We start from the raw sequence: 57,671 nt of genomic DNA, 5'->3' as shown, positions 1-57,671 counted from the left end.
CATTTTTCATAGCGGGGCAGTTCCATCCAGAGTTTAAAAGTAGACCAGGGAAACCACACCCACTATTTTTAGGGTTTGTAGAAGCTATCTATAAGTTAGAGAAATCTTTTAAAAATTAATCTAAAATTAATTTTCTAGAGTTTCCTCTTATATCAACTTCGATTAGTTTTTCAACAGAGCCATTTCTATGACCGATTAAATAGTTTGTCATATTAGCAGCAGAACAAGAGTGATTAGGGATAATCTCAATTTTATCACCAATTTTTAGGGCCGAAGGGCCCTCTTTTTTTACTTTTGCAACCTCTTCAGATAAACCAATAACAGTTAGTTCAGGGTGATTTTTAACAATTCCGAAACCTTTTGTAAGAGAGTTTCCATGCGCACCTTGATCAAGACCTAAACACTTACTACCACAGTCTAAAATAAATAAATCTTCAGATGGGTTAGATATAACTGTTGCAAGAACAGTTAAAGAACACTCCTCCTCTTTAGCAGCTCCTAATGCAACTTGAATGGCATCAAAGAAAACGTAATTTCCAGGTCTAGAAACAGTTATCTCATCAGATTCGATAGCTTTTTCAAAAGTTGGAGTAGTTCCAGTAGCAACAAATTGAACCTCAGCCCCAGCTTCGCTTAAAAGATTTTTAGCTAGAGCCATAGTTTCAATCTCTTTTTTAGTGATCTCTTCAACATGATCTTTCGAAAAACCATAAACTTGTCCAGTGTGAGTTGAAATTCCTTTGAAAACAAGATTTGGATACTTTTTTAGTGAGTTAAAAAGTTTAACAGAATCTTCAGGAGTCACACCGAATCTATTTAGACCACTATTTATTATAATTTGATAGTTAACTTTAGTATTATTTAATTTTTTAGCCAATTCAGCTGCAGGAATCTCATTGTCAAAAGCAACAAAGAGTTCACAAGAGTTATTTAACTCTAAAACTCGTTCTAGGTTACTATCTCCAATTACAGGATAAGCTAACATAACTTTTTTTACACCACTTTTTTGTACAACTGCTTCAGCCTCATCTAAAGTTCCAACAAGAACTCCTTTAGCACCAGCTTCAATCTGCATCTTAGTGATTTCACTACTCTTATGAGTTTTTAACATAGGGAATAGTTCCACAGAGTTTTGATCTGCTAAAGTTTGATATTTTGCTATATTTTTTTCCAAAGCATCTAGATCAACTAGAAAGCTAGGTGTAGTTAAAGATGATATTTTTTTCATTTTGAACCTCCAATTGAATTTCTAATAGAAATATACAACAAAATTTTAATAAAGTCAAACTTTATTTTTTTTGATAAATAAAATAAAAGTTTATAAAATGTGAAAAAAAAGAAGATCATATAAGATCTTCACTTTGAATTATATAAGCTCCTTTTTGTTTCATCTCGTTGAGTGCAAGAGTTGAATCATCAGGAGATAAATTAACCGCCTTACAAGCGTCTGAAATAACATTCACTTTAAATTTTAAATCCAGAGCATCTAAAACAGTATGTTTAACACAGTAATCTGTAGCTAATCCCAAAATAAAGAGCTCAGTGATATTATGTTTTGTTAAAATATCAAATAGTTCGGTCTTTTTTAACTTTCCATTATCAAAAAATCCACTGTAAGAATCAATTTCGGGATCAGTTCCTTTATAAATAATATTCTTAATCTCTAAAAGTTCAGGATGAAATTCAGCACCAAAACTATTTTGAACACAGTGCTTAGGCCACCAAACTTGTGGAAGATGATTTAAAAGTCCAACTTCACCAATTTCACCACCAGAATTAATAGCAAAACTTTTATGGTTGTCAGGATGCCAATCTTTTGTTCCAACAATTAAAAGATTATTTTTATTAAAAAACTGTATAATTTTATTTGTTATAGGGATGATTTCATTAGCGTTTTTCACAGCTAAACTTCCACCGTCACAGAAATCATTTTGAATATCAACTACAATAAGTGCTTTCATAATTTCCTCCAGCATAAATTTATTTTGAATAGTATAACAGCTAAAAAATAAAATGTAAATTAAAAACAGCTTGGAAAAAGGAATTGTATTTGATATTATTGTATATATAGATATGAAAAAAGATGTGAGGAGGGGGAAAATGAACGCAATATTAGGAGTATCATTTTTTATACTAGGAAGTTTAGCTGTTTATATATTCCAAAAAAAGAGATTCAAAAAAATGACTGAGGAAGATTTTGTTTGTGAAGTTGTTCAAAAAGCTTTTTTAAAAGAGACACAATCAGACCATAATGAGCATAACTTAGTTAGAGCACTATTAAAAAGTGATGATTTTATAAAAGATTTGTCACTAACTGCAAAGTTTAAAGGGATGATAGTTGGATATATTCTATTTACTAAAGTAAGAGTGGGAGAGGAAACTCTTTTAACGCTTGCACCATTAGCAGTATTACCAAGATTTCAGAAAAAAGGAATTGGAAAGAGTTTAATAGAAAAAGGACATAAAGTTGCAAAAGATTTAGGTTATAAAGGTATAGTTGTATTGGGTCACGCTGAATATTATAAAAAGTTTGGTTATGTACCTGCATCTAAGTGGAATATAAAGTGCCCAATAGAGGTACCAGATGAAAACTTTATGGCGATTGAGCTTTATCCAGGAGCTTTAGAAAATATAAGTGGAACAGTTCAATATGCACCAGAGTTTGGAATAAACTAAATAAAAAAACGCAAGTTATCTTGCGTTTTTTTATTTAAACTATATTACAGATTTCATCAAATTTAAGTCTTTTTTCTCTTGGATTAAGAGTTTTACTTTCATCAAAATATCCTATAGAAAGTAACATTACAACAGTTTTATCTTCATCAATTTCAAAGAGTTCTTTAACTTTATCCTCATTAAAACCAATCATTGGATGAGTATCAACTCCAACATTCTTAGCACAAAGCATTATATTCATAGCTAAAAGAGAGACATCTCTAACAGCCATAGCATTTCTTTTAACCTCCGTTGGATATAAAACAGTTTCACACATATTAATAAGTTGGTTAACTTTTTCTTCGCTCATTCCCAACTCAATTTTTGCATTCCACATAGGATTGTCACGACCATATCCAAAAGTGTCTCCGACCATGATAAGAGTCATAGCGGCTTCTTTTATCTTAGGCTGAGTACAAGCAGTGAAAAGTTTTTCTTTTGCTTCAGAAGAATGAACAGCAATAATTTGCCAAGGTTGTAAATTAAAAGCAGACGGAGCTAGGATAGCTTCATTGATAATCTCTTTAAAAAGTTTTAAATCTAAATCTTTATTCTGGTCAAAAAAATTCACACTTCGTCTATTAGATACAACATCTTTAAAATTCATATAAACACCTCCAAAATATACTACAAGTATTATACTTAAAAGATGTAAAAAACCTTTTATTCTTCATTAATAATTCTAGGAATTCTTGAATTTAATAAAGTTGTGTATTCGTAGTGGTCCATATTAAGAAATGAGTTACACTTCTCAAAATCACGGTAAATCTCAACAGAATCTCCAAGTTCTATAGAGTCGTCAATAAGCACAAAAGATGTATCCATACTGATATGAACTATTGGAAACTCTTTATCATTTATATGGCAAAGAAGATTGGTATTATTTTTAGCGAATCCATCCCCATAACCGATTTTAATTTTTCCAACTCTGTTATAACTTTTTGTATCAAGATCATTTTTTCTAGTATACCCAATAAAATCTAAATCAGAAAAATCTTTGATGTTATAAATAGGTCCTGATAGAGTCCAAGAACGTTTAATGTTTTCATTTTCAATTCCAGGATCAAGCATGCCGAGAAGACTTATACCACATCTTACGTGAGTTGAGCCCTCCCCTAATCCAAGAATTGTAGCAGCACTGTTTTGTGAATGAATAATTTCAAAACGCTCCTTTCCTAAGAAATTAATCCAAGAAATAAAATCCTTTTGAATCGAAATAACCTCTTCTGGATTTGAACTAAAAAAATGTGTCATAGCACCTTTAAAATAAATATTATTTGTTACAATAATATTTTTAATTTCGTTTAACTCATCTTTTGTAAATCCATTTCTAGCAAAACCAAAATCAAATTTTAGATGAAGTTGAGAAAAGTTTATATCTTTTTGAATTAACTCTTTAAATTCAGAAAGACTGTTTATACACATCTCTAAATTATTATGAGTTTTTAAAAGAGAGAAATCCTCAATCGTCTCAAAAATAAGTATTTTTATATCGGGCAGATTTAAAGATAAAAGTTCAAGAGCTTCAGATTTCCTAGCGACAGCGAAGTATTTGCACCCACCCTCAACGAGAATAGGAACGACCTCTTTTAAACCGTGTCCATAAGCGTTAGCTTTTACAACTGAGATAATCTCTTTTTTTGTAGAATCTTTAATATAATTAAAGTTATGTATAATGTTATTTTTATCAATCTTTACCTTGAAACCGTCTCGACTCATTTTAAAACACCCCTTTTTTCTAAATAGTATTGTTATTATTATTACCATATAATGTAGTAAATTACAAAATAAATATTTTGTTTAAATAAAAAAACTTCCCTTAAATATTAAGAGGAAGTTTTTTTAAAGATTTTCTCATAAGTGGAATACTTACTGAAAGACAGATAAGTTCTGCTAACGGAATAGCTAACCAAATTCCAGTTTCTCCAATTATCATTGGCAATGTAAATAGTGGAATCAATACAAATATTATAGCTCTTCCACAAGATATAAAAGCAGACTCAAAAGGTTTTTCAATAGATGTATGGAAACTACTTGATATAATATTGATAAACGACAATAAGTAAGCAAAAGTAAAGAAGAATATTGCTCTATTTGTTAAATCTTGAAGTTCCTTATTTCCATTTGAGAAAAGAGCAATAATTTTATCTCCGAAAAGATGCATAGATATAAAAGTAATTATTCCAATCGCAGCTCCAGATTTTAAAGCAACTTTTAAAACATCTTTGATTTTGTCTCCTCTTTTAGCTCCTAAGTTGTAAGAAATAATAGGTTGTAATGCTTGAGATAAACCATATAGAGAGATATTAACAATAGAGTTAATATAGAATACGATTGTTAATGCTGAAACTCCTAAAACACCAATGTTTTTCATAATGATGATATTGAAAATATAAGTTGTAACAGCACTAGAAATAACAGTTAGCATCTCTGAACTACCATTGTAGAAAATATCTTTAATATCTTTTAATGTTCCAGATATTTTGCCAAATTGTACGTGATAAAATAAGCTAAGAGCACCAAACATATTAGCAAAACACGATGCAACAGCAGCTCCTTCCATTCCCATACCAAGTTTAATAACAAAGATATAATCTAAAAATACATTTGTTAAAAAGCAGATTGCTCCACTCACGAAAACCTGATTAGGTTTACCAATAATTCTAACGAATGTTTCAGTAAAAATAGGCATACTGAAGAATATAGAACCTGGAATTAGAATAGCTAAATATTTCTTAACAAGATCATATGTTTCTAAGTTTGTACCTAAAAGTTTCATCACAGCATCAAAATTAAGAAGTAAAAATATTGATATAAAAAGAAGAACTCCTAGAAGTAGGATTAAAGTTAAACTTGTAAGACTTTTTGCTCTTTCTTTCTCTCCATTTCCAGAAGCAATTCCTACTAAGACTCCTCCTCCAATACAAATCATCAAAGCTATACTCAGTAAAAGATTGATAAGAGGCATAGATAGATTAACAGCAGCTAGTCCCAATGGTCCAACGCCCTTACTCAAGAATAATCCATCGACCATAATTTGTAGTGATACAATAAGCATTCCTAAGATACTAGGTATTGCAAATTTAAAAAATAGTTTTTTTACGCACCCATTTTCAAGGGTAATATTTTGTGACATTTTCCTCTCCTCTATTAAATTAAAATTTTATTAAATTAGTCATATGTGGTATTATAAACTATATACTTAACTATAATGTCAAGGAGAAATTATGAAAAATAGATATAAAATTTCAGAATTAGCAAAAATAGGGGATATTTCGAAACAGACATTGATTTTTTACCATAAAAAAGGGATTTTAGTTCCAGAATATATTGATGAGAGCAATGGATATAGATTTTATTCTAATTCTCAAATATGGGATTTGTTTTTTATTATAACTTTAAAAGAAGCTGGATTTTCATTAGAAGAAATAAAAGAATACAGTAAAGTAAAAACTCCTTCAAAAAGTTTAGAATTTTTAGAGGAAAAAGTAGCTGATATCAATAAAAAAATAGAGGAGTTAAGAAAAAGTCGAGACACTATTCAAGAGAAAATTTTGTGTTTTAAAGAGATGTCTTCAAATTTAGAGGAAAAAGTTCAAGTGATAGAGTTAAAAAGTATGAAGGTTTACTTTATAAAAATAAAAAATCCTTTAGATGAAAAAGAGATAGCTGAAACATATGATAAGCTTCAACGATTAGGAAATAAAAATAAAATAAAAGATATTTTATATATTACCAAAGTAAAGCAAAAGGATATATATGAAAATTCAGAGATTCCTATAAGTGAAATAGGATTGTTAGTTCCAGAAGAGCATAGTATTTTAGGAGAAGAGCTTATCGAAAGTAAGCATTGTATTATGTTAAGACATAAAGCGACTTTTGATATGATAAAATTAACCTATGAAAATTTACATAGATTTATTAAAGAGAACAATTTTGAGATTATTGGAGATTCGATAGAGATTGGAAACGAAGTGGTTGTTCCTCTTGAAAATGGATTTGGAGGAATCGTTGATATATATATTCCTGTAAAAAAAATTGAAAAATTTTAAAAATTAGGATACTCTATAGTGTAGTATTATAGAAAAAGGAGAAATAGAAAATATGAATACGAATCATTCAAGAAGAAAAAAAGCTATGGGACTAGAAGGAATAGTTTGCATAGCGATATTATCAACATTAATCTATCTTTTATCTAGTAAAATGGGTGGAATAAATATGATAAATACAATTATAAAAACTGCACATGATTTACTATTAAATACGGTATTTTTTATAATGGGAGTTTCAGTTATAGCGGGAGCATTTGCAGGAATTTTATCTGAGTTTGGAGTGATAGCAATTTTAAATAAGTTATTATCGCCACTTATGAAGCCGTTATACAGACTACCTGGAGCAGCAGCACTAGGAGTTTTAACAACGTATATATCTGATAATCCAGCAATACTTAGCTTATCTGCAGATAAAGGGTTTACAAAATATTTTAAAAAGTATCAATTACCAGCATTAACAAATTTAGGGACATCATTTGGAATGGGATTTATAGTATCGACATTTATGATTGCTCAGAGTGGAAGTATGAATGAAAATCTTGTATTTCCAGTTGTTTTAGGAAATTTAGGGGCGTTTATAGGAAGTATTGTCAGTGTTAATCTGATGATTAATTTTACTAAAAAGATTTTCCATGAAAAGGGTGATTTAGTAGAGAAGGATGACTCAACAGTAAGTTTTTTTGAGTATAGAGATATAAGAGATGGAAATGTTTTAGAGAGATTGTTAGAAGCTCTTTTAGAAGGTGGGAAAAATGGAGTTCAGATGGGAATGGAGATTATTCCTGGAGTTCTTATAATATGTACGACAGTTTTACTATTAACAAATGGAGCTGGAGAAAATGGATATACAGGAGCAGCTTATGAAGGAATTGCTCTTTTACCATATGTAGGTGAAAAATTACAATTTATTTTAAAACCACTATTTGGATTTACAAGTGCAAAAGCATTGGCGTTTCCAATAACATCTTTAGGAGCAGTAGGAGCAGCATTAGGTCTTGTACCACAATTTATAGCAGATAAAGCAATTACCTCAAGAGAGATTGCTGTATTCACAGCTATGGGAATGACTTGGAGTGGATATTTAAGTACACACGTTGCGATGATGGATAGTCTAGGTTATAGAAAGCTGACAGGAAAAGCTATATTTAGCCATACAATTGGTGGGATTGTAGCAGGAGTAGTAACAAATATTTTATATACACTTTTCATGTAATTAAATAAAATTATATAAATTTATGGGGGTAAAAATGAAAGAGTATAAAATTGATTTACATATTCATACAAATGTAAATCCACACGCTTTTAGTACATTAGAGGAAAATATATCTGCAGCGGCAAAAAAAGGAATGGAAGTGATAGCGATTACAAATCACGGTCCTGCTTTACAAGATACTCCTCATTGGTGGCATTTAGTAAATATAGCAATTTTACCAGAAATTATTGATGGAGTTAGAGTTGTTAAAGGTGTAGAAGCTAATATACTTGATACAAATGGAAAGTTAGATATTAACCAAAGAGTATATGATCATATAGAATTAGTTTTAGCTGGATTTCATGTAGTTGATGAGTATGGAGCAATAGATGATATTGAGAAAAATACGACAGCTATATTGAGTTTGATAAAAAAGCAAAAAGCTGATATAATAGTTCATCTGGGAAATCCAATCTTTCCAGTAGATTATAAAAGAATAGTAAAAATCGCAAAAGAAAATAAAGTGGCTTTAGAGGTGAATAATACATCTCTAGGAACAATCACAAGAGTTGGTTCTAGAAAAAATTGTAAAACAATGTTAGAATTAGCCAAAGAAGAGAGATGTTTTATAGCTTTAGGGACAGATGCACACTATTCTGGTCATATAGGAGAGTTTCAAAGGGCAATTGAGCTTTTAAATGAAGTTGATTATCCAGAAGAGCTAATTATAAATAGTTCAAAAGAAGCTTTTGAAGAATTTTTAAAACTGAGACAAGAGTTGAGAAGTAAAAAAGTAGACTCTTAATTTTGGGAGGAAAAGAAAAATGCAAAAAAATAGAATTTGTGAATTATTAGGAGTTAAATATCCAATTATCCAAGGTGCGATGGCATGGATATCAAATGGAAACTTAGCAGGACATGTATCTAAAGCTGGTGGATTAGGAATAATCGCTGGTGGAGGAATGCCACCTGAAATTTTAAGAGCAGAGATTAAAAAGGCAAAGTCAATCACGGAAAATCCATTTGGAGTTAACTTAATGTTAATGATGGAAAGTGTTGCCGAGCAAATAGATGTATGTATAGAAGAGGGAGTAAAAGTTGTTACAACTGGAGCAGGAAATCCAGGAATATACATGGAAAAATTAAAAGCTGCAGGAATAAAAGTTATACCTGTAGTTGCATCAGTTGCATTAGCAAAGAGAATGGAAAAAATAGGAGCAGATGCAATTATAGCTGAAGGATTAGAAGCTGGAGGGCATATCGGAGAAATCACAACAATGGCACTTGCTACTCAAGTTGCAAGAGAGGTTTCAGTTCCTGTTATCGTTGCTGGAGGAATAGCTTCAGGAGAGCAATTCTTAGCAGCGTTAGCACTAGGTGGAGAAGCTATTCAAGTAGGAACTATATTCATAGTTGCTCACGAGTGTGATGTACATGAGAATTATAAAAACTTAGTGTTAAAAGCAAAGGATAGATCAACAGTTACTACTGGAAACTATACAGGGCATCCAGTTAGAGTTTTAAATAACAAGTTCTCTAAGACTATCTTAGAATTAGAGGAAAAAGGAGCTCCAAAAGAGGAGATCGAAGAGTTAGGAAAAGGAAAATTAAGACTAGCAGTTGTAGATGGAGACGTTCAAAATGGAAGTGTAATGTCAGGACAAGTTGCAGGATTAGTTAAAGAAGCTTTAAGCTGCCAAGAGATTGTAGATAAGTTAATGAACGAGTTAAAAGAGGAAAAAGTAAAACTAGATCAAAGATTTTCAACAATAACTTTTTAACAATGGAAGGGTAGAGTAATCTACCCTTTTTATCTAAAAAAATAAGGGAGAAGTGTTATGTACAATAAAGTGATGGAAACTGTAGAGTTTTTAAATTTAAAAGTGACTAATAGGCCGAAGATAGCTATAATATTAGGTTCTGGTCTTGGTGGGTTAGTTGATTATGTAGAGAATAAAATAGTTATACCATATGAGGAGATACCAAACTTTCCAGTTTCAACAGTAGCTGGTCATGCTGGTGAACTTGTATTTGGAACAATAAATGGTGTTGAAGTTTTAGTTATGAAGGGAAGATTCCACTATTACGAAGGGTATAATATGAAAGAGGTAACTTACCCTCAATATGTATTTAAGAAATTTGGAATAGAAACTATGATTGTAAGTAATGCTGCTGGTGGAGCTAATAGAAGTTTTAAGCCAGGGACACTTATGATTATAAATGATCATATCAACTTCTTTGGAACAAATCCTTTAATTGGAAAAAATGATGAGAGATTTGGACCAAGATTCCCAGATATGTCAGAAACTTATAGTAAGGCTTTAATAGAAAAAGCTAAGTCTGTTGCAAATAGATTAAATATAGAGTTTGAAGAGGGAATTTACTTAGGGTCATCTGGTCCAACTTATGAAACAGCAGCAGAAGTAAGTATGATGATGGGAATGGGAGCATCAGCAGTTGGTATGTCAACAGTTCCAGAGTCAATCGTGGCAAACTATCTTGGAATGAAAATATTAGGAATATCTTGTATAACTAATATGGCTACAGGAATTGCAACAAAGCCACATTCACATGAAGAGGTTGTAGAGATAGCAAACGCAACAGGAGAGAGATTCTGTAAGTGGATTGCTGAAACAGTAAAAGAGTTATAATAACTCACAGGAGGTAGTGATTTATGAAGGCAGCATTTTTTGATATTGATGGAACAATTTATAGAAATTCATTATTGACAGAGCATTTTAAAAAGCTTATAAAATACGAACTTTTAGATATTAGAGAGTATGAGCTAAAAGTAAAGGATGCTTTTAAAGAGTGGGATGAAAGAGTAGGAGATTATGATAAATACCTAGAAGATATAACAACAACATATGTTGAAGCTATAAAAGGGTTATCGCTGCAATATAATGATTTTATTTCAGATCAAGTTTTAGAGCTTAAAGGAAACAGAGTTTATAAATTTACAAGAGATATGATCAAATGGCATAAAGAGCAAGGGCATAAAGTTATATTTATTTCTGGAAGTCCAGATTTTTTAGTTTCTAGAATGGCTAAAAAATGGGGTGCTGATGATTATTGTGGTTCTATATATCACTATGAAGATGGAAAGTTATCTGGAGATATTTCGCCAATGTGGGATTCAAAAAATAAAATGAAAGCAATAAATAATTTCTGTGAAAAATATGATATAGATTTAAATGAAAGCTATGCATATGGAGATACAAATGGAGATTACAGCATGCTAACTTTAGTTGGAAACCCTAGAGCTATCAATCCTTCAAGAGAGTTACTGCTAAAAATAAAAACAGAGGAACATCTGAGAGATAAGACAGAAATTTTTGTTGAAAGAAAGGATGTAATTTATAAAATTTCATCTGATGTAGAGATTTTATAAAAAAAATCTTGACTTTTATATAAAAAAGTTTTATTATTACCCCATAGTAAAAATAAATTTTTAAAAAGGAGGAAGTTATGTTTATAAATTTCAATAATAATAATTATAATTGTGTTAATAATATGAATAATAATAATAATAACAACAATAATAATAATCTATTGAAATTTGTATTGTGTAATTTCCATTATCCTGAAAATAAGAAAGAATTTAAATTTAACTGAAAATAAATTAGTATAAGTATATCTAAAAATAGGTATATTATATTTTGTTAGATTAAAGCTCTTAACTATTTCCGTTTATGGAAGTGTTAAGAGCTTTTTTATTTTATAAAAAATATGGAGGTAGAGTATATGTATAAAGCAAAATTAGATATTATAGAAACAGAGGTAGCAATTAAAAAAGTAAAGGATTTCTTCGAAAGAGATTTAGCTAAAAAATTGGATTTAACAAGAGTTTCAGCACCACTATTTGTGACACCAGAAAGTGGGTTAAATGATGATCTAAATGGAGTTGAAAGAGCTGTATCTTTTGATACCAAATGTAAACAGGATGCTGTGATTGTTCATTCGTTAGCAAAGTGGAAAAGAATGGCACTTCATAAATATGGATTTAACTCTGGAAAAGGTCTTTATACAGATATGAACGCTATAAGAAGAGATGAAGACTTGAGTCCAATACACTCATACTATGTTGATCAATGGGATTGGGAAAAAGTTTTGGATAAATCAGATAGAACAACAGATAAATTACATGAAACTGTAAAAAAAATATATACATCTTTAAAGGATACAGAGAATCATATAAGAGAGGCTTATCCTCAATTATCAAAAAAATTACCTGATGAGATTTCATTTGTAACTTCTCAAGAGTTAGAAACTCTTTACCCAGAACTGTCTTCAAAGGAGAGAGAACACAAACATGCAGAGAAGCATGGAGCTATATTTATAAGTCAAATAGGAAAAGTTTTAGCTTCAGGAGAAAAGCATGATGGAAGAGCACCTGATTATGATGATTGGGATTTAAACGGAGATATAATCGTTTACTACGAACCTTTAAAAATAGGATTAGAACTGTCTTCGATGGGGATTCGTGTATCTGAGGAATCTTTAGCTAAGCAGTTAGAGATTGCAGGAGCAGAGGATAGAAAAACTTTAGATTTCCATAAAAAATTGCTAGCAGGAGAGTTACCTTATACAATAGGTGGAGGAATAGGGCAATCGAGACTTTGCTTATTCTTCTTAGACAAACTTCATATAGGAGAGGTTCAAGCATCTTTATGGCCAGAGCAAGTTTTAGAAGAGTGTAGAGCAAAAGATATTCCATTGCTATAGAAATAGAGAGTATAAAAACCTAAAATATAACTTCATTTCTGGAGCAAAAAGGTATATAATTAAATTTGTTATATACTTTTGGAGGTGGGAGATGAGGTATTTAATAGATAAATTGTATAAGAATAATGACTTAACTCAATTTGAGTTAGAGGAGTTACTTTGCAATTTGAATGAGGAGAATAGAGACTATCTAATAGATAAAGCTTACGAAGTTAGACAGAAAAATTATGGTAAGACAGTTTTTTTTAGAGGATTGATAGAGATATCTAATATTTGTAAATGTGATTGTTTTTACTGTGGGATTAGGGCATCTAACTGCAAAGCTAGTAGATATAGATTATCTAAAGATGAGATATTAGACTCTTGTCACAGAGGATATTTGTTAGGATATAGAACTTTTGTTTTTCAAGGAGGAGAGGATAGTTACTTTACCGATGAACTTTTAGAAGAGATAATAAAAACTCTAAAAAAAGAATATTCTGATATAGCTATTACTCTTTCTTTAGGAGAGAGAGGCGAAAAATCTTTTAGAAGACTTTATGAAGCTGGAGCTGATAGATATCTTTTAAGACATGAAACTGTGAATGAAAAACTTTACGAGAGCTTACATCCAAAGATGTCTTTAGAGAATAGAAAAAAATGCTTGAGAACTCTTAAAGAGATTGGCTATCAAGTAGGAAGTGGATTTTTAATAGGATTACCTGGTTTGAAAATGAAAGATTATGCAAAGGATTTAGTTTTCCTAAAAGAGCTAAAACCTCACATGGTAGGGATTGGACCTTTTATACCACATGAAGACACGCCTTTAAAGGGTGAAAAGGGTGGAACTGCATATGATACAATTACACTTTTAGCAATAATAAGATTACTGCTACCAGATGTATTATTACCAGCAACAACAGCTTTAGGAACAATTGATCCTAAAGGACGAGAAAAGGGATTTAAAGCTGGAGCAAATGTTATTATGCCAAATTTATCTCCGATGGAATACAGAAAAAAATACGCTCTTTATAATGGAAAAGTTTTTTCTGGAAAGGAATCAGCAGAGGAGAAGCTAAAAATAGAAAATGGAGTTATAGAAGCAGGATTTGAACCAATACTAACAAGAGGAGATAATATCAGATGGAAAAGGAAATAAATTTTATAAATCAGGAGTATATTGAAAATCTATTAAAAAAATCTAAAAATAGTAGTTATGAAGAGATAGAAAGAGTTTTAAATAAAGCAAAAAATAAAGAGGGATTAACTCATGATGAGGTGGCTTCACTTTTAGAGATAAAAGATGAGAAGCAAAAAAGAGAACTCTATGAAATTGCAGGAGAGTTAAAAAAATCTATCTATGGAAATAGAATTGTTGTTTTTGCACCGCTTTATGTGAGTGATTACTGCGTAAATAACTGTACTTATTGTGGGTATAAAAGAGACAATAAATTTGAAAGAAAAAAACTTTCAAGAGAACAGATTCAAAATGAAGTTAGACTTTTAGAAAAGATGGGTCATAAAAGACTCGCTTTAGAGCTAGGAGAGGACCCTGTAAACGTTCCAATCGAATATACATTAGATGCAATAGATGCTGTTTACAGTACAAAGTTTGAGAATGGGTCAATTAGAAGAATAAATGTCAATATAGCTGCAACAACAGTAGAAAATTACAAAAAACTAAAAGATGCAGAGATTGGAACGTATATTCTTTTCCAAGAGACTTATCACAAACCAACATACGAAAGAGTTCATCCTAAAAGTTTAAAAGGAAATTATGAATACCATTTGACTGCTTTTAATAGAGCTATGGAAGCAGGAATAGATGACGTAGGAGCTGGAGTTTTATTTGGACTAGCAGATTATAAGTATGAGATAATAGCACTTATGTTACATAATGAGTATTTAGAAAAAGAGTATGGAGTTGGGTTCCATACAATCTCTGTTCCAAGAATCAAAAAAGCCGAGGGAATGAGTTTAGAAGAGTATCCTCATCAAATAGATGATGATACTTTTAGAAATATAGTTGCCATTATAAGATTGGCTGTACCTTTTACAGGAATGATTTTATCAACTAGAGAAACAGCTGAACTTAGAAGAGAGCTTATAAAATATGGTATCTCACAAATAAGTGCAGGATCATCAGCTGATGTTGGAGGGTATACAGATAGAGAAGAGGGAAAAACTAGAACTCAATTTGAATTAGCAGACCACAGAACACCTTTAGAGGTTTTAAAAGAGCTTTTAGAGCAGGATTGTATACCAAGTTACTGTACAGCTTGTTATAGAATGGGGAGAACTGGTGATAGGTTCATGCAGCTAGCTAAAAGTGGAAATATTCAAAATGTCTGCTCACCAAATGCACTTCTAACTTTAATGGAGTATGCTATGGATTATGGTGATGATGAGTTAACAGAAAAGGTTGAAGAGGTTATAGAGAGAGAGCTTCAAAATATTGTTAGAGATGATATAAAAAAGCTGACAATAGAAAAATTAGAAAAAATAAAAAATGGAGAGAGAGATTTATATCTTTAAGAAGGAGTTTACTATGAAAAATACACCCAACTCAAATAGGTTACATATAGGAATTTTTGGTAAAACAAACTCTGGAAAGTCTTCATTATTAAATGCTATAACAGAGCAGAATATATCTATAGTTTCAGATATAGAGGGAACAACCACAGATTCTGTAACAAAAGCTATGGAGTTTTTACCATTTGGTCCAGTTTTATTTATTGATACAGCTGGATTAGAGGATAATACTCCATTAGGTAGATTGAGAGTAAAAAAAAGTTTAGAAGAGTTGAAAAGAACAGATTTTGCTTTATTAGTTATGGATGCTACAAAAATTGATATGGCATTTTATAAAGACCAAGAGATTCAATTTAGAAAATATAATATTCCATTTCAATTGATATTAAATAAATCAGATCTATTAACAGATGAAACAAGAAGCACAATAAAAAAGATTTTTCCTAAATCTATTTTTGTTTCGACAAAAGATAGAAGTAGTATTTTGAATTTAAAAAATGAAATTTTGAAAGAGATTCAAAAGGAAACAGAGGAACCAAAACTTTTAGGAGATTTAGTTTCATATAATGGAAAAGTTTTAATGGTAGTTCCAGTGGATTCTGAAGCACCAAAAGGTAGATTGATTTTACCACAAGTTCAAGTGATAAGAGAGTGTCTTGATCATGGAATAAAAAGTTATGTAGTTAGAGACACAGAGCTTGAAAGTGCATTAGAAGATATAAAAAATATAGATTTGGTTGTAACTGATTCTCAAGCTTTTAAAAATGTAGATAAAATTTTAAATAATCGAGCTAAGTTGACAAGTTTCTCAATACTTTTTGCAAGACAGAAGGGAGACTTAGAAGATTTGGTTAGAGGAGTTAAAAAGTTAAAAAGTTTAAACCATGGAGATAGAATACTGATAGCAGAAACTTGTACACACAATACATCTCATGAGGACATTGGAAGAGTAAAGATTCCAAAGTTAGTAAGAAACTATTGTGGCAAAGAGATTGAGTTCGATTTTATGGGTGGAAAAGATTTCCCAGAGGATTTATCAAAATACTCTTTAGTTATTCACTGTGGTGCTTGCATGATAAATAAAAAACTTATGCAAAGTAGAATAGATGAATCTATGAGTTTAAATGTGCCAATTACAAATTATGGTTTAGTTATAGCAGAAGTTACAGGGATTTTAGATAAATCTCTAGAGATATTTAAATAATTTTATATTCCCTTACTAATATTTTACATATTGGTGAGGGATTTTTTTTATATTGCTATTGACTTCATTATATCTGTGAGGTAATATTAGTACCACTTAGAATATTAAAATTGAAGTTAAAAAATTAAATGGGAGGGCAATTATGATTTTTAATCCAGTAATACTTTCAGTTACTACGATGATCCTACTTAGTTTATTAAAGTTAAATGTAATTCTAGCAATATTAGTCGCAGCTTTGGTGGCAGGTGTAAGTTCGGGAATAGGTATCAATGAGACAATGAAAACATTGATAGGTGGAATGGGAGGCAACTCAGAGACAGCTTTGAGCTACATTCTTTTAGGAACTTTGGCTGTTGCTATAAATAGTACTGGGGTAGCAGCTCTACTTTCAAAAAAAATATCAAAAATAGTTAGTGGGAAAAAGTGGATTTTAGCACTTATTGTAGCGGTAATTGCATCGTTTTCTCAAAATTTAATTCCAGTTCATATAGCATTTATTCCAATTTTGATTCCTCCACTATTAAAGTTAATGGATGAGTTAAAAATGGATAGAAGAGCGATGGCGTGCTCCCTGACGTTTGGATTAAAAATGCCCTATATTGTTCTTCCTGTTGGATTTGGATTGATTTTCCATGGGATAATAAGAGACCAGATTGTAAGTAATGGATTAAATGTTGAGTTAAGTCAAGTTTGGCAATCGACTTGGATTTTAGGAATAGCAATGTTTATTGGACTTCTAATTGCAGTATTCTTTACATACAACAAGCCAAGAGAGTATAAGAATTTGACCGTTGGAGGAATGGTAGAGGATATCCCTGAGAAAATGGAGTTAAAACATTGGTACACTTTGGTTTCGGCAATTATAGCCTTTGGAATTCAACTTTATACAGGTTCTTTGCCACTTGGAGCAATTGTGGCAATAGCTTTTATGGTTGCAACAAAAGTTATCAAATGGAATGATATAGATGGACTAGTAAGTGGTGGCATAGGAATAATGGGGCTTATAGCTTTTATTATGCTTGTGGCAGCAGGATATGGAAGTGTAATTAGACAAACTGGGGCAATTGCTCCACTAGTTCAAGGAGTTGTAGGAGTTGTAGGTGGAAGTAAACTATTGGGGTCGTTTATGATGCTTTTAGTTGGACTTTTTGTAACGATGGGAATAGGAACATCATTTGGAACAGTGCCTATATTAGCGGCAATATACGTACCACTATGTATAGAACTTGGTATTTCACCTTTAGGTACAATAGCTTTAATAGCTTGTGCAGGAGCTCTAGGAGATGCAGGGTCACCAGCATCAGACTCAACTTTAGGACCAACAGCTGGATTAAATGCTGACGGACAGCATGATCATATAAGGGATACATGTATTCCAACATTCATACACTATAATATACCTCTGATAATAGCAGGTGTTATTGGGGGAGTACTATTCTAAAAGGAGGCAGGATTAATTTGGAACTACTAATGGGGAACAGAAAACTAACTTTAGAGGATTTAATCAATGTAACAAGAAATGGTTGTGAGGTAAAAATTTCAGAAGAGGCTAAAGAGAAAATAGCTATAGCTAGAAAGTTGGTAGATGATTATGTTGAAGAGGGAAGAGTATCTTACGGAATAACAACGGGATTTGGAAAATTTTCAGATCAAGTTATTTCTAAAGAGGAAACAGCAACTTTACAAAGAAATTTAATAATTAGTCACGCTTGTGGAGTTGGAAATCCATTACCAATTGATGCAGCTAGAGGAATTATGTTATTGAGAGTAAATAACTTGATTCAAGGTCATTCGGGAATACGTCAAGAGGTTATTGATTTATTGGTGAATATGATAAATAAGGGTGTAACTCCATATATACCTGAAAAAGGTTCTTTAGGAGCATCTGGAGATTTAGCTCCACTATCTCATATGGTTTTAGTTATGTTAGGGCTTGGAAAAGCATACTATAAAGATGTTCTTTACGATGGGGAGATGGCTTTGAAAAAAGCTAAATTAAAACCAATAAAAGAGTTGTCATCAAAAGAGGGACTAGCTTTAATAAATGGAACTCAAGTGATGACATCTGTAGGAGCACATGCGACATATGACGCAATAAATTTAATGAAACATTTAGATGTAGCAGCAAGTTTATCAATGGAAGCTTTAAGAGGAATAATCTGTGCTTTTGATCCAAAAATTCAAGAGGTAAGAGGGCACCTAGGTCAAATTAGTACTGCTAAAAATATAAATAAAATTTTGAAAAATAGTTCATCAATAACTAAGCAAGGAGAGTTAAGAGTTCAAGATCCTTATGCTCTTAGATGTACTCCACAGGTTCATGGTGCAAGTAAAGATGCTTTAAACTATATAAGAGAAAAAGTTGAGATAGAGATGAATGCAGTAACAGATAATCCAATTATTTTCCCAATGGAAAATGAAGTTTTATCAGGAGGAAATTTCCATGGTCAACCGATGGCTTTACCATTTGATTTTTTAGGAATAGCTCTTGCAGAGATGGCAAATATATCTGAAAGAAGATTAGAAAGATTAGTTAACCCATCGTTAAATAATGGATTACCTGCATTTTTAGTAGAGAATGGAGGTGTTAATTCTGGATTTATGATAGTTCAATACAGCGCGGCGTCTTTAGTTTCAGAAAATAAAGTTTTAGCTCATCCAGCATCTGTAGATTCAATCCCATCCTCTGCAAACCAAGAGGATCATGTATCAATGGGAACAATAGCTGCAAGAAAAGCTGCGGAGATATTGGGAAATGTTAGAAAAGTTGTGGCTATGGAGATTCTAGCAGCATGTCAAGGAATAGATTTAAGAGATGTTCAGAAATTAGGAAAAGGAACAAACGAAGCTCATACATTAGTCCGTGAAGTTGTAGAGTTTTATGATAAAGATAGAGTGATGTATATAGATATTGAAAAAGTAGAGGAGTTAATTAAAACTAATAAAATTATTGAAAAAGTAGAGGAAAATGTTGGTAAATTAAAAATGTAATTGGGGGAATAAAGATGAAAAAGTTAGTTCAGTGTGTTCCAAATTATAGTGAAGGAAAAGATTTAGAAAAAATAGAAAAAATAGCAGCACCATTTAAAAAAAATAAAAATATAAAATTTATGGGATGTGAGCCAGATGCTGATTATAATAGAACGGTTATAACAGTTATAGGAGAGCCAGAGGATATTATAGAAGCTGTAGTAGAATCAGTTGGAATAGCTGCAGAATTAATTGATATGAATGTTCAAAGAGGAGAGCATTTGAGAATGGGAGCTACTGATGTAGTTCCGTTTATTCCAATAAAAGGGATTACAATGGCAGAGTGTGTTGAGATTTCAAAAGTTGTAGCAGAAAAAATATCTTCAAAATTTAATATCCCTATTTTCTTATATGAAGAGTCAGCAACAGCTGCAAATAGATTGTCGTTGCCGAGTATAAGAAAAGGTGAGTTTGAAGGGATGATAGAAAAGTTGAAATTAGAGGAGTGGGCACCAGACTTTGGAGAGAGAGTACCACATCCCACAGCAGGTGTTACAGCAGTAGGAGGAAGAATGCCACTTATTGCGTATAATATTAATCTAGACACAACTAATATTAATATAGCTAAAGAGATTTCAAAAGCTATTAGATTTTCAAGTGGTGGATTCAAGTTTATTCAAGCTGGACCAGCTGAGATAAAAGAAAAAGGCTTTGTTCAAGTTACTATGAATATAAAAGATTTTAAAAAGAATCCCATCTATAGAGTTTTTGAAACAGTAAAAATGGAAGCTAAAAGGTATGGTGTCAATGTTATAGGAAGTGAGATTATAGGAGCAGTACCTATGGAAGCACTTTCGGATTCAATAGAGTACTATTTAGGTTTAGAAGGGTTTAGTGTAGAAAAAATAATTGAAAATGAGTTACTAAAGTAGATTTTTATGAGGTGAGAGTATGAATGCAGATTTAATAATTTACAACATTGGGCAATTAGTTACAGGAAAAGAGTTACCAGTGAAAGATGGAGAAACTAGGATGGAGAATATAGAGGTTTTAAATAACGGATATATTGCAGTCTCGGGAAGTGAAATAATGGCAGTGGGATCTGGAGAAGTTCCATCAAAGTTGATAAAATTTACAACAAAATTGATAGATGCAGAGGGGTGTGTGGTGACTCCTGGAATGATTGACTCTCATACTCATCTTGTTCATGGTGGTTCTAGAGAGAATGAGTTTTTAGATAAAATCGCAGGTGTTCCATATATAGAGATTTTAAAAAGAGGTGGCGGTATTTTGAGTAGTGTAAAAGCTACTGTAGAAGCTACAGAAGATGAATTAGTAAATGCAGCAAAAAAAAGTTTGAGAAGAATGCTATCTTATGGAGTTACAACAGTTGAATCGAAGAGTGGATATGGCTTAGACAGTGAAACTGAATTAAAACAGCTTAGAGTAAATGAAAGATTGAAATTAGAGCAAGAGGTTGATATAGTTTCAACTTTTATGGGAGCTCATGCACTGCCTGAGGAGTATAAAGATAATCGAGAGGGATTTATTCAAAAAGTTATAGAGTTATTGCCAGTAATAAAAGAGAGAGAGCTCGCAGAATTCTTTGATGTATTTTGTGAAGAGGGAGTCTTTTCAAATGAAGAGAGCAGAAAAATGTATATTGAAGCACAAAAATATGGTTTTAAGTTGAGAATTCATGCAGATGAGATTGAAAATACTAAAGGAGCAGAGCTAGCAAAAGAGTTGCAAATGTATTCGGCGGATCATTTGATGGCTATAAGTGAAGATGGAATTAAAGCGTTGAAGAATAGTGATGTTATTGCAAATCTTTTACCTGGAACATCGTTTAGTTTAGGAAAAGATTATGCTCCAGCTCGAAAGATGATTGATGAGGGAGTGCAAGTGGCTCTTTCAACAGATTACAATCCAGGGTCTTGTCCAACTGAAAATTTACAACTTATAATGCAGATAGCAGCTTTAAAGTTAAAAATGAAACCAAAGGAGATATTTAAAGCAGTTACAATTAATGCTGCAAAATCTTTAGGAAGAGACAAAAGAGTGGGATCTATAGAAGAGGGGAAAAAAGCAGACTTTGTATTTTTTGACTCTAAAAATATAGAGTATATTTTATATCATTTTGGAATAAATCATACAAGCAAAGTTTTTAAAAATGGATGTTTGGTTTATAAAAAATAGGAGGTATAATGAAATTAGTCGATTTATCAGTCAAAGATTTTTTAAATATAGTTGATTCTAAAAGTCCAGCACCTGGAGGAGGATCAGTTTCAGCATTAGTTTCATCTTTGGGGTGTACTTTAGGAAGAATGGTAGCCCATTTAACTTTTGATAAGAAAAAATATAAAGAGTTACCATTAGAGGATCAGGAAAAATTTAAAAATAGTTTTGAAGAAATCGAAAAGTATAGATATCTTTTAGAAGAGTTAGTGGATAAAGATACAGAGGCTTATAATCTAGTTATGGCTGCATATAAGCTTCCAAAAGAAACAGAAGAGGAAAAGCTAGTAAGAAAAGAAAATATTGAAAAAAATTTAAAGTTAGCAATAGAAACACCGATGGGGATTTGTAACATTTCAGCAAAAGTGTTGATGTTATTAAAAGAGATTTTAAAGCATGGGAATAAAAATGCTATTACCGATTTAGGAGTAGCTGCAATTTTATTATACTCTGGAATTGAAGGTGGAGTTTTAAATGTTAAAGTAAATTTAGGTGGTTTAAGTGACGATAAATTTAAAAATGAAACTTTAGAGACTTTAGATGAAATTTTAAAAAAATCAAAACTTGAAAGAGATGAAATCCTAGAAAGTGTAAATAGTTATTTATAAGTTTGAGGGCCTATTTGGCCCTCATTTTTATTCTGTTATTTGAATTGTAGATTTTCCAGTTGTATTTACAGTTAAAGAGATGACGTTAGTATCTACCTTTAAATCTACCAATTTGAAAGTATTGATTTCAGATTGAAGATGTATATTTTTATCCAATTCGATATCATTAACTTTAGACTGAATAAAAACTTTTACTAAATCAATCTCTTTATTTGGATCAAAAGAGAGGTAGTTTTTAATAATACTATTTTTTATACTGCTTTTAAAGATTTTATTTATAACATTTAAAATAATACTGTTACTTTCTAAAGAGTAGTCAAAGTTTTCACCAACGAATACACCGTTTTCTTTATTGAGATTTGGTTTTAAACTACCTTTGATAACTCCAGTAGGATTTAAGAAACCAAATACAGAGAGTTTAAAATTAGTTTCGAAGTTTAAGTTTGAGTTATCAGAACTTAAAGCTACATTTTGAGCACTGTATTTTATACTAGAGTATAGATTGAACTCTTTATCAGATATATTTTTATTAATCAGTTCATTTAAGTTATTATAAGTTGTAGAAATCGGTAGGTTTATATTGAAAGAGTCATCAACAAAACCAAAATTCATTTCGGGTAGAGAGTTTAAATTTTGGTTAGCAGGTTTTTCTCCAATATATAGATGAAGATTTGCATCTGCTCCAACCTTAATTCCTAAATCCTCATTAAAGCTTATCAAATCAGAATAACGAGCTGATTTAGGATTTATCGTTAACCATAAATTGTAATCTTTATTAACTAATATAGGTTCTTTTAAATTACTCCAATATTTTTCAATAATCTCTCTCAGATTGAAGGACTCTATTTTAGAATCAATCTCTTTTGTCGCCTTTTGAAGTTTAGAAGAGATACTTTTCTCTAAGCTACTTCCAATGTTTATATCCGTTTTGAATTTTAAACCATAAAGATTTAAATCAAGAGGAATATTGTCATTTGAAATATTTAAAAAAGGAGAGCTATTTGCAACTAATTTCCAATCTGGAGAAACACTTACAATACTTTTTATTCCCGCAGTTCCATTTAATTTCATTTCAGTTCCTTGTTTGTCTCTATTCCAACTAGCTTTGAACTGACCATCAATATTTGTTGTGGCTCCAACTTCTTGACCATTGGCATTAAAGACAATTGGAGAACGATTTATTTTATATGCCCATATAAATGATTCTGATGATTGAGCAAATTTTTTATCAATAGCTCCTAAAAGATTTAATCCTGTTCCAAGAATATTATTTTTGTTGCTATTAAAAATTTCAGTACCAGAGCCAGTATCTTCAATAGTGTAAGGAAGCTGAGAATTGATAATGTTTTCTACTATTGATTTTTTTAAAGATATATTGATATCTAACTTTGATAAACTCTCTTCTGAATATGTTGAATTACTACTGATAATATTTAAGGCAATAACAGATATTATAATTTTATTAAGTTTCATAAAAACCTCCATAATACAGGGTGTAATAGAATAAAAAATATAGAAGCCATTAAAGGCTTCTACATTGAGTAAAATTATCTGTGTGTTTTAATTTTTGGGAAATACTTAGTATGTAAAAGCTCATGGGCTTTTCTACTTAGAGGGTAATCTAAATATTTATCATAGATAGCTTGAACTTGAGGATTCTCATGTGATCTTCTAATTTCAGATATCTTATCAATATTATTTAGTCCTTCTGCTCTTTTTTCAAGAGTTTCCTGTTTTTTGATGGCTTTTGGCTGACCACCACCACCGATACATCCACCTTTACAAGCCATGATTTCGATAGCATGATAGAACTCTTCGCCACTTCTTATTTTATCTAGCATTTTCTTTGCTTCTTCAAGACCGTGAGCAATTCCGATTCTAAGTTCGATATGTCCGATAGTTAGGTCACAACTTCTAAATCCATCCCATCCTCTTAAAGCTTCAAATTCGATATTTTCTATTCTTTCACCAGTTATCATTTCAACAGTAGATCTAGTTGCAGCTTCAATAACTCCTCCAGTTCTACCAAATATAATACCAGCTCCAGAGTATTCTCCTAAAGGATTGTCAAATTCTTCCTCTTCTACATTATTTAAATCAATCTCTGTTTCTTTTAGAATTTTTATAAGTTCTCTAGTAGTTATAACGTAATCTGTATCATAGTTATCTCCTCTTGAAAACTCCTCTCTTGCAGCTTCATATTTTTTAGCTAAACAAGGCATGATAGCAACAGCAGTAACTTGGTCTCTTTTATAACCTTTTTCTTTAGCCCAGATATCTTTAGCTATAGTAGAGAAGATTTGCATAGGAGATTTAACTGTCGATGGAACATCTAACATATCAGGGTAGCTTTGCTCAATAAATTTAACCCAAGCAGGACAACATGAAGTTAGAATAGGTAATCTAACATTGTCATCACCTTTAAAGAAAGCTTCTAGTCTATGTTGGAACTCAGTAGCTTCTTCCATGATTGTTAAATCAGCAGCCCAAGCTGTATCGAAAACATAATCTACACCAAGCATTCTAAGAGCTCCATTAATTTTCTTTTCTATATTAGTTCCAGCTTCAAATCCAAAAGCTTCTCCAAGAGCAACTCTAACAGCAGGAGCCATTTGAGTGATAACAATTTTACCAGGCGTTCCTAGGTCTCTTAGGAATTTAAAACTATTATCTCCTTCGTTGATTGCGTTGACAGGGCAGGCAGCAACACATTGACCACAGTGAGTACATCTTTCAATGTCGATATGATGTCTCTCTTTAATTTTTCCTTCGATACAGTGAACAGGGCAAACTCTAGCACAAGCAGTACATCCAATACATTTGCTTGTTATTCTAAATTTAACAAGTTGAGGACACTCTCCAGTATAACATCTGTGCTCTTCAATATGCTCTTCAAACTCGTGATAGAAAGCTTCGATAGCTTCATCAATAAGATTGTGCTTTTGTCCAGTACTTTCTTTTACGTTTTGAGAAAGTTGTCTTAAAAGATAAAGGTCTCTCATATTACCTTTTCCTTTTGAGATTCTATCTAAAACTCTCCAAGATCTTTCAATTTCAAACTTTGCTATTAGATACTCTCTGTACTCTCCTTTAGAAAGTTTTCCAAGAATAAATTCTATATAATATTTAGCAAACTGTACAATACAGCTTTCACCAGATAAAATAATTAAAGCTTTTGGATGGTTTGAATCAAAGAAGTGATTGAAATCAACGATTTCATTCAGAGATTCTTTTGTAGCAAATCCACCAAATGGAAGTCCAAATTGTGCAGCCTTAAAATCTTTTCCACCTTTCATTCCACCAGCGATATCTAGGATATCTTTAAGAGTTGCATTTTCAGGAATTTCATATATTCCAGGTTTATTGATTTTTCCTGAAATAGTGATAAGTCTGTTTTCTCCAATAAGTCCTCCCATAAGGTCACTTTCACTAAAGACTGAACCTAAAGATGTTCTAAGTAAATTTTGTTTCTTGTTCATAAACTCTCCTTTTTCTTCTTATAGTTTTTAATTATATTCTTACACAAAGTTAATTTTCTTTTTTCTATTTCACTTTCAGACACAAACGATACAACTTTAAAGAATTTGTCTAGAGTTTTATCTGCGAATTCATAAGTTAAAGCATCTTTGTTTACAAGATGCTTAAAATATTTTATTTTATCTAGGTATAAATCGAAGTTTTCTTCAACATTAAAGTCAAAATTATGTTTGATACAAACATCGAGGAATTTTTTTATTAAATCATCAGATTCGTTCATGAAAGAAAGTATGTAAAATGGAACGAACTCTTTTCCTTTGACATAGGTGTTTAGATTTCCACCAAGATATAGAATCATTTCAAAAAGAACAGGGTCTTTTTTGATTAGAAGTGCTCTATGCAGTGGTGTAAGCTTATCTTTTTTATCAAAGGTATTTATATTTTTATTTTTTATTATATCGTCAAGTTCTGCTACTTTTTCTTTGAAGTTAGATATATTTTTAAAGTTATGTTCTAAGATACCAGAACGAGCTAATCTAACACCGATAGCATCATTTAAATTTTGATAAAATACTAAAGCTTCATTGAAACGTTTCATTTTTAAAAGAAGATCTCCTACAAACTTTGAATCCTTTTTTTCTTTATAGAACTGAATAATTTTTTGTAGTTCTTTTTGAGTGAAGATATTTTCAGATATTCCCTCTTTAATTCCTTCTTTGATCTCTTTATCTTTGTACGCTATTCCGAAAATATGATTGCACTCAGTGGCTATAAAATATAGCTTGTGCTCAATAGCGGTATCAATTATTAATTTTCTATAGTAGACCTCTTTACTTTTCAATACTTTTAAAGAGACTTTAGAAATAGCACTTTTAAAATCAAGAGCTGTTATGTCTTGTTGTAATTCTTTTTCTAAAATCCAAGTTGGCTCACCAGCTTTTTCAAAGGCATATTGAGCTTCTTCAAGTTGCTCTAATTTGTAAAGCTTGATCCCTTCTTTTAGCCAATCCTCTTTTTCTAGTTCTAAATTTTCACTTTTTTTATTTATAGTGATATTATCATTTGGTATTAAGAAGTTTTCGAGCTCTTTTAAAACTTTGTTATTATCTATATTACTTTCCATGATTATAAGATTTTCTTGAGCTCGTGTTATACCAACATAAAATATGTTGAAGTATTTTCTATAACGTTGGTCATGTTTTGTTTCTTTTTTAAAAATTTTATTCCATTGTTCCTCATAATTAGAGGAAAGATTATAACAAATTATGTTGCTATATTCTAGACCTTTAATCTCACTGATAGTAAAAACTCTATGTTTATTTTGCAGTTTATCAAGAAGTTCTGATTTTACAAAATCGTTAGGAACAACAATGGCTGAATTAGCACTCTCTTGAGCTTTTTCCAAAAGAGAAAGGTTTATAGATGTTAAATTTACTTCACCTTCTTTTTGAATAGCAACCTCTTTATAATCATCACTTCCTAGGTTTCCAATATATGAGCTTCTAAGCTCTGCAAAATAGTTGGCTAAATCGACAATTTTTTTACAACTTCGGTAATTTTTTGATAAAATTTTAAGATTTACTCTTTGATTATATTTTGTGTAAAAAAGATTTTTCATCCTTTCAAAATTGAAGTAGGTTGCATTGATCATTTGATGAATATCTCCAGCTAAAAATAGGTTTTCTTTATTTTTAACAAGTGATGTCAATACGAATATCTGTACTTCAGTTAAGTCTTGAACTTCATCTATAATTATATAATCAAAAGGTAGATTTTTTTCAATAAGAGCTATAGAAAGATCATTTAAATCATATAGACTATTATTTTTAAGCCAAGAGTTATAGTTTTCAGTAACTTCGTAGATTGATTTACGTGTAACACTATCAAGAGTTGAATATTTGGTACTTAAGTTTAAGTAATCTGATAAAGGAATTATATTCCTAGAAAGATTTCTGTTCCAATTATCTGCATTTTCTTTTATCATTAAACCTTTAATAAGTCCATTTATTTCAGAATAAATCTCTTCGATAGAAAGATTGAATTTTTTTCTATTTGGATAAGAAAATCTAAAAAACTCTTTAAAACGATTAAAATCAACAATATCTTTAGGAGAAATAGCTAAGTATTTACATAAGAACTCTTTTAAAGTAAAAAAGTTTGCTATTTTTTCAGAGCTTTTTCGAAACTCGTTATATTGTTGGAATGAGTTATCTTTTAAATATCTATTTGAAGTAAGATATAAAATATTTGAAAAACCGTAAAAATCAGAGTTCTCCTCTAAATTTAAAAGTTTTCTAAGAGTTATTGTACTTTTTCCACTTCCTGCACTTCCTGCAATAAAATGTGGAGGAATATCAATTAAGCATGAGTATTGTTCATCATTTAAATAGTAATATTTATATTTTTTATTATGAAAGTTACTGATAAAATCAGAATCACTTAGAATCTCATATGTAATTAAATTATTATAATTAAAGAAGTTTTCATCAATATTTTCAATATTATCCTCTTGGTCAAATACGATAAAATCTTTTAAATTGCTTTCGAAAACCTCTTTTCGTTTAGCTTTTTTTATAGCCATATCATGAGAAGAATAGATTAAAAATACAATGACACCCTCTGAGCTTTCTCTAGAAATAGTGTTGAATAAGAAAAAAATCCGATCGCCATTGTCAACTCTAAATTCATAAAGAGAGTTAGCACCATTTATCTTTTTTATCCAAAATCCACTAGGAAGCTTTCCAGATAAACTATTATTGCTTTTTATTAAGCTATAAAAAAAATATAATTTATTAAGAATTTTTTCACTTTTCTCTAAAGGAATACTTTTGAAAAAGTAATCTGTAATTAAAAATTTCATAGATATGCTCCTAAAATTAGACTTAATTAGATATTATATTATTTTAGTTAAATTTTCAAGTTATTTAGCTATAATTGACAAAAAAGAACCTGGATTTAACCAGGTTCTAATTATTTTATAATATTTTTTTTACTTAATAAATTACATCCACCTTTGTATTCAGGGAAATAGTATCTAACTAAAGATGCAATAAAGTATTTATTTATTTCATTTCTTTTAATAAAAGTTTTAAATCCTTTATTTAAGTTAATTCTACTGATAAGTTCTGGAATAGATATGTTTCCATCATCATCATTTGAAATTACCATAGATTTAAATAACTCAATTTCAGTTTTAGTCATATTGACAAAGTTGATAAGACCGATGAAAGATCTATCAAAACTGATGATTTTGTTTGAGTTATCAATAGCATTATTTAAAGAAACATTTGAATAGTTAAGTTTCTCTTGTATATAACTCTTTTCAAGGATTTTAGATTCACCTTCGATAAATTTCTCAAGTTCTTCAACTCTATTAAATCCTTGCTCTCCAATTGTTAATACTCTACTGTTACCATTAGTACTTAGATTTAGCTCTGCAGCAAAATGGTGTTTGAAAAGAGAGTAAAATACATGGTCAGAGTATATTCCGATACTATTTAACTCTTTTTCTAAGTTTTTATAAACGGCAATACTATCAATATAATTTTCATTAAATGATAATATGGTATCTTTTAAACTTAAAAACTCTTCAATATTATATTTTATTTTATTTATATGAATATAAGTTCTAGAATCTGTCATAATAATCCCATCAATTCTAGAAAGTAAACCCTCTAATCTACGAGCTAAGTATACAGTTGTATTATCAGTTATATTTTTGATCTCCTCAGCATAAAGGTTATAGTCTAGTTTAGAGTTAATATCTTCAATAATTAACTTAATTGTATTCTCATCAACTCTTAAAGGATGAGAAACTAATTTAACAAAGTAAAGTTCTAGAATATCTTTATATCCACTATTTTGGACGTAGTACTTGCCATGCTTTTCATATCCTAATTTAGTTATAATTTTTTCGATTTCATCTTGTGTAATCCATTTGAAGCTTTTGAAACTACTTCTAATAGTTTTAACGTTTTCAGTAGTCAAAATATTTGTAAACTCTAACGAGTAAAATATTTTAAAGAATCTTTCTCTTCTATCAAAAAGGAAAAGATCTAGGAAGTCGATATAAAAAGGTCTTGAGAAAATCTCATTTCTTTTTAAAAAACTAACTAAAAAACGATAGTCATCACCAAAAAGTTCAAACATCTCATCTAAAGATATCTCATCTTTAAAATCAGCTTCTATTTTTAATGCAATATTTAAATTTGTATTTTTGAATATATTTGCAATAATTTGTTTTAATTTAATTTCAATCTGCCTAGTTCTTTCACGACTAATATTTCTTAGGCTACCAATCTCTTCTAATGTTTTGTTATTTTCAAGTCTGTCGATTAAAAGCTGAATATCATCAATAGACAGAGTATCTTTAATTTTCTTTAAAGTTTCTTTTAAAGGAAGGGTTGTAGTACAAATTTCGTAAATTCTTTCGAGCTCATTATTTGAAAGAGTTAGAGAATCAATCTCATCTTGAGTATAACTTAAAAACTCTCCAATACTTATCCCTTCGATATGTTTTATATTAAATATAATTTTATCTAAATGACAATCAACAATCTTTTTGTAGGTTTTTTGTTTTGAAAATCTCTCAATAATTTCAGACAGATCATTTTTGATGTCTGCAATTCTTCCAGGACCAACACCAGGTACTTTAGAGTATTTGGATAATAACTCCTCATCTATTTCAGAAAGATAGGTTACATTATTTTCCTCACAAAAATTTAAAAATTTTAATTTTTTTTCATCAGGATATATAAATCTATCAATTCTAAGGTAGTTGCACCATAATTTGTATGTACTCATCAAAATTCCCTCCCCAAAACTCTAGCCTAATATGTAACTAGGTAAAAGCTATTATATTTTTCTTTCGGTATTGTACGATTCGTATTTTTCTTTAAAGTTACTTATATCTTCATCAGAGAATCCATACTCTTTTAGAGAGCTAAAGTTGAATGCTTCTAAGTCGATCATGAATTCGATATTTTTTTCAGCTAATATATTTAAAAACTTTCTAGACTTTTGATATATTTTTGTTACTTTATCACCTTTTAATAAGAAAGTTTTCACATCCCAATCAATAGTTCCATTTTTATAATCTAAAAATTTTTGAAGTCCCTCTTGAACATAGCGATCCTCTTTTAAAACTGTAGAAAAAAGCTCCTCTGTGATCTCTTGAATATACTTAATACCACATTCATTTAATTTCTCTCTTATACCAATGAACTTATTAGTAGAGTAGAAGTGGTGTAAATCAACTAAAAAGGAGTATTGCCACTGCTGCGTAGGAATAATTTTATTTAGTTTCATAAGATGCTCTTTTAAAACTTTATTTTCCTCTTGTAAATTTCTAAGATTTTTTTCCATAAGTTGCCATTGTTTAGAATAGTCAGTATTTGGCTTAGATTGCAAAGAAGAGTAGTTATTAATAAGAATCTCTTTTTCTTGTAACTCTTTTTGAAGATTTAATAACTGCTCATTTAAAGTTAGATTAATTTTTTCGAGTTCCTTGATATTCTTATTGTTAAAAAGTTTAGATAAAAAACTCATTTCTCTCCCCCTTATATATTAATAGATTATTTATATATAGATATTATACTAACTGCTAACATTATAATTCATTTTAATTAAAAATTCAATTTAAAATATAGGATTCTTCAAATATTTGACATTATATGATACATAAAGTAATATATTATTATAATAAGAAAACTTGAGGAGGGGAACATGGTACAAAGGTTGATAATCTATAACTTAATAGTGCTAACTTTCGATGCATTTACATATTTTTTTATGAATGAAAAATATAGAGGATATTTGAAAATAAATGACTATATAAGATTATTTAGTAATCCTATGTATAGAAAGAGTTTGCTGACTAAAATTTTTATAGTTGATTTCATAGTTGTACTTTTTTTTATATTGTTTAATTAGATGGTTTTAGTTGAATTTATATAAAATATGTATTGATTTATAATGAGAAATGGTCTACAATATTAATATTGAAATTTTAAAATTTGGAGGAATAATGTTAATTAGTAGAGAAGTTGACTATGGTATAAGAATTGTACTTTTACTGTGTGAAGCAAATAGAAAAATGGATGCAAAGGAGATTTCTGAAATTTCAGGTGTATCTATAAGATTTACACTAAAAATTCTTGGGAAATTAACTTCATCTGATTTAGTAGAATCGTTTCGTGGTGCTAAAGGCGGTTATGTAGCAGCAAAAAAACCTGAAGAGATAAGTGTGTACGATATAGTAAAAGTTTTAGAAGGCGGAATAAAAGTTAATGGTTGCTTTGAAGATAAGACGAGTTGTACAGGATCTAAAATGGCTTTATGTGGATTAAGATGTAAATTAGAAGAAGTAAATTTAAAAATTAAAGAAGAGTTAAAGAAAATAACAATGGATAAATTAGATAATTGTTCAGGATATACAACAATATAGGTTATACGGGTATTAAGAAGAATAGAAAAGGGAGATTTTAGGAATGAAAATTTTAAAAACAAAGGGTGTTTGTGCAAAAGAGATTGGAATAGAATTAAATGGGGATATTGTTGAGAAAATAGAGTTTTTTGGAGGATGTGACGGGAATACTGTTGCTATTGAAAAATTAGTTGAAGGAATGTCTATTGGGGAAGTTATAAAAAGACTAGAGGGAATTGATTGTTCATCAAGAGGAACATCTTGCCCAGATCAATTAGCTAAATTATTGAGAGAGTTAATTTAAAAATAGAAGTAAAAGGCTACTAACAAATTTATAAAAAGTTTGGAGGTAGCCTTTATTTTTATAAAAAAATAACGAGGAGAGATAGATGAGGAAGATTGTTGGAGTTTTAAAAAAGATAATTGTTTTTTTAATAGTTATAATAATCTCTATTCAATTTGTAAGAGCTTATGTTTACAATAAAATTGCACCTGAGCTAAAAAAATGGCATGAAAAAAGTTCGTTTAAAGAACCAGATTATAAAAAGTTTAAAACAATAGATGAATATTTAATAGCTGAAAAAATATTTTTAGATGAAGTATTTAAAGAGGTTGAGATAGATTCTAAAGATAATTTGACAAGGTTTTCAAAGAGTGGAATTTTATCCTCTTTAGATAAAGATGGAAATAATATAAATGCATCTTTTCAAATGATACCAGAAAATATAAAGGGTGGAGTTTTACTTCTTCATGGCTTAACTGATTCTCCTTTTATGATGAGAGATACTGCCAAAATATTTTATGAAAATGGTTATTATGTACTTGGATTAAGATATAAGTATCATGGAACATATCCTGGAGAGCTTGTAAAAGTTTCTCAAAAAGATTTTGAAGATGCGGCTGTTTTTGGTTCGAAAATGATAAAGGAAAAGTTAAAGGATATAAAAAATCCAGAATTTTATATGGTTGGATTTTCAACAGGAGCAGCAGCGACTCTTCAGTATATAAGTAGTAGTATAAGAAAAGATAAAGATTTATTAAAGCCTAAAAAGATATTCTGGTTATCTCCCGCTATGGGAGTGTCACCAGCGGCGAAGTTTGGTTTTTTAGATTCTTGGGTGAGTTTAATTCCTACTTTTAAAAAGTTTCAGTGGTTAGATATAAATCCAGAGTATGATCCAGCAAAATATAACTCGTTTCCGAAAAATTCTGGAATCCAAGTTTATTATTTAATAAAAAAAGCTAAAATTAATTTTATGAAGTTAAGTAAAAAAGAGAAAGAGGAGTTGCCACCAATATATAGTTATACCTCACTCGTTGATTCAACAGTTTTAGATAAAGATCTTTATGATATTTTCTTTAAGATGGAGAATCCTGAAAATAAATTGGTTATATTTGATGTAAATAGAAAGTTTGAAGAGTTTTTTAAACCTAATGTGATTAATTTAAATCTAAGAGATGAAGCTTTAGACTTAGATTTTAAATTTAACGTTTCGTTTGTTTCAAATTATAATACAAAAAAAGATGATGCTGTAGAGGTATTAAACTATAGTAGCGGTAAATTTAGTGAAGAGAGAAATACAAATTTAAAATGGAATGAATCTAATTTTTCTCTTTCACATGTTTCAATTCCAATATCTCCAAATAATTCAATATATGGTCAAAACTCTATTTTAGGTGATTTGAGATTGAAAGGGGAAAATAATTCGTTATATCTATCTCCAAATCTTCTTTATAGAATTAGATATAATGAATTATTTGAATATATAGAAAATGATATAAAAGAAGAGTTAAAAAATAGCCTCGTAGATTGAGGCTATTTTTAGAATTGCTATTTAAATATCTTCACTCTCGGTAGCTAAAGCTATCGATTCTAAAACTTGATAAAGATTAGAAATTGTTTCAGTATCTAAATTTTTAACATTATTTTCTTGCCATTCTTTCTGAATAGCTCTAAGTTTTTCTGCTAAAATTTTTCCTTTTGGAGTAATATCGATATCAACTCTGTTTCTCAAATTTTCATTACGACTTTGAGTGATATAACCTAATTCTTCTAATTTTTTTGTACTTTGAGAAACTTGAGCTTTAGTCATTGCATAGTCGTGAGCAATTTCTGTTGTCCCCGTTTTACCTTTAGCATTTACTATTAAAACAATAGGGTAATCGCTTATAGCGATATCTAAATTTAAATCTTTTATCTGTTTTTTTATAAATTGCTGTCTTTTTCTATGGATAATTGAAATTATTTTACCTATGTTCATTTAAAACTCCTGTGTTAATTTAATATTTTAATCTGGATATATATTGTAATATCGGATTAAAATAAAAGTCAAGTATTTTAAAAAGTATAATTTAAACCAGCAAAATAGTTTCTTTCGTTAGCAGCTCTGTACATATTAGTTCTGTATTGGCTGGCATAGATTTCATTGAATAGATTGTTAATTCCGGCGTATACCCTTATATTTTCCTTTATATTATAATTGAAAACTAGATTTGTAACAACATGCTCATTAATCTTACCACCATCATTTTCATTATCAATATATACGGCATCTTTATAAATTGTAGTAGCAATAGCATTAAAGTTAGATGTAAACTCATATTTTACTCCTAGAGTAAAGCTATTTTGAGAAACATCAGGAACTTTACTACCTTCGTATTTTCCTTTTGTTATTTCAGCATCAATATAAGAATAGCTTTCCGATAGAGTTAATTTTCCAAAATATTGTTCTAAATAAAGCTCAACTCCTTTTCTTTCAGTTTCATCAACATTGTATGAAACCCAATTTTTAGATGTTCCATCTCTGTAGATTTCATTGTCAGTTTTACTATAGAATGTTGATAAGCTAATATAAGACCCTAAAACAAAGTCTCTTACCCCAACTTCAAATGAGTTATAAGTTTCTTCTTTTACATCTGATAAACCGTAAGTATATCCATTTGCAATTTGTGTATCATCAGGGTTATTAAATAAACTTGTTGGATTAGGTGTGTTAAATCCTCTTTCCCACTTTGAATAAATATTTCCAGTATCAGAATAAAGATAATTAGCAGCTAATTCATATGCAAAGTTATCCATCTTTCCTGTAGTTTTTGGAGTACTGTTTGAAGAAGAAATATTATCTTTTGTTTCATAATTATTTTCAGTGTGATTGTATCTAATTCCTTGAGTTAATTCTAATTTGTTAATCTTATATGTATTTAAAGCATATATAGAGTGACTTTCAACAGATCTATTATCTTTACTATTTTGAGTTTTTTTAGGAGTTAGTGAAAATACATCTCTTGAAGATGTCACATAGTTATAGTCGTATCCCACAACTAATACATTATCATTTCCATATTTTAGTTGTAATTTAGGTTTGAAATCAATCTGTTCTTCTCTAACATTATTATTTGTAAACTCTTTTAATCTATTTCCATTATCAGAATCAAACTCATCTTTTTTTAATTGATAAGTTCCTTGTATACTAAATTTTAAACTATCATTTATTTTTTTATTATATGTTGTATTAATTAAATCTTTATTTGTTTTAGTAAATTGATTTTCATCAGCATTACTTCCAACTTGAGTTCTATCTTCTTCATACTCTTCTGCTGTTAATAAAGCTCCAGGATCATGAGATTTATTATTATATTTTTCATATTTAAAACTGATATCAGAATCGTTAGAAATTTTGTATTTAGTAAGAATATCAGCACTTACTACTTTACTATCTTTTTCATCTAAATAGGAATCAGATTTTTCGTAGACAATATTTGTTTGAATTAATGTATTTGGATTAATCAATGCACCGGTAGAAAGAGATGTTTTTCCTCTATTATATGAGCCAATTTCAAAATTAACTTTATTAACAGGATTCATTGCTGCCCCAGTTTTAGTAATTATATTGATTACTCCACCTGAAGTTCCGCTTCCATATAAAACAGCTCCACCACCAGGAATAACTTCAATTGCTTCAATATTATCTACATTAATCATATCAAGAGGAAGACTTGAGTGACTTTTGTTTAATGGAACAATAGAGACACCATCAACCAAAATTTTAACGTTACTTCTAGCTTTGTTTCCACCTTGTCCTCTTAAATCAACTCTGCTTCCAAAGGCATCTTTTGTAAGATTTATTGTAGGTTGACTTTGTAAAATCTCTTCAACAGATTTATAACCTTTCTCCTGAATCTCAGTACTATTTATAACTGCTATATTTGAAGTAGTGTTTCTAACACTTGTTTCAAATCCTGTTGTTGTTATAACTGATTCCTCTAATTTTACAGCAGAATTCTCATCAAATTCAAAATTATCTACAAAAAAAGATTCCGATGCATAAATTTGTGAGAATAAAAGTGTTCCGATAGCTGCAAACTTTAACTTCATAAAATTCCTCCTCTAACTGTTGTTAATAAATTAACAACTTTATAAACTAGGGTTTTAGTATATATTTTTAATATAAAAAAGTCAAGTTAATATTTTGATTATAAAAATGTTTATTTTTTAACAAGAATATGGTAATATAATTTTAAAAAATATATTAGGAGTGTGTGTGAGTGTTAAAAAAATATTGGATTTACATTTTATATTTTATTTTAAATTTGTATAATGTTGTTTCTGCTCAAAATTTTCCGAAGCATAATTATATAGATTTTTCAACGGATCGTTCAACATGGTTTTTCAAATCTGATTTAAAAAATAATAAGATTATTTTTTCAGATTTTTTCTCTCCGTTTGACCCAACTGTAAAAGTTGAATATTTCGATCCATTAGTATCTTTTGAATTAGAAAATAACTATTATTTTAATTCTAATGGAAATTTAATGGTTGAAATAAGTGACTTAAAGAAAATTTATGACCCTTATTTTGACTATAAAATTTTGAAAGATACTTTAGAAATAAAGTATACTTATTATGACAAAAAAATAGTTCAAGGTTTTGGGAAAAGATCAACATCGATAGAGTATATAAAGAAAACTTGGAATATAATGGTAGATTCTAAAAAAAATAAAACTAAAATATCTGGAAAGTATAGTTATACTGAATATCAACCTGCATTCGGAGGAAGAAATAAACCTTTTGATAACAATGTTGAAATAGCAGAGGATAAAGGTTTTAAAAATATTAAATTTAAATTAAATGCTGATAGTATAGAGATAAAAGATAATAAATACTATATTTCTGTATCTGAAATCATGGGATTAACTAATATAAAAACGATTAAAGAGAATGGCTATATAGCTATTCAAATAAAGAATCTTGCCGATGTTACAGAAAATATAGAAAGAGAAGGTGTAGTATCTAAAACAATTATACCAAGAGCTTCAAATTTATGGAGAAGTGGAAATGTAGAGAAATTAAATAATTATACTTGGGCTGATTACATGAATGATATAATCGCCAATAAAAGAGATTATGGATGGAAATGGAAGGGAATATATATACCTTCGGGAAGTCATTTTAAAGATGCTGATGGAAATGAAATTACCTTAGAAGCAAATAGAATAGTTCCATATACTATGTATATACCTAAAAATTATACAAAGAAAGAGAGTCGTTTAGTTTATATATTACACGGTGGAACAGGAAATGAAAATGCTTCATTGTATAGAACAATGGATAGAGGTAAAAATTTAGATGTTTATGCAGAGAAGTATAACTATATTTTTGTTTCTCCGAATGGATGGACTCAAAATCCGATGTGGATGCATAGACAGGCACTGTATTCATTTGAAAAATCTTTCGATTCAATTATGGAAGAATATCCTGTAGATAAAAATAAGATTTTTATTATGGGGAATTCATTGGGAGGAAGAGGAGCCTTTGATATAACAATGCGTTATCCAACTTTATTTAAAGCAATGGTTTCTACAGCACCAGCTTGGGGAGTTAAAGAGCATAGTCAATGGAAACAATCAAAATATTCAGTTCAAGATATTAAAGAGTTACCTAGTTTAATTGGAATAGGAACTTTAGATAAGACATTCTCATTTAAAACCGAAATAGGAAATAAAGAGGAGTTAGGTTGGTTAACAAAAGACGTTGTTCCAGTACTATCGAATGCAAAATATTTAGCAGTAGAAAGAGGTAATCACTCACAAAATTGGGGAAGTATTTTAGATATTATTTTTGAATTTTTCGAGGAAAATTTAAAGGAAAAAAATAAAGAAAGTATTCCAGATATAAAATCTTTAGAAAATAAAGAGTTTGTTTCTTTAAAAGAGTTAAAGAAAGTTTTAGGAGATGATTTTAAATACTATAACGTAAACTCATATGACAATAAACCAGAGGAAGCTCTTGATTATATAACAATTATTTATAAAAATTTTTGTATTAATTTAGTTCCAGGAGAGTTAAAATACAGAAAAAACTTTGAGCGTTATAAAGAGGATTCAAATTCGAGAACGAAAGATGAAGATAAACTTGATTTTACACCTAGGTTCTCAAAAGCTCCATATGTTGATGGAGAAGATTTATATATCCTAACAAAAGATATATTAGAAATACTATTTTAATAAAAAAAAGATTAAGTGATAAAAAGCTTAATCTTTTCTTTTTACTAAACGTCAATTCCAATTCATGAGAACTCCTCACTTTTAAATATTTTTAAAAGTATTTCTACTAATGTATTTTCAACTTCATTTAATAATCGATTTTTTTTATAAACAATTGCAAAATCTCTAATTATATTTTCCTCTTTTAATGAGAAAATATAGAAATCATTTTTCCAATCTTTATGTATTAAGCTCATATTAGAAGTAAAACCAATCCCCAATCCTATTTTTATAAGAGACAAAATAGTTTCTTGTGTTTCTATCTCTAAATAAATTTGTGGAAAGAAATGATTGTTATAGAATAAAGAATTTATTTTTTCACGAATTTTTATACCTTTTGATGGTAATATAAAACTTTCGGTTTTTAGATTTTTTAAAGATATTTCATTCTTTACTGAAAGAGTAGAATAATAATCATTTTTCGGGGTGATTAAAAACGTTTCTTCAGTATAAAATTTAATAAAATTTAAATTTTTCTTTGTTAAGGGTAGAGACATTAAAGCTATATCAATCTCTTCTTTTTCTAGAAGCTTTTCTAATTCTTTTGCATTCTTTTCAATAATGATTAACTTTATATTTGGATAGAATTTTTTTATTTCTGGAAGAATTAAAGGTAAAATATAAGGGCTACGAAAAGGAGATATTCCTAATTTTAAAGAGTCTACTTTTTTTGTAGAGTGATTATTAATATCTCTTAACATTTTTCCTTTTAAATTCAACATCTCTTTTATATTTTTAATAAAAATTTTACCGCTGGATGTCAAAGTAATGGGGTATTTATTTCTATCAAAAATTTTTATACCTAATTCAGCTTCAAGATTTGATACATATTGACTTAAAGATGGTTGAGATATAAAAAGTTTTTTTGCTGCTTTAGAAAAGCTTTTTTCTTCTGAAATTACAAGAAGATAACCTAATTTATTTAAATCCATATTCACTCCATTTTTATAGTTTGCTTAAATAAGTATTATAAACTATATTCAAATATTTTATAAAGATTATATACTATTTCGTATTGGATAATCAAGAAAATAAAGTATATAATATAGAGCAAGTTTTAATAAAATAAAGGGAGAATCGGGTAATGATAAAAAAAGTTTTATGTATGTCGGCACTGGTATCAAGTATAGCAGTAGCGTCAAAAGGTGAATTTATAGGAAGTGGAAAAGGATATAATGGTGAAATTAAAGTTAAAGTATCTGGGGAAAATAATCAAATAAAAGAGATTGAGGTTATTAAGCATGAAGAATCTGGATTTACAAGAAGGGCAATGAAAAAGATAAGTGATGAAATAATAACAACTCAATCTTTAGATGTTGATAATATAGCAGGAGCTACATACACAAGTGAAGGACTTAAAGAGGCAGTAGCTAAAGCAATCGCTTCTTCGGGGATAATATTAAAAAAAGTTGCAGTAAAAAATAAAATGATTTCTGAATATAAAGATATAGATACAGATGTAGTAGTAGTTGGAGGAGGAGGAGCTGGACTAGCTGCAGCTATAGCTGCAAAAGAAAATGGAGCTAGAGTAATTCTGTTAGAGAAGATGCCAATGGTTGGTGGAAATACAAACTATGCAACAGGTGGAATTAATGCAGCAGATACTTCAGTTCAAAAGAAGTTAGGAATAGAGGATTCAGCAGAGTTATACTATAATGATACTATGAAAGGTGGAAAAAACCTTAATGATGTTTCTCTTGTAAAAAAACTAACGCAAGAATCAAAATATGCTATTGATTGGCTAATATCAAAGGGTACTGATTTAACAGAGGTTTCTTTCTCTGGAGGACAAAGTGTGAAAAGAATTCACAGACCTACAGGTGGAAAAGCTGTTGGACCAGTAATCGTAGATGCTTTAAACTCAACTCTTGAAAATATGGGTGTTGAGACAAGAACTAATAGTAAAGTTGTAAATCTTTTAATGGAAAATAATAAAATTAGTGGAGTAGAAGTTGAAACTAATGGTAAAAAATATAAGGTTAATGCAAAAGCAGTTGTAATGGCTACTGGAGGATTTGGTGCTAATGCTGAGATGATAAAGCAGTATAATCCAAAACTAGAAGGGTTTGGAACAACAAATAACCCAGCAATTACAGGAGAGGGAATTCAACTTATTCAAGCTGTAGGAGGAGATGTTGTAGATATGACTCAAATACAAACTCATCCAACTGTAGCTCATAAAACATCGAATTTAATAACAGAAAGCGTAAGAGGAGAGGGAGCTATTCTTGTTAATAGAGATGGAAAAAGATTTATAAACGAGTTAGAAACAAGAGATGTTGTTTCTAAAGCTGAATTAGAACAAAAAGGTGGATCAGCATTCCTTATATTTGACCAAGAAACAAGAAATAATTTATCTGCTATAAATGGGTATGTAAGTAAAGGGTTAACGAAAGAAGCAGATTCAATAGTTGAATTAGGGAAAATAATAGGTGTAGATTCTAAAGAGTTAGAAAAAACAGTAGGAAAATACAATGAATTTGTAAAGAACGGAAAAGATTTAGAGTTTGGAAAAAAAGGGTTACCAAGAGTAATATTACAAAAACCTTTCTATGCAATAGAAGTTTCACCAGCTATCCACCATACAATGGGAGGAGTTAGAATAAATGATAACGCAGAAGTGCTGGATAAAAATGGAAAGAAAATAGAGGGGCTTTATGCTGCAGGAGAGATAACTGGAGGAGTACACGGAGGAAATAGAATCGGTGGAAATGCAGTAACTGATATAATAGTATTTGGTAAAGTTGCTGGTGAAAACGCTGCAAAAATTATAAAATAGATTGATAGAAAAGTTCACAGGATTAAAAAAATCTTGTGGGCTTTTTTTTGATTCTAAATAAAAATAGAAATTTACTAATCTTTTACAAATTCAAATAATTTTTAACTTTAAATTAATTTTAGATTAACATTCATCTGATATTATATTTTGAAGTTTGAAAAATAGAGGAGATTATAGCTTAATGAAACAATATAAAGGATATCTTTTTGATATCGATGGAACAATTTTACTTGGAGATACATTAATTCCAGGAGCAAAAGAGAAAATAGATGAGTTGAAAAAATCTGGAAAAAAAGTAGCATTTTTTACAAATAACTCTTCTAAAAATCCACAGAGATATGTTGAAAAATTTAGATCTGTGGGGATAGATGTTGTTGTAGAAGATATTATTACTGCTGGAATAGTTCTTCTGAATCATATTAAAAAAAATTATAAGGATAAAAAGGTTTTTATAATAGGAACTGAGGAGTATAAAAATCTATACCGTGAAATTGGAGTTGAAGTTGTAGAAAATATTACCGATTTTAAAAATCCAAATGTAGATATAGTAATAGTGGCTTTGGATCCAGAGCTAAATTTTCAAAAATTAGAAATGGCGTGTAGATTATTAAAAAATGATGTGAAATATTTTGCTGCAAATGAGGATCTAGTATATCCAGTAGAGGATAAGGTATATCTTCCAGATTGTAAAGCTATTTGCAATATGTTAGAGCTTTGTACAGGGAAAGTACCAATCTATTTTGGAAAACCAAATTCTATTATGTTGAGTTATGCTCTTGAAAGAATTGATTTAGATAAAGAGGAGATTGCTATAGTGGGAGATAGACTTTACACAGATATAGCTTGTGGAACTTTAAATAATTGTGATACGATTCTTGTATTAACAGGAGAAGCAACTGGGCAGGAAAAAACAGACTTTAAACCTACATATATATTAGAAACTATAAAGGATATATAAATCAAAAATGGCGTGAAAGTTTTTAACCCTCACGCCATTTTATATTATTTATAAAATTATAGAGTTATTTCTTTTTTTCAGGGAAATATTTAAAAACAAGATTATTGTATTCAGAAGTATCTTTCAGTTCATTTAAAGCTTTGTTAATTTTATTAACTTTATCTTGGCTACCTTTTTTAAATGCAATAGAAGCTCCAGGGTATTGGTCAACAACTTTATCTAAAATTTTTAAAGTTTTCATAGATTTTAAGTATTCGTAACCAGTTTTATCTGCGATGATAACTCCATCAATTTTATTGTTTTCTAAATCCATAAGAGCCCCTAAAAAAGAGTTGTATGGCCGCACATTAGACCCAAGATTTTTAGCAAATTCCTCTTGCATTGAACCTAACTGAACTCCAACAATTTTATCTTTTAAATCACCTTTGTTCTTTAAAATACTTTTTTCATTAACTAAAACTAAATGCTCAGAATCAAAATAAAGATATGGATTAGAAAAATCGACAGCTTTTTGTCTCTCAGGAGTTTGTGCCATTCCTGCTATGACAGCATCTATTTTTCCAGTTTGTAAAGCTGGTATTAGACCATCAAAAGACATGTCTTTCCAAACGATTTCATAGCCAGATTTTTGAGCAACTATTTCCATTAGTTCAATATCAAATCCAGTTAATTTTCCATTTTCCAAATATTCATACGGAACAAATTCTGCATTTGTACCAACATAAAGTTTTTCAGCTAAAATTGATGTAGATATAACTCCAGACATAAGTAAAAATAAAAATTTTTTCATAATAATTCCTCCCATTTTTATATATTTATAAAATTTTTGTATAAAAAAAACCGAACTAACTCAAAATTAGTTCGGCAAATAATAGACTAAAATATTAAAAGGTTAATAGTCAAAATTTCCACAACAAAAGAGATAGTTTTTCTAAATTATTATATTTTGAAAACGCCCTTTTGTTCCTTAAAATCATTCTACACCCTCCTTGAAAATTTATTTTAAAGAATGATAACATATAAAAAAATATTTGTCAAAATAATTTTTTATTTTTTTCTTCCAAGAAATAAAGTTAATGAATTTATAAAAAATGCAAAGATTAAAATATAGTTTGCATTATTACCCCCATAAATTTTTCCAAGTGCAGCTGTTCCACCGCCTAAAATAATAGCACTAATAACAAATTCTTTTTTAAATCTAAACCCTAAAATTCCAGCGAAAACAGGAATAATAAGAGCTCCAGAATAAACTGAAAGAGCTAATAAAAGAGAGCTTAAAATAAACTTTAATTTCAAAGCAACTAAGATACTGAAAACTCCAAAAATAGCTATTGAAATTCTTGTTAATTTAATCGATTTTTTATTTTCTAAATTTTTTGTAAAAATCTCTGTAAAGATAGAGGCTGATGTCAGTAGACAAGTATCCGCTGTAGAAATAATAGCAGATAACAATCCAAAATAAAGTAACAAGCTAATTCCTTTAGGTAAAGTATGAGCAGCTACATGTAGTAATGGAGATTGTCCACTAGATAAATTAGGGTAAGCTCCAGCTGCATATATTCCAATTTTTGTTAAAACAAATGCTAAAGGTATTAAAATACTGATACTGATAATAATTGATTTTTTAGCTACTTCAGTACTTTTTGCACAAAAAATTCTAGAATATATGTCAGGACCAACTAAAAAAGTTGATGAATATGTTAAAATTAAAACTAATAAATCAAGAGTATTAAACTTTTCATTAATAACATTTAATGGAACATAGTTTAGGTTGAAATTAGGTAAAAATAAGAAACATAAAAGTATTCCAAATAAAATAAAGATTAGTTGAATACAATCAGTTTTTATTATAGAAAGTTGTCCACCTAAAATTGTATATATTATAAAAACTGTTCCACTCAGAATAACACTTTCAAAATAAGAAAAATTACTAATAATTCCCATGATTTGAGCAGCACCCATAATTTGAGCAGCAACAATTCCAATCCATGCAATAGAGATGATAAAAGAGCTTAAAATCCTAACCTCTTCTCCATGAAATCCACCTAGCATTTCGGGAAGATTATAACCTTTAAATTTTTCAAATTTTTTAATAAGAGGCAACAGCATAGACAAACCAAATGCTGCACATAGTAAGAGCCATATACCTGCCCATCCAATATGATATGTTGAGGCAATATTTCCAAGGATTGCCGAACTTCCAAGAACTGTTGCGAGTAAACTTCCAGTCACTTGGAAAACATTTGCTTCACGATTAGCTATAAAAAAATGTGAACTACTTTTAACTTTTTTAAAAGAGTTGTATCCTATAGCTAAAATTCCGATAAAATATAAGTTTAGAAAAACATTTTCTACCATTTAATATTAACCTCCCCTGCATATAATGTTTTCTTAGAACCTGAATCAGTTTGAACTAAAAGGTATCCATTATCATCAATATCGCTAACTCTTCCAGAACTTTCAATATTCTTTTCATAAAACACTATATCTCTTCCAATTAAGAAAGATTTCTCTCTATATTTTTTTATTATATTTTCGTTATTTAAATCATTTATAGTATCCATAATCTCATTTATGATACGAGCAATCAATTCATTTCTATTAACAACAGAATCTTTTTCTGAAAAAATTGCCCCAGCTATTGAAGACAACTCTTCGGGAAAAATAGAGGTATTAAAATTTATTCCAATTCCAATAATAATATTTTGAATAGATCCACTTTCAAAGTCAGTCGTAGCTTCGGTTAAGATTCCAGCTATTTTTTTATTATCGATATAAATATCATTTACCCATTTGATGAGTGTGTTTTTTTTACAAAGTTCATCGATGCTTTTAGTAAGTGCAACTGCTGTCGCAATTGTAATTTTTAATGGATTTTCTAAAGATAAAAGTTCTGGTTTCAAAAGAATACTCATATATATTCCTGTATCTTTGGGTGAAAAGAAGTATCTACCTTTTCGTCCTCGACCATTAGTTTGTTCGTTACTAATAATAGTAGTTCCATGTGATGGATTTTCAATAAGTAAACGTTTTCCATCTGTATTAGTAGAATCAATACTATTTTTTATTATAATTTGGTTATTATATTTCAGATTCTTTTTTATTTCAATAGCTGAAAGAGTATTGCTTTCACTTGGAATGCAATGACCTCTTTTATTTACTGAAAGGATTGTATAACCATTATTTTTCAACTCTTTAATAGCTTTAGAAACAGCGGCTCTAGAAATATTTAATTTTTTACCGATATCTTCACCAGAAAGATATTGGCCTTTGTTTTCTTCTAAAATTGAGATAATAAGTTCTTTAGTTGACACAACTTCTCCTTTAAAATTTTTTATTATATTTTATAATTAAAATAAAAAAATGTCAACATTCGTCGTGGAACAAAGTTGACATTTTGGAATTATTCAAAGGCTAAAAGTCTAGACATTTTAACACAATCTATTTTTTTTAACTCTATAACAATATCTTCAGGTGGAAGAGTAGCTGAAGCGATTTCAAATGAGATAACAACAGATGCGACATTATTTATAGGAATATTTTGATTTATTGTGATAATGTTGCAATTAACTGATGATAAAAAATTTAAAATTTCTGAAAGAGCTCCCTTTTTATGAGAAACCATAAGAGAGATTAAAGCTTTTTTTCCAAGAGCATTATCAGATGGAAGAAAAACAAAATCTTTATATTTATAATAAGTACTACGACTTATACCAACAATTTTCACGGCTTCACTAACACTTTGTAATTTTCCTTCTTCAAGAAGATTCCTTACAGCAATTACTTTTTCTAGATAATCTGGAAGAATAGATTTATCTACTACTAAAAACTTTCCATTCATAAAAGCCTCCCGGTTTATATACATTTAACATAGTATAACGTTTAAAAAAAAATATGTCTATAAAAAAAATCTTGTATTCTAAAAAATTATATGTTATATTGTCTCTTAAATAGAAACAATTGTTTTTAAAATAGAGACAGGAGGAGAGTCGAGATGGAGAAAGTTTTTAAAGATTGGTGTAGTATAGGATTGGTAAAAAGAGTTTTAGGTGGCTTGGTTATAGGTATTATATTTGCTTATATCACGCCTAATATGATGAGTTGGATAACAATATTTGGAGATATTTTTGTAGGAGCCTTAAAAGCTGTTGCACCTGTATTAGTATTCTTTTTAGTATTGGCAGCTATAGTTCAACATAAGAAAGGGCAGAAAACAAATATCAAATCAATAGTAACTCTTTATATTTTGGGAACTTTTTTAGCAAGTTTAGTTGCAGTGATAGGTAGTTTTATATTCCCAGTAAACTTATCTTTAGTTTCAAATGTTAATATGAGTTCAGCTCCTCAAAATATTGGAGGAGTACTAAAAACACTACTACTGAATTTGATTGATAATCCACTAAAAGCAATTTTAAATGGTAACTATATTGGAATATTATTTTGGAGTTCTCTGCTAGGAATATTTTTAAAAGAGGTTAGTGATACTACAAAAGTTGTAGTAATTGATACTTCAGAAGCTCTTTTAAAAGTTGTTAAAGTTATAATTGAATTTACACCATTTGGAGTTATGGGATTAGTTTTCTCTTCGATTATAGAAAGTGGAAGTAGCGGATTGCTATCTTATGGGAAAATCTTAGTATTACTTTTAGGATGCATGGGAGTTGTGGCTTTTATAGTTAATCCATTAATTGCATTTTTAATGATGGGAAAAAATCCATATCCATTGGTACTGACTTGTTTAAGAGAAAGTGGATTGACAGCTTTCTTTACAAGAAGTTCAGCTGCTAATATACCTGTGAATATGAACTTGTGTGAGAAGATAGGATTGGAAAAAGATATGTACTCTGTATCAATTCCTTTAGGAGCAACAATAAATATGGCTGGTGCAGCTGTAACAATATCTGTTTTTGCATTGAGTGCAGCTCATACATTGGGAGTTGAAGTTGACTTTCTTTCAGCAGTTATTTTAAGTTTAGTGGCGGCTATAAGTGCTTGTGGTGCTTCTGGAGTTGCAGGTGGATCACTATTATTAATACCGCTAGCATGTAGCTTATTTGGAATATCAAATGATATAGCTATGCAAGTTGTAGGTGTGGGGTTTGTAATTGGGGTTGTTCAGGATTCTTGTGAAACAGCTTTGAACTCTTCAACAGATGTTTTATTCACAAGTATAGCAGAATATTCTCAATGGAGAAAAGAGGGGAAATTGGATAAAGATTTCTTGTTAAATTAGAGTATTAAAAAATGAAATTAGGATGATAGAGTTCTATTAGGAAAATACGTAATACTAACTGTAAAAACGTATTTTCCCGACGGGACTCTTATTTTTTAGCACTTAAACCATTATTTAATACTTTTTTATTTTTATTAAAATATATATTAACTGAAGTTACAATTAGAAGTGAAAAAATATAGAAAGAATATTTTAAAACTTCTAGTGGAGAAACATTACTTAAACCTGTTATTATAAGCATTCCACCATCATACGGAGTTAAGGCTAAAAAAGATAAAAAACCATAATTTTTTTCATTTTCTAAAGTCATTCTAAACACCTCTTCATTCAAATTTTATATAATTTTTGTATAAATTTAATATATTTTTATTTTAAAGATATCGTGATACAATAGTTCATATAAATCAATTATTTTTAATTTAACAAAGGATATCATATACTAAATATGATTGTAAATTAGGCACTATTTTGTGACTAGTTACAAAATAGTGCCTAATTGTTTTTATAATTTATTTGTATTATTCTAAAAGCATAACAAATTAAAAGTTTAAGTCGAGGAGAAGTGAAATTTATATTAGAACAACTTTTATTAAAATAGGATGGTGACAATTCATATGTACGTGGTATTAAGAGAAAATAAAAAAATGAAAATAAATATTTTAGGAGAAGGTGAGCCTATAATTTTTGTTCATTCATACCTTTGGGATAAAAATATGTGGCAGCCTCAATTAGAAGAGCTCTCGAAATATTTTAAATGTATTTCAATCGATTTGTGGGGTCATGGAGAATCAGACATTTTAAATGAGAAAGACTGCTATTCTCTTGCAAGCCTTAGTAAGGATATAATTGATGTAGCAAAATCTTTAAATATTAGTAAATTCAATTATGTTGGACTATCAGTTGGAGCAATGATAGGGACATATCTTGCTTTAAATTATAAAGAGAGTATAAATAAATTAGTATTAATGGATGGTTACTCTGGAATAGAACCTAAAGAAACTCAAAGTAAATATTTCTTAATGCTTAATTCTATAGAGGAGTTAGGATATATACCTGAAGAGTTAGCAAATATAATAGCACCAATGTTTTTCACAAAAAAAGAAGTTATAAATAACGGAGAGCTTTATAGAAACTTTAAAAAAGAGTTATTAAATAAAGAAAACATCAAAATAAAAACTATTGTAAATTTAGGAAAAGGTATTTTTGGAAGAGAAGATATTTTAGATAAAATGGAAGAAATTAAAAATGAAATTTTATTTATGGTTGGTGATGAAGATATTCCAAGACCTCAAGAAGAAAGTTTAAAAATGCATAAATTAGTTAAAAATTCAAAATTTATTATTATTCCAAACGCAGGTCATATATCAAACTTGGAAAATCCAATTTTTGTGAATAAACAACTTTTAAAATTTTTATCTAATATATAAATATAAGAAATATTTCCTCACGTAAAAAAATGCTACCTAATTGCGTTTATAATTTATTTGTATTATTCTAAAGACATAGTAAATTAAATCTTTTAGGTTGGCTATTGAAAGAGTTTAACAAATAAAAAAAGATTCTTCCTAAATTTTGGTATATTAATACTATAGTTAAAAGGAGATGGTCACAAATGAAAATTTTTCATGATGAAAATAAAGAGTTGTTTTATATAAAAGATGAAGATAACGCTAACAAAACTATAGGTAGAATGTCTTATCGAAAAAAAGATGACCATACTATAATAATTGAACACACATTAGTTGATGAATCTTATAAGGGAAAAGGAATTGGAAATCTCTTAATGGATGAAGCTGTTGTATTTGTTCGAAAAAATAGTTTTAAGATTATACCTGAATGTTCTTTTGTTAAATTTCTTTTTAATAAATATCCTGAAAAATATAAAGATGTTATTTAAATAGAAATTTTTAAAACTTTTTTCTAAAAATCTATGTCTAATTATTATATAAAAGGCTAATAATATATAGATTTAATCCCCCAAGAACCTCTGTTCCCCCCGCAGAGGTTCCTCCCTTTTTTGTATTAAAAAAGAGAGAAATTTTACTTTCTCTCTCAGATAAAACTGTAATCTATTTTGCCATCAAATTCAAAATAAACATCTCACTTTGGCTTCCAATTCTGTATGGAATCATCCAAGTACCGAGACCTGAACTAACATAAGAGTGCGTATTATTTATTTTTTTATAACCTCTAGAGTTTTCATACATATAATCTACTAAAAGATTGAAAGGGAAAATTTGACCTCTATGTGTATGACCCGAAAGATACAAATCAACTTTTTCACCTTTTAACTCTTTTAAAGATTCAGGGTTATGGTCTACAACGATAACAGTATTCTCAGATTCTACATTTTTTAAGAGCTCATCTAAAGATTTTCTGTTTTTATTATGTCTATCATCTCTTCCAATAATAGTGACACCTTCAATTTCTACAGATTCATCTCTTAAGATATTTATTCCAAGAGTTTTTATATAATTTATATTCTCATCAATTCCACCATAGTATTCATGGTTCCCTAAAGCTAAATAGATTCCATGTTTAAAAGATGTAGCATCTATTATACTTTTGATATCATTGGTAACAGTTTTATAACTGTTGTCTAAAAAATCTCCGCCGATAAGAACTAATTCAACACCTTCATCTTCCATTTTTTTAAATGATTCTCTAAGTTTACTTCCATCAAATTTTCCATTTAAATGGATATCACTGATAAAAGCAAATTTTAAATCTTTATCTAAATTAATATTTTGTGAAGGAACTTCATAATTCTCAACGAGTATATTTTGAAAGTTTCTATTACCAATATAACTAAGACCTATAAAAGATAGTAATATAAAAATATGGAAAAATATTTTTTTCTGTGAAATCAATCCTAATAGATCTAGTGAAAATAATTTTAAAATAAAAGATATTAAAACTATCGATACCGCTCCAATCAAAATATAATTTAAATAAAATAGATAGTGTCCAAGTGCTATTTCAAAAATATCACTTCTATTTTCTCTTAAAAAATAAAAGAAAATAAATGGTGAAAAACTTATTAATGGAACAATTAAAAAGAACCATAAACTACTGTAAACTTTAGAAAAAAAATATGCTGCTGTCATTATAAATAAAACTACTGGAAGTAGCCTTTGTAAAATAAAAATCATTTATGCCTCCATTTTGTAATTTAAATATTTTAAATATAAAAGTATTATATCACTTAGACTTAACTCTAAGTCAATAAAAATTCATAAAAAAAATGGAGACTTTCAAAATCTCCATTTCAATAAATTAATCTTTTTTAGATACATAGAAGTATGCTGCTGCTAAACCTACTCCACCAAGAATATTTCCAAGAGTTACTGGAATTAAGTTAGTAATCATTCCCATAAAGAATTGAGGGTCTTTAAACATTAAAGCAGAGAAAAGAGTCATGTTTGCAATACTATGCTCTAATCCAACAGTAATGAATACAAATAGACACCACCAGATCATGATTAATTTTCCAGATTCAGATGTCATTTTGATTGAACACCAAACTGCTAAACAAACAAGAATGTTACAAAGAACTCCTCTATAGAATAAATCCATGAATGGTGCTGTAGCTTTTAAAGTAGCTATAGTTACCATGAACTTTCCAACGCTTTCTGCCCCAGGAACAAAGTGAACAGTTAAGTTAGTCATTGAGAAGAACCATCCACAAAGAATCGAACCAAATAAATTTCCAAAGTAACATACAACCCAAAGTTTTATAGTATCTGCCCAAGTAGTTTTCTTTGACAGTGTAGATATAGTCATAACAAAGTTGTTTCCAGTAAATAGTTCACTTCCACACATAATAACTAAACTAAGTGCAACTCCAAAGCAAGCTCCCATAAGTGTTCTAGCACCTAATGGTCCAATAACTGGTGCAGCTAATCCACCAAGAGAGAAAATTAATAAAATTCCTAATCCAACAAAAAATCCAGCGAAAGTTGATAATACGAAGTATTTTCCTAAGCTATTTTTTAAAAAATTACTTTTAGCCACTCCTGCATTTGCAACTTTTTCAATTGTTTCTAAAAACATAGAATCCTCCTAAAATAAATAATATACTAGCATTTTATACTAGAATAAAAAAAATTAGGTGTGATTATAATCACACCATTTTGTTTTGAGTAAAAAAAGATTTTTTATGGATTAAAATGTAATCCAACTATACTCTTTAAAAGAAAACGTTACAATGTCTTAAATCGACATTCCATAATAATTTAATATTTCTCTTTGTACATTCGCATCCGTGGATAGAGTGGAATATAGTCTCTAAGTTGTAGTGTCTAACAATATAAGATTCAACACAGACATCTAAAGTAGTTTTTCTTTCTCTCAAGTTACAAGGATAAACAACTACAATCTCTTCTTTTAACTTATTAAGCATTTTTAAAGTATCTAAGGTAATATCGTTTATGTTTTCAAATCTATGAAGAACATTATTTTCTCGGTCTAAAATAAGTCCCTCTCCAATATGAAACATATTTTCCTTTACAATATTTCTGTAAGAGTTAGTTAATTTTTCATAAGCTATTATCATGGTATCAACCCCTTCTATCATCTTAATTGTTATATTTATTACCTCATATATACTCTAAAGTCAAATGCTTTCCTTCAATTTGAATCATCAGTCTAATAAATAGTTCCTAAAGAATAGTCATGTATAGGGATAGGATACATGTGGAAGTCTTTTATTTTTTTATTAAGTGCACCATTTAAATCTCTATAGAATAACATAACTTCACTATTATTATTTACAATTATCTCTTGAATCTCTTTATAAATTTTGTCTCTTTTATTTTTATCAAGAGTTTCTCTGGCTTCTTCTAAAAGAGTATCGACTTTTTTATCACTAAAGAAAGTTCTATTTCCTGAAGCTCCAAATGAATTACTATGATGAGTTGGATAAAGAGCGTAGTCAGAGTCTCCTGTTACACTTCCCCAAGACCCTATAAACATATCGAACTCCCCACTATTTGTTTTTATCCAATAAACACTAGGTTCAAGAATAACTATTGAAACATTAATCTCAACTTCTTTTAAGTATGCGGCAATTATTTCAGCAGTTTGAATATCTAGATTTGAACTCATAGTAGCTAATGTCAAAGTTTTTCCTTTTAAAGGTTTTAATAAAGTACTTGCTTCCTCTTTATTATATTCAAGATTTTTAGTATTAGGATTGTGTCCTTGAACACCTTTTGCAACAGGAGAGTTGGCAATAACTCCCTCTCCATTTAATACAGTTTCTACGATGGCTTCTTTATCGATTGCTAAGTTAATTCCTTTTCTGATATTTGCATCGCTAAAAACTTCATTTTTCATATTTAACCCCATATATGTATAAGAGTAAGATGGTATTGATAAAAACTGAAGATTTTTATTTTTCTCAATCGTAACTTTATCTTGTGGTGGAAGAGAAAAAGCCATATCAGCTTCGCCTGTTTCAAGAGCGATTGTTCTATTGGTAGCCAATGGAATTGTCTTTATATTTATTTTTTTATATGTTGGTTTAGGATCAAAATAGTTTTCAAATCTTTCTAAAACCAATCCCTCTCCTGGGTTCCAACTTTCTAAAATATATTTTCCACTTCCCATAGGGTGCTCAATCAAAGCTTTAGAATTTTTTGTTAGATAATTTTTACTTACAATACTTAGCGCAGGATGTGTCAGCTGGTCTAAAATAGCTGAAAATGGCTTTTCTAGTATCATTTCGAAGTTGTAATCATCTTTTATTATAATCTCTTTTATTGGTGGTAATACTCCAGCTATCCTTGGAGAGTTTTTCATTCTATGGAATGAAAACTTAACATCTTCTGATGTAAGTTTATCCCCATTTTGGAAAAAGATATTATCTTTCAAAGTAAATTCAATTTTTTGATTGTCAATAAATCTATAACTTTTAGCAACTCCTAACACTGTTTCCATCTCAGAATTTTTTTCAAGAAGTCTAGAATATAGAAGACGATTTACTCTTAAAGAGAATCCATCGTTTCCAAAATGAGGATCAAATGTTCTAGGGTCTCCTTCTTGAATAACATTTATACTCGCTGAAAATATATTTATAGTGAACAGTAACATAAAAAATAAAAGTAGTTTAACTCTTTTCATAAAAATCTCCTATAAAATAATTTTTTCTACTTCACAAATCTCTTGACCTAAAAACTCTTGAGCAACTTTTTTAAATTTTTCAGGATCCCCACTCGCATAAAATTTAAGATAAGGTTTTTGAAGGTACTCTCCCTCTCCTATTATTTTTTTCAGAGATTTTGCAGTTTCTTCTGCAGGATCAATAATATTTCCGTTAAAATGTCTAGCAATATACTTTCTAATTAAAGGGTAGTGAGTACATCCTAAAATTAAAGTATCAATCTCAACTGAAAACTCATTTAAATAACTTTTAATCAGCTCATCATTTTCAAGGGTATCCTCCCATCCTTTTTCAATCATACCAACAAAAAGAGGGCACTTAACACTATATGTCTTAATAGATGAATCTATTTTAGCTATAGATTTTTTATATAAATCCATTTTTATTGTGGCTGGAGTAGCTATAACTCCTATATTTTTGTTATGTGTATGTTTCACACCTTCAGCAGCTCCATTTTCAACTACCCCAACCACAGGTATACCATATCTCTTTTGCATTATATCCATTGCTGCTCCAGTTGCTGTATTACAAGCAATAACAAGAGCATCAACTTTTTTTTCATATACCAAGAAATCTGAGACCTTTAAACATAGAGAACGAATTTCATCAATCTCTTTTTCTCCGTAAGGAGCATGTAAACTATCACCAAAATAGATGATATTATCCGCAGGAAATTTTCTTAACACCTCTTTTAAAACTGAAACTCCCCCTACTCCAGAATCAAATACTCCAATTGTTCTCATTAAAACCTCGCATTCTTTATTATATATTTTTATATTAATTTTATTGTACTTCCTATTTCACCAGGAATTGCAGGTGAAACCTCAAGTCTTCTAGGTATTCTTATTTTTAAATCCTCAACGTGACTTATAATACCTATTTTCATTTTTTCCTTCCAACCAATCTCTTCAAGTATTTCAATAACTCTATCTAAAAGCACACTGTCAAGCGTTCCAAACCCTTCATCTAAGAAGAAGAACTCCAATTGGATTTTTCCCTTCAGTTGCAATTGCCCAGATAAAGCTAAAGCTAACACAAGAGAGACTATAAATGTTTCTCCACCAGAAAGTGTTGAACAATCTCTAGAGTGGTTACTATTAAAAGTATCTATTATTATAAAGTCACAATTGTTATCAACTTTTAAAAGGTATCTTCCCATAGTAATCTTTTGTAATCTTTTTGAAGCTTCGTAAGTTATATAATCTAAACGTTTTCTAGCAAGGAAGTTAACAAATTTTCTTCCTTTGAATCTCTTTTGAAGAAGTAAAAGATCATCTTGTTTTAAAGTTAACGTTTCAATCTCTTTCAATAACTCTTTAGCTTCTTCAGCTAAAAGCTCAATTCTAGTTAAGTCACTATTTAACTCTGTAATCTCTTTAACTAAAGAACTCTCTTTTTTAGCTAAATCTTCTAAAGATAAGTTAATACTCTCCCATCTTTCAGAGTTCAACTCTCTATTGTTAATTTCAGAAAGTAATTCATCTTTTAGATGATTGTATTTTACATAATTATTTTCAAATTCTGAAATTCCATCTTTTAAAGATAGATAATGGCTTTCGTTTAAAAGATATAAAAGAATCTCCTCTTTTGAATTAAATCCTTTAGAGAGTGAGATTTCATGTAAATGTTTATTTTTTTCTTGGAAACTATTTTCAGAATTAGATATTTTCTCTTTCAATGTAACAATCTCTAAATTAATAGATTGAACTTTATCTAAAACCGAAAGTATATTATTCCTTATCTGCTTTAAATCTTTTTCAGATAGTTCTTTAGAAGAAAGCATAGCTCGATGCTCTTTATCCATACTTTCTAAAATCTCCTTCTCTTTTAAAACCGAATCTAAAGTTATCTCTAAAGAATTATTAAGTATATTACAAAGGTTTAAATGAGATAGGCTCTCTTTCTCCTTCAAAACTTCATTTTCATATAGTGAAGCTTTATCTAGGGAACTTTTTAAAATCTCTTCTCTATGTGATATATTTTCCTTTAAGTTAGATAATATAGAAGTTAAAGTAGCTAAAGATTTAGAGATATTACGCTCTTTTATAGAAAACTCATTATCTTTTTCTTTTAGAGATTTCAGTTCAATCTCTTTTTGTATTAAACTCTCTTCTAACAAATCAATATTTTCAATAACTTCAATACTGAATATAGCCTTAGTTGTATACTCTATTTTAGTATCAATTGCTATCAATTTTTTCTCTAAGTTGTTTCTCTCATCTATATTTTCTTGAAGAACTGAGATATCTATACTATGTGTACTTTGAGCTAAAGTTGGATGCTCTTTTGAGCCGCAAACAGGGCAGTTGTCTCCATGCTTTAGATGTTGAGCTAATTCAAAAGCTTGATTTTGAAGAGTTTGCTTTTGTAATTCTGAAACTACTTCATTTATTTTAGAGAAATCATCCAATAAAGAGTTTTTATTTTCCAAATATTTCTCCAACTCTTTTTCTAGATTGGATTTATTTAAAATCTTTTCACTTTCAATTCGAAGTGTTGTTTTAATATCTGAAATCTCTTTTTCAAAAGTATAAATTAAAATAGGATCTATTTTGATTAAAGAATCTAACTCTTTTTGCGTTGTATCTAATTCAGCTTCAGAATTTTTAAACCTCTCTTTAAATGAGTTTATCTCTTCGTCTATGCTCTTATTGTATTCTAAAACCTCTTTTAAAAGATTTTCTTTTAATTTTATAGTTTGAAGATATCCTACGGCTTTTCTAAGAGAATCAAGAGTATCGTAATCTATCTTTTTCTCTAAAAGCTGTTGGTTTATTTTTTCTATATTTTTTTCAAGAGTTGCCTCGTTTATTTTTTCAAGATTTAAAGATTCACTCTCTTTAGATAAATCTATTTCAAGATTTTTTAAATCAAAACTATTTTGAGTAATATCTTTTTGAAGTAACTCTAACTCTTCAATTAAACTTTTCAATGAGCTTGCAACTTCATGTTTTGAAATTTTATCTTTATTTTGAGCTATTTTTTCTTTTATCTCTTCTAATTTTGAAATCTCAAAGTTATAAAACTCTAGTTTTTGAAAAAGGTTCTTTACCTCGGTCAATTCTAAAAATTCAGATGTTAAACTCTTTTTTTCATCAATTAAATTAATATGTTCAACATTTTTAACCTCTAAATTAGATTTTAAAGTATCTATAAGCTCTAAAGAGAAATCTCCCTTTCCTTTAATCTGATTTTGGAGAGAGTTAATACTCTCTTTTAAAATATTTAAACGACCACTTATCTTATCAGACATCTTCGTACCATATTTTTCTAAATCAAATATATTTTCAAGCATACTCATTTTATCAGAGCCTTTAAGTTTCAAAAATTCACTAAATTTTCCTTGAGGAAGAACAACTGATCTTGTAAAATCACTTACACTTATTCCAAAGTGCTCATTTATTTTACTTTGAACATTTGTGACTGTATCTGCAATAACATCACCATTTATTTTTAAAATAGGATTGCTTTGCTCAAATTTTTCCTCACCTTTTCTATTATACTTTTTCTTATAGCATCTATCTATTTCAAATATATCTTCACCTAAAGAGAATTTGAAATAAACCTCGATGTTTTGACTATCTTGGTTTAAACATGGTCTGATATTTTTCCCCTTACTTCCCATAGTTCTCGGTATTTCATCAAATATAGCAAAAATCATAGCATCTAAGATTGTTGATTTTCCACTTCCAGTTTCTCCAAATATCCCAAAAAGACCAAGAGAAGTTAGCTCATTAAAATCTATTGTTTGTTTTTTAGAAAAGCTTTGCAGACCAGTAATTTCTAATTTAATTGGTTTCATTCTTTTCCCCCTCCTCTAAAAGCTGTTTCTGTTAACTTAAAATTTATTGAAACTACTCCAATCCTTTGAGGTATAAT

50 protein-coding genes and 1 pseudogene (1 of these 51 running past the window's edge) are annotated in these 57,671 nt (G+C 29.3%); 27 read left to right on the top strand and 24 right to left on the bottom strand.

What is annotated here, in order from left to right; translation table 11 throughout:
• Positions 1–119: the end of a CTP synthase gene (locus Q0O83_RS00965; RefSeq protein WP_294093225.1), read on the top strand. The gene continues 1,495 nt to the left of window position 1, outside the view; only the last 119 of its 1,614 coding nucleotides appear in the window; the start codon falls outside the window, past its left edge; the stop codon is at positions 117–119.
• On the opposite strand, the gene Q0O83_RS00960 is transcribed toward Q0O83_RS00965, so the two are convergent.
• Together Q0O83_RS00960 and pncA are read right to left on the bottom strand one after the other, a co-directional pair.
• The gene (locus tag Q0O83_RS00960) at positions 116–1,228 is read right to left on the bottom strand and encodes an alanine racemase (protein ID WP_294093223.1); all 1,113 of its coding nucleotides are present in this window, start codon (positions 1,226–1,228) and stop codon (positions 116–118) included. The two genes, Q0O83_RS00965 and Q0O83_RS00960, sit on opposite strands and share 4 nt — an antisense overlap.
• A gap of 115 nt (positions 1,229–1,343) precedes the next feature.
• A complete protein-coding gene (pncA, locus tag Q0O83_RS00955; protein WP_294093221.1) occupies positions 1,344–1,961 on the bottom strand; it encodes a bifunctional nicotinamidase/pyrazinamidase in 618 nt (205 codons plus the stop codon).
• A gap of 139 nt (positions 1,962–2,100) precedes the next feature.
• Between pncA and Q0O83_RS00950 the strand changes: the two genes are divergently transcribed.
• Complete coding sequence (locus Q0O83_RS00950; RefSeq protein WP_294093218.1) at positions 2,101–2,676, top strand: N-acetyltransferase; 576 nt, start codon at positions 2,101–2,103, stop codon at positions 2,674–2,676.
• A 34-nt stretch (positions 2,677–2,710) separates the two neighbouring features.
• Here the strand turns inward: Q0O83_RS00950 and Q0O83_RS00945 are convergent, their stop codons facing one another.
• The 3 genes from Q0O83_RS00945 to Q0O83_RS00935 form a co-directional block, all read right to left on the bottom strand.
• Positions 2,711–3,322, bottom strand: coding sequence for a nitroreductase family protein (locus Q0O83_RS00945; protein ID WP_294093216.1), 612 nt, complete (start codon positions 3,320–3,322; stop codon positions 2,711–2,713).
• A 56-nt stretch (positions 3,323–3,378) separates the two neighbouring features.
• Positions 3,379–4,434 (bottom strand): alanine racemase, encoded by a 1,056-nt coding sequence (locus Q0O83_RS00940; RefSeq protein WP_294093214.1) that lies wholly within the window; start codon positions 4,432–4,434, stop codon positions 3,379–3,381.
• A gap of 100 nt (positions 4,435–4,534) precedes the next feature.
• On the bottom strand, positions 4,535–5,851 hold the full coding sequence (locus Q0O83_RS00935) for an MATE family efflux transporter (protein ID WP_294093211.1): 1,317 nt from the start codon (positions 5,849–5,851) through the stop codon (positions 4,535–4,537).
• A 91-nt stretch (positions 5,852–5,942) separates the two neighbouring features.
• Between Q0O83_RS00935 and Q0O83_RS00930 the strand changes: the two genes are divergently transcribed.
• The 15 genes from Q0O83_RS00930 to Q0O83_RS00860 all read left to right on the top strand — a co-directional run bounded on the left by Q0O83_RS00930 (position 5,943) and on the right by Q0O83_RS00860 (position 22,215).
• A complete protein-coding gene (locus Q0O83_RS00930; protein ID WP_294093209.1) occupies positions 5,943–6,767 on the top strand; it encodes a MerR family transcriptional regulator in 825 nt (274 codons plus the stop codon).
• A gap of 52 nt (positions 6,768–6,819) precedes the next feature.
• Positions 6,820–7,980 carry a hypothetical protein gene (locus Q0O83_RS00925; protein ID WP_294093205.1) on the top strand — a complete coding sequence of 387 codons (1,161 nt, stop codon included), beginning with the start codon at positions 6,820–6,822 and terminating at the stop codon, positions 7,978–7,980.
• A gap of 34 nt (positions 7,981–8,014) precedes the next feature.
• Entirely contained in the window at positions 8,015–8,764 is a 750-nt protein-coding gene (locus Q0O83_RS00920) for a phosphatase (protein WP_294093203.1), read from the top strand.
• Positions 8,765–8,783: 19 nt separating this feature from the next.
• A complete protein-coding gene (locus Q0O83_RS00915) occupies positions 8,784–9,740 on the top strand; it encodes a nitronate monooxygenase (protein WP_294093201.1) in 957 nt (318 codons plus the stop codon).
• Between the two features lie 57 nt (positions 9,741–9,797).
• Positions 9,798–10,610 (top strand): purine-nucleoside phosphorylase, encoded by an 813-nt coding sequence (locus tag Q0O83_RS00910; RefSeq protein WP_294093199.1) that lies wholly within the window; start codon positions 9,798–9,800, stop codon positions 10,608–10,610.
• A 23-nt stretch (positions 10,611–10,633) separates the two neighbouring features.
• Positions 10,634–11,350, top strand: coding sequence for an HAD family hydrolase (locus Q0O83_RS00905; protein WP_294093197.1), 717 nt, complete (start codon positions 10,634–10,636; stop codon positions 11,348–11,350).
• 353 nt (positions 11,351–11,703) lie between these two features.
• A complete protein-coding gene (asnA, locus tag Q0O83_RS00900; RefSeq protein ID WP_294093195.1) occupies positions 11,704–12,684 on the top strand; it encodes an aspartate--ammonia ligase in 981 nt (326 codons plus the stop codon).
• A 91-nt stretch (positions 12,685–12,775) separates the two neighbouring features.
• On the top strand, positions 12,776–13,822 hold the full coding sequence (gene hydE, locus Q0O83_RS00895; RefSeq protein ID WP_294093193.1) for a [FeFe] hydrogenase H-cluster radical SAM maturase HydE: 1,047 nt from the start codon (positions 12,776–12,778) through the stop codon (positions 13,820–13,822).
• On the top strand, positions 13,807–15,198 hold the full coding sequence (gene hydG / locus Q0O83_RS00890; RefSeq protein WP_294093191.1) for a [FeFe] hydrogenase H-cluster radical SAM maturase HydG: 1,392 nt from the start codon (positions 13,807–13,809) through the stop codon (positions 15,196–15,198). The genes hydE and hydG overlap by 16 nt, the downstream gene beginning before the upstream one ends.
• A gap of 13 nt (positions 15,199–15,211) precedes the next feature.
• Positions 15,212–16,399, top strand: a complete 1,188-nt coding sequence (hydF, locus tag Q0O83_RS00885) for a [FeFe] hydrogenase H-cluster maturation GTPase HydF (RefSeq protein WP_294093189.1) — start codon at positions 15,212–15,214, stop codon at positions 16,397–16,399.
• Positions 16,400–16,538: 139 nt separating this feature from the next.
• On the top strand, positions 16,539–17,840 hold the full coding sequence (locus Q0O83_RS00880; RefSeq protein ID WP_294093364.1) for a Na+/H+ antiporter family protein: 1,302 nt from the start codon (positions 16,539–16,541) through the stop codon (positions 17,838–17,840).
• A 29-nt stretch (positions 17,841–17,869) separates the two neighbouring features.
• On the top strand, positions 17,870–19,390 hold the full coding sequence (gene hutH / locus Q0O83_RS00875; protein WP_294093187.1) for a histidine ammonia-lyase: 1,521 nt from the start codon (positions 17,870–17,872) through the stop codon (positions 19,388–19,390).
• A 14-nt stretch (positions 19,391–19,404) separates the two neighbouring features.
• Entirely contained in the window at positions 19,405–20,301 is an 897-nt protein-coding gene (gene ftcD, locus Q0O83_RS00870) for a glutamate formimidoyltransferase (protein WP_294093186.1), read from the top strand.
• Between the two features lie 19 nt (positions 20,302–20,320).
• Positions 20,321–21,568 (top strand): imidazolonepropionase, encoded by a 1,248-nt coding sequence (gene hutI / locus Q0O83_RS00865; RefSeq protein ID WP_294093185.1) that lies wholly within the window; start codon positions 20,321–20,323, stop codon positions 21,566–21,568.
• A gap of 8 nt (positions 21,569–21,576) precedes the next feature.
• Complete coding sequence (locus Q0O83_RS00860) at positions 21,577–22,215, top strand: cyclodeaminase/cyclohydrolase family protein (protein WP_294093183.1); 639 nt, start codon at positions 21,577–21,579, stop codon at positions 22,213–22,215.
• A gap of 27 nt (positions 22,216–22,242) precedes the next feature.
• On the opposite strand, the gene Q0O83_RS00855 is transcribed toward Q0O83_RS00860, so the two are convergent.
• The 5 genes from Q0O83_RS00855 to Q0O83_RS00835 form a co-directional block, all read right to left on the bottom strand.
• Entirely contained in the window at positions 22,243–23,688 is a 1,446-nt protein-coding gene (locus tag Q0O83_RS00855) for a DUF4403 family protein (RefSeq protein WP_294093181.1), read from the bottom strand.
• A 74-nt stretch (positions 23,689–23,762) separates the two neighbouring features.
• On the bottom strand, positions 23,763–25,694 hold the full coding sequence (locus Q0O83_RS00850; RefSeq protein ID WP_294093180.1) for a [FeFe] hydrogenase, group A: 1,932 nt from the start codon (positions 25,692–25,694) through the stop codon (positions 23,763–23,765).
• Positions 25,691–28,552, bottom strand: a complete 2,862-nt coding sequence (locus Q0O83_RS00845; protein ID WP_294093178.1) for a UvrD-helicase domain-containing protein — start codon at positions 28,550–28,552, stop codon at positions 25,691–25,693. The genes Q0O83_RS00850 and Q0O83_RS00845 overlap by 4 nt, the downstream gene beginning before the upstream one ends.
• Before the next feature lie 110 nt (positions 28,553–28,662).
• The gene (locus tag Q0O83_RS00840) at positions 28,663–30,495 is read right to left on the bottom strand and encodes a hypothetical protein (RefSeq protein ID WP_294093176.1); all 1,833 of its coding nucleotides are present in this window, start codon (positions 30,493–30,495) and stop codon (positions 28,663–28,665) included.
• A 51-nt stretch (positions 30,496–30,546) separates the two neighbouring features.
• Positions 30,547–31,239 (bottom strand): hypothetical protein, encoded by a 693-nt coding sequence (locus Q0O83_RS00835; protein ID WP_294093174.1) that lies wholly within the window; start codon positions 31,237–31,239, stop codon positions 30,547–30,549.
• Positions 31,240–31,416: 177 nt separating this feature from the next.
• Between Q0O83_RS00835 and Q0O83_RS00830 the strand changes: the two genes are divergently transcribed.
• From Q0O83_RS00830 to Q0O83_RS00815, 4 genes are all read left to right on the top strand, one after another.
• Positions 31,417–31,623, top strand: a complete 207-nt coding sequence (locus Q0O83_RS00830; protein WP_294093171.1) for a hypothetical protein — start codon at positions 31,417–31,419, stop codon at positions 31,621–31,623.
• 94 nt (positions 31,624–31,717) lie between these two features.
• Positions 31,718–32,137, top strand: a complete 420-nt coding sequence (locus Q0O83_RS00825; RefSeq protein ID WP_294093169.1) for an Rrf2 family transcriptional regulator — start codon at positions 31,718–31,720, stop codon at positions 32,135–32,137.
• Between the two features lie 43 nt (positions 32,138–32,180).
• Positions 32,181–32,420, top strand: coding sequence for a TIGR03905 family TSCPD domain-containing protein (locus tag Q0O83_RS00820; protein WP_294093167.1), 240 nt, complete (start codon positions 32,181–32,183; stop codon positions 32,418–32,420).
• 85 nt (positions 32,421–32,505) lie between these two features.
• Complete coding sequence (locus Q0O83_RS00815; protein ID WP_294093165.1) at positions 32,506–33,930, top strand: hypothetical protein; 1,425 nt, start codon at positions 32,506–32,508, stop codon at positions 33,928–33,930.
• Between the two features lie 21 nt (positions 33,931–33,951).
• Here the strand turns inward: Q0O83_RS00815 and Q0O83_RS00810 are convergent, their stop codons facing one another.
• A complete protein-coding gene (locus Q0O83_RS00810) occupies positions 33,952–34,377 on the bottom strand; it encodes a MarR family winged helix-turn-helix transcriptional regulator (RefSeq protein ID WP_294093163.1) in 426 nt (141 codons plus the stop codon).
• A gap of 77 nt (positions 34,378–34,454) precedes the next feature.
• Complete coding sequence (locus tag Q0O83_RS00805) at positions 34,455–36,491, bottom strand: TonB-dependent receptor (RefSeq protein ID WP_294093161.1); 2,037 nt, start codon at positions 36,489–36,491, stop codon at positions 34,455–34,457.
• Between the two features lie 170 nt (positions 36,492–36,661).
• Here Q0O83_RS00805 and Q0O83_RS00800 point away from each other — a divergent pair, with 170 nt between their 5' ends.
• On the top strand, positions 36,662–38,620 hold the full coding sequence (locus Q0O83_RS00800) for an alpha/beta fold hydrolase (RefSeq protein ID WP_294093159.1): 1,959 nt from the start codon (positions 36,662–36,664) through the stop codon (positions 38,618–38,620).
• 62 nt (positions 38,621–38,682) lie between these two features.
• Here the strand turns inward: Q0O83_RS00800 and Q0O83_RS00795 are convergent, their stop codons facing one another.
• Positions 38,683–39,591 (bottom strand): LysR family transcriptional regulator, encoded by a 909-nt coding sequence (locus Q0O83_RS00795; RefSeq protein ID WP_294093157.1) that lies wholly within the window; start codon positions 39,589–39,591, stop codon positions 38,683–38,685.
• A gap of 152 nt (positions 39,592–39,743) precedes the next feature.
• On the opposite strand from Q0O83_RS00795, the gene Q0O83_RS00790 reads away from it, so the two are divergent.
• A complete protein-coding gene (locus Q0O83_RS00790; protein ID WP_294093155.1) occupies positions 39,744–41,438 on the top strand; it encodes a flavocytochrome c in 1,695 nt (564 codons plus the stop codon).
• 181 nt (positions 41,439–41,619) lie between these two features.
• Positions 41,620–42,396 (top strand): HAD-IIA family hydrolase, encoded by a 777-nt coding sequence (locus Q0O83_RS00785; RefSeq protein WP_294093153.1) that lies wholly within the window; start codon positions 41,620–41,622, stop codon positions 42,394–42,396.
• Between the two features lie 64 nt (positions 42,397–42,460).
• On the opposite strand, the gene Q0O83_RS00780 is transcribed toward Q0O83_RS00785, so the two are convergent.
• The 4 genes from Q0O83_RS00780 to Q0O83_RS00765 form a co-directional block, all read right to left on the bottom strand.
• A complete protein-coding gene (locus Q0O83_RS00780; protein ID WP_294093151.1) occupies positions 42,461–43,186 on the bottom strand; it encodes a transporter substrate-binding domain-containing protein in 726 nt (241 codons plus the stop codon).
• 257 nt (positions 43,187–43,443) lie between these two features.
• The gene (locus tag Q0O83_RS00775) at positions 43,444–44,754 is read right to left on the bottom strand and encodes a sodium:solute symporter family protein (RefSeq protein ID WP_294093149.1); all 1,311 of its coding nucleotides are present in this window, start codon (positions 44,752–44,754) and stop codon (positions 43,444–43,446) included.
• Positions 44,748–45,710, bottom strand: a complete 963-nt coding sequence (locus Q0O83_RS00770; RefSeq protein ID WP_294093147.1) for a biotin--[acetyl-CoA-carboxylase] ligase — start codon at positions 45,708–45,710, stop codon at positions 44,748–44,750. The genes Q0O83_RS00775 and Q0O83_RS00770 overlap by 7 nt, the downstream gene beginning before the upstream one ends.
• Before the next feature lie 89 nt (positions 45,711–45,799).
• Positions 45,800–46,237 (bottom strand): ACT domain-containing protein, encoded by a 438-nt coding sequence (locus Q0O83_RS00765; RefSeq protein WP_294093144.1) that lies wholly within the window; start codon positions 46,235–46,237, stop codon positions 45,800–45,802.
• Positions 46,238–46,390: 153 nt separating this feature from the next.
• Between Q0O83_RS00765 and sstT the strand changes: the two genes are divergently transcribed.
• Positions 46,391–47,629 (top strand): serine/threonine transporter SstT, encoded by a 1,239-nt coding sequence (sstT, locus tag Q0O83_RS00760; RefSeq protein WP_294093142.1) that lies wholly within the window; start codon positions 46,391–46,393, stop codon positions 47,627–47,629.
• An 88-nt stretch (positions 47,630–47,717) separates the two neighbouring features.
• Here the strand turns inward: sstT and Q0O83_RS00755 are convergent.
• A pseudogene (locus Q0O83_RS00755) lies at positions 47,718–47,903 on the bottom strand (Na+/H+ antiporter NhaC family protein); the annotation flags it as partial.
• A gap of 340 nt (positions 47,904–48,243) precedes the next feature.
• Here Q0O83_RS00755 and Q0O83_RS00750 point away from each other — a divergent pair.
• Together Q0O83_RS00750 and Q0O83_RS00745 are read left to right on the top strand one after the other, a co-directional pair.
• On the top strand, positions 48,244–49,056 hold the full coding sequence (locus Q0O83_RS00750; protein ID WP_294093140.1) for an alpha/beta hydrolase: 813 nt from the start codon (positions 48,244–48,246) through the stop codon (positions 49,054–49,056).
• Between the two features lie 185 nt (positions 49,057–49,241).
• Positions 49,242–49,526: a GNAT family N-acetyltransferase gene (locus tag Q0O83_RS00745; protein WP_294093138.1), complete on the top strand. Its 285-nt coding sequence runs from the start codon at positions 49,242–49,244 to the stop codon at positions 49,524–49,526.
• A gap of 172 nt (positions 49,527–49,698) precedes the next feature.
• On the opposite strand, the gene Q0O83_RS00740 is transcribed toward Q0O83_RS00745, so the two are convergent.
• The 6 genes from Q0O83_RS00740 to Q0O83_RS00715 form a co-directional block, all read right to left on the bottom strand.
• On the bottom strand, positions 49,699–50,781 hold the full coding sequence (locus tag Q0O83_RS00740) for a metallophosphoesterase (protein WP_294093136.1): 1,083 nt from the start codon (positions 50,779–50,781) through the stop codon (positions 49,699–49,701).
• Between the two features lie 124 nt (positions 50,782–50,905).
• Positions 50,906–51,682, bottom strand: coding sequence for a formate/nitrite transporter family protein (locus tag Q0O83_RS00735; RefSeq protein WP_294093134.1), 777 nt, complete (start codon positions 51,680–51,682; stop codon positions 50,906–50,908).
• Positions 51,683–51,818: 136 nt separating this feature from the next.
• A complete protein-coding gene (locus tag Q0O83_RS00730; protein ID WP_294093132.1) occupies positions 51,819–52,205 on the bottom strand; it encodes a hypothetical protein in 387 nt (128 codons plus the stop codon).
• Between the two features lie 71 nt (positions 52,206–52,276).
• Complete coding sequence (locus tag Q0O83_RS00725; protein WP_294093130.1) at positions 52,277–53,752, bottom strand: ABC transporter substrate-binding protein; 1,476 nt, start codon at positions 53,750–53,752, stop codon at positions 52,277–52,279.
• Positions 53,753–53,761: 9 nt separating this feature from the next.
• Positions 53,762–54,535 carry a glutamate racemase gene (gene murI, locus Q0O83_RS00720; protein ID WP_294093128.1) on the bottom strand — a complete coding sequence of 258 codons (774 nt, stop codon included), beginning with the start codon at positions 54,533–54,535 and terminating at the stop codon, positions 53,762–53,764.
• Positions 54,536–54,564: 29 nt separating this feature from the next.
• Entirely contained in the window at positions 54,565–57,594 is a 3,030-nt protein-coding gene (locus tag Q0O83_RS00715; RefSeq protein ID WP_294093126.1) for an SMC family ATPase, read from the bottom strand.
• Between the last annotated feature and the right edge of the window lie 77 nt (positions 57,595–57,671).

The organism is uncultured Cetobacterium sp. (assembly GCF_945952365.1).
In the GTDB taxonomy this organism is placed as follows: Bacteria; Fusobacteriota; Fusobacteriia; order Fusobacteriales; family Fusobacteriaceae; genus Cetobacterium_A.
This window is presented reverse-complemented; position numbering and strand designations above follow the sequence as displayed.

Bases quoted from the DNA above. Each gene is read 5' to 3' on its own strand.
- Q0O83_RS00775 (WP_294093149.1), bottom strand. From the start codon at position 44,754: ATGGTAGAAAATGTTTTTCTAAACTTATATTTTATCGGAATTTTAGCT.
- Q0O83_RS00945 (WP_294093216.1), bottom strand. From the start codon at position 3,322: ATGAATTTTAAAGATGTTGTATCTAATAGACGAAGTGTGAATTTTTTT.
- murI (WP_294093128.1), bottom strand. From the start codon at position 54,535: ATGAGAACAATTGGAGTATTTGATTCTGGAGTAGGGGGAGTTTCAGTT.
- Q0O83_RS00860 (WP_294093183.1), top strand. From the start codon at position 21,577: ATGAAATTAGTCGATTTATCAGTCAAAGATTTTTTAAATATAGTTGAT.
- Q0O83_RS00910 (WP_294093199.1), top strand. From the start codon at position 9,798: ATGTACAATAAAGTGATGGAAACTGTAGAGTTTTTAAATTTAAAAGTG.
- Q0O83_RS00935 (WP_294093211.1), bottom strand. From the start codon at position 5,851: ATGTCACAAAATATTACCCTTGAAAATGGGTGCGTAAAAAAACTATTT.
- Q0O83_RS00725 (WP_294093130.1), bottom strand. From the start codon at position 53,752: ATGAAAAGAGTTAAACTACTTTTATTTTTTATGTTACTGTTCACTATA.
- Q0O83_RS00820 (WP_294093167.1), top strand. From the start codon at position 32,181: ATGAAAATTTTAAAAACAAAGGGTGTTTGTGCAAAAGAGATTGGAATA.
- Q0O83_RS00805 (WP_294093161.1), bottom strand. From the start codon at position 36,491: ATGAAGTTAAAGTTTGCAGCTATCGGAACACTTTTATTCTCACAAATT.
- Q0O83_RS00810 (WP_294093163.1), bottom strand. From the start codon at position 34,377: ATGAACATAGGTAAAATAATTTCAATTATCCATAGAAAAAGACAGCAA.
- Q0O83_RS00815 (WP_294093165.1), top strand. From the start codon at position 32,506: ATGAGGAAGATTGTTGGAGTTTTAAAAAAGATAATTGTTTTTTTAATA.
- Q0O83_RS00745 (WP_294093138.1), top strand. From the start codon at position 49,242: ATGAAAATTTTTCATGATGAAAATAAAGAGTTGTTTTATATAAAAGAT.
- Q0O83_RS00905 (WP_294093197.1), top strand. From the start codon at position 10,634: ATGAAGGCAGCATTTTTTGATATTGATGGAACAATTTATAGAAATTCA.
- sstT (WP_294093142.1), top strand. From the start codon at position 46,391: ATGGAGAAAGTTTTTAAAGATTGGTGTAGTATAGGATTGGTAAAAAGA.
- Q0O83_RS00915 (WP_294093201.1), top strand. From the start codon at position 8,784: ATGCAAAAAAATAGAATTTGTGAATTATTAGGAGTTAAATATCCAATT.
- hutI (WP_294093185.1), top strand. From the start codon at position 20,321: ATGAATGCAGATTTAATAATTTACAACATTGGGCAATTAGTTACAGGA.
- Q0O83_RS00765 (WP_294093144.1), bottom strand. From the start codon at position 46,237: ATGAATGGAAAGTTTTTAGTAGTAGATAAATCTATTCTTCCAGATTAT.
- Q0O83_RS00925 (WP_294093205.1), top strand. From the start codon at position 6,820: ATGAATACGAATCATTCAAGAAGAAAAAAAGCTATGGGACTAGAAGGA.
- Q0O83_RS00850 (WP_294093180.1), bottom strand. From the start codon at position 25,694: ATGAACAAGAAACAAAATTTACTTAGAACATCTTTAGGTTCAGTCTTT.
- Q0O83_RS00960 (WP_294093223.1), bottom strand. From the start codon at position 1,228: ATGAAAAAAATATCATCTTTAACTACACCTAGCTTTCTAGTTGATCTA.
- asnA (WP_294093195.1), top strand. From the start codon at position 11,704: ATGTATAAAGCAAAATTAGATATTATAGAAACAGAGGTAGCAATTAAA.
- ftcD (WP_294093186.1), top strand. From the start codon at position 19,405: ATGAAAAAGTTAGTTCAGTGTGTTCCAAATTATAGTGAAGGAAAAGAT.
- Q0O83_RS00950 (WP_294093218.1), top strand. From the start codon at position 2,101: ATGAACGCAATATTAGGAGTATCATTTTTTATACTAGGAAGTTTAGCT.
- Q0O83_RS00730 (WP_294093132.1), bottom strand. From the start codon at position 52,205: ATGATAGAAGGGGTTGATACCATGATAATAGCTTATGAAAAATTAACT.
- Q0O83_RS00855 (WP_294093181.1), bottom strand. From the start codon at position 23,688: ATGAAACTTAATAAAATTATAATATCTGTTATTGCCTTAAATATTATC.
- Q0O83_RS00940 (WP_294093214.1), bottom strand. From the start codon at position 4,434: ATGAGTCGAGACGGTTTCAAGGTAAAGATTGATAAAAATAACATTATA.
- Q0O83_RS00840 (WP_294093176.1), bottom strand. From the start codon at position 30,495: ATGAGTACATACAAATTATGGTGCAACTACCTTAGAATTGATAGATTT.
- Q0O83_RS00795 (WP_294093157.1), bottom strand. From the start codon at position 39,591: ATGGATTTAAATAAATTAGGTTATCTTCTTGTAATTTCAGAAGAAAAA.
- pncA (WP_294093221.1), bottom strand. From the start codon at position 1,961: ATGAAAGCACTTATTGTAGTTGATATTCAAAATGATTTCTGTGACGGT.
- Q0O83_RS00790 (WP_294093155.1), top strand. From the start codon at position 39,744: ATGATAAAAAAAGTTTTATGTATGTCGGCACTGGTATCAAGTATAGCA.
- hydE (WP_294093193.1), top strand. From the start codon at position 12,776: ATGAGGTATTTAATAGATAAATTGTATAAGAATAATGACTTAACTCAA.
- Q0O83_RS00785 (WP_294093153.1), top strand. From the start codon at position 41,620: ATGAAACAATATAAAGGATATCTTTTTGATATCGATGGAACAATTTTA.
- Q0O83_RS00715 (WP_294093126.1), bottom strand. From the start codon at position 57,594: ATGAAACCAATTAAATTAGAAATTACTGGTCTGCAAAGCTTTTCTAAA.
- hutH (WP_294093187.1), top strand. From the start codon at position 17,870: ATGGGGAACAGAAAACTAACTTTAGAGGATTTAATCAATGTAACAAGA.
- Q0O83_RS00830 (WP_294093171.1), top strand. From the start codon at position 31,417: ATGGTACAAAGGTTGATAATCTATAACTTAATAGTGCTAACTTTCGAT.
- Q0O83_RS00930 (WP_294093209.1), top strand. From the start codon at position 5,943: ATGAAAAATAGATATAAAATTTCAGAATTAGCAAAAATAGGGGATATT.
- Q0O83_RS00920 (WP_294093203.1), top strand. From the start codon at position 8,015: ATGAAAGAGTATAAAATTGATTTACATATTCATACAAATGTAAATCCA.
- Q0O83_RS00780 (WP_294093151.1), bottom strand. From the start codon at position 43,186: ATGAAAAAATTTTTATTTTTACTTATGTCTGGAGTTATATCTACATCA.
- hydF (WP_294093189.1), top strand. From the start codon at position 15,212: ATGAAAAATACACCCAACTCAAATAGGTTACATATAGGAATTTTTGGT.
- Q0O83_RS00750 (WP_294093140.1), top strand. From the start codon at position 48,244: ATGTACGTGGTATTAAGAGAAAATAAAAAAATGAAAATAAATATTTTA.
- Q0O83_RS00735 (WP_294093134.1), bottom strand. From the start codon at position 51,682: ATGTTTTTAGAAACAATTGAAAAAGTTGCAAATGCAGGAGTGGCTAAA.
- hydG (WP_294093191.1), top strand. From the start codon at position 13,807: ATGGAAAAGGAAATAAATTTTATAAATCAGGAGTATATTGAAAATCTA.
- Q0O83_RS00845 (WP_294093178.1), bottom strand. From the start codon at position 28,552: ATGAAATTTTTAATTACAGATTACTTTTTCAAAAGTATTCCTTTAGAG.
- Q0O83_RS00835 (WP_294093174.1), bottom strand. From the start codon at position 31,239: ATGAGTTTTTTATCTAAACTTTTTAACAATAAGAATATCAAGGAACTC.
- Q0O83_RS00825 (WP_294093169.1), top strand. From the start codon at position 31,718: ATGTTAATTAGTAGAGAAGTTGACTATGGTATAAGAATTGTACTTTTA.
- Q0O83_RS00740 (WP_294093136.1), bottom strand. From the start codon at position 50,781: ATGATTTTTATTTTACAAAGGCTACTTCCAGTAGTTTTATTTATAATG.